Source organism: Bacillus sp. SRL543 (genome assembly GCF_984799205.1).
Genome location: NZ_OZ481794.1, coordinates 603289 through 660959, shown reverse-complemented (window position 1 = coordinate 660959; position 57671 = coordinate 603289). Strand labels below are relative to the sequence as shown.

Sequence of the window (57671 nt, the reverse complement as noted above, 5' to 3'; positions counted from 1 at the left end):
AAACTCCGAAACTCGCAAATAAATTCAATTTCCCGCAAATAAAATCCAAAACTCGCAAATATGCTCGCGGGAATTCCCTCAGCTAACCCCCTCCTCTTAGAAAAAGCAGCCCAAAACCGCTAAATCTACTATTCGACACCCCCACCTACCCCAAATACCGATGATAAATCCGCTTCGCCTCCTGGATATCCTTCGTTCCATGGACCAGCGCCCGTCCGTCTTTAAAAAGGACAAGCCGCTGGCCGCCTTTTTCAAAAGAAAGCAGGAAAGGGTTTCTTTCTACTATCCCGCCCGCAAGCCTAAGCTGCTCTGCTGCAGCATCCAGGCTAAGCACCACTCCAGCAGCCGGCCGGATCTGGACCGTATTCCTCCCGCACAAAACTGCTGTCTTCATCCTGTTTTCGTAAGCAAGATAAGGATACACAGCATTCACCCCGCATGAAGGGCAGTCGTCCTTTTTCAAAGCGTTTGTAGACACCGAAGAAAACTGGTTTTCCCACAAATCAAAGGTAACAAGCTTCCGCCTCACCGCCTTAAAATCCCCAACCAATATTTTCAGCGCTTCGGCCGTCTGATACGCAACGGTCATCCCGACCGCGGGCGCGATGATCCCGGCTGTATCACAGGTCGCCCCGCCGATCGGCACCTGCTCGAGCAGGCAGCTGAGGCAGGGTGTTTCTCCCGGCAGGAAGGCTGTGCTGATGCCATAGCTTCCTACGCAGGCTCCGTAAATCCACGGGATCAAGTGCTTGGCCGCAATATCATTGATGACCATCCTCGTGTCAAAATTATCGGTGCTGTCCATGATCAGATCGACACCTTCAGCAAGCTGCTCCAGCTCAACAGGGCCGGCATCTCCTACGATGCTCTCAATCTGAACCGATGAATTGACCGACTGAAGACGGCGGCCTGCAGCAATTGCCTTCGGGAGCCTCCCCGCCGCATCTTCTTCTGTGTAAAGCTGCTGCCGCTGCAGATTACTCCACTCTACATAGTCGCGGTCGACGATCGTAATTTTTCCAATACCAGCCCTCACAAGCACTTCGGCATTGCCGCTCCCGAGCGCCCCCGCGCCGATGATAAGGACATGTTTCCTGCTTAGCTTCTCTTGACCCTCGGCGCCGATCGGGGCAAAGAGCTCCTGCCTGGAGTATCTGCCGTTCAAACGGTACTCAACCCTTCAATCGGACTGCTGGCTGTTGCATATCTTTTCTTTGCCATCCGTCCGGCCTCATAGCCAAGCCTCCCCGCCTCCACGGCAAGCTTCATCGCTTCGGCCATCTTGACCGGATCCTTGGCAGCCGAGACAGCTGTGTTCAGCAGGACCCCGTCCGCTCCGAGCTCCATCGCCAGGGCGGCGTCTGCAGGGGATCCGATCCCGGCATCGACGATAACAGGGACTTCCGCCTGTTCGATGATAAAGCTGAGGTTGAGGGGATTGATGATTCCCTGTCCTGAGCCGATCGGCGACGCACCAGGCATGATGGCATGCACGCCCATTTCCTGCAGCCTTTTCGCCAGCATCACATCATCCGAAATATACGGAAGGACAATGAAGCCTTCCTTTAAGAGCTCCTCGGACGCTTTCAAGGTTTCAATCGGATCCGGCAGCAGTGTTTTCATATCGCCGATTACCTCGACTTTGATCATGTCGCAAAGGCCGGATGCCCTGGCCAGTTTCGCCGTACGGACTGCTTCCTCCGCCGTCTTCGCACCCGCCGTATTGGGGAGCAGCCTGTAATTTTCCACGTCCAGCTCTTCCAGCAGGTTCGGCTGGTCAGGGTCAAAAATATCCATGCGGCGCACTGAAAAGGTCAGCACTTCTGTATGTGATGCTTTGACTGCCTTTTTTTGAGTTTTAAAATCCGGGTATTTCCCAGTCCCGAGCAGCAATCTTGAGGTAAATTCGTATGTTCCAATTTTCAGCATTTCATCCGCCTCCTACAAAATGTACGATTTCTATGCGATCACCTTCAGCAAGCTCCGTTTCAGCATGCTGGCTTTTTTCCAAAATAGCGGCGTTCAGTTCTACAATGGCCGCCTTTTGATTCAGCTTTAAATGGTCCAGTAAATCTCCTACCGACTTGACGGTGCCTGGCACCCGGATATCACTGCTATTCACCTGCAGCTTCATTGGATCCACCCCTCCTGCACTTTTTTCAAACCTCTCTCAATCTCAAACTCTCTGTAAAGCTTCTTGTCCTCTGCGGCTGCAGTTCCTTCAATAGAATCAGAAACCATTTTTCCCGTGATCGGACTCAGCAGGATGCCGTTCCGGTAATGCCCAGCTGCGATGAACAGGCCCTTATAGGCCGGATGCCAGCCGATATAGGGAAGGCCGTCCCCTGTCTGCGGCCGGATTCCTGCCCATGCCTTCTCCCACCGTGCGGATTCCAGCTGGGGCAGCAGCTTGCACGCCCGTTCGGCCAGCACCCTGACACCGCCGAACGAAACGGAAGGATTGAAATCATTTTCATAGCTTGTCGCCCCTATGATTAGGCGCCCGTCCGTCTTGGGCACAAGATACCCGCCAGAATCGGAAAAGATGGTCGACCGGATCAAAGGCTGCTGCGGTATTACTGACAGGCATTCTCCTTTTACAGGAAAAATAGGAAGCTCAATATCTGCCTTTTTCAGCAGCTCTCCCGTCCAGGCACCTGCGGCAGCAATAACGGTATCTCCATAAAGGCTTCCTTTACTGGTCATCACGCCTTGAATGGAATCTTTTTCAAAAATAAAGTCTTCGATCTCTGCCCCTTCCAGCACGGCTGCCCCTCTGGCCATTGCCCCCATCGCAAAAGCCCGCGCCAAATTCGGGGCGATCAGCTGGCCGTCATTCGGAATCAGCATTCCGCCTGCAAGCCCCCGAAAGAGATGGGGTTCCCTTTCGCTGATCTCCGCCTGGTCTAACCACCTTACCTGTTCGTCCCACTCTCTATGGAATCTAACCTGTCTTTTAAGGGCCTCTGCCTCCACATCATCCCAAGCAATTTTAATCATGCCTTCATTGACAAGCCCGATGCTGATTCCTGTCAGATCCTCAAGCTCCTGGATCAGGCCTGGAAACATGGCCCTGCTCTTCAAGGCGAGCTTCAGCATGGACAGGTTCTCATCTATTTCGGCCTGGGCACCCAGCATGCCGGCTGCTGCAGAAGATGCTTCAGAGCACAGTTCCCTTTTTTCCAGAATGAGCACCCGCTTGCCCAGTTTTGCCTGCTGGAATGCGATAGAGCAGCCAATAATGCCGCCCCCGGCAATGATCACATCATATACTTTCTTCATATCTGCCTCCTTTTCTCTTTAACTCAGCTGCAAATGCGCTTGCTGCCTTCTCCGGGTTTGAGGCTTTAAAGATTCCTGAAAGGACAGCGGCACCTGAAGCACCGGCTTTTATTGCCTGACCGATATTGTCTGGCGTGATTCCCCCGAGCGCTATCACCGGAATCGGCAGCCTCTTCGCAATTTCTTCCAGGTAGGAGAGACCCTTAGGCTCTATTCCTGGCTTGGAACTTGTCGGAAAACAGTGGCCGTACACCACATAATCGGCGCCTTCCTCTTCTGCCTGAACAGCTTCTTCCATTGAGTGGACAGATTTTCCGATGAGCAGGCCAGGGAATGTTCTCCGCACTTCCCGTACCGGAAGGCTGTGATAGCCGAGCTGGACTCCCTTCACTCCTAATGCCGCCGCTGCATCCACTCTGTTATTAATGATGATCTGCTCCCCCGGGACTCCCTTTTCCAGCAGGCTTCTTCCCATCTCGTAGATGTCAGCCGCTGTCCGGTGGTGCTCCCTGATATGGATATAGTCCACATACTGCGAGATGCTTGAAGCTATCCTGATAAAATCCTCCGCCGGCTGCCCCGCAGATATAGCGTGGAGCTGCAGTTTATTCCTGCCAGGCCAGCCTTGTAAATGACGCAAAAAAACCACTTCCCCATTGCGCAGGAAAGTGGCTGATTGATTATCTATGGCTGAAAAAATAGGTTCTTTTCATAACCGTTCGGCACACTTCCCTACGCTAGTATGAACTAGATCAGGTTCAAAGGGTCTCAAATGCTTGATCTCAGCCTCTTGCAGGCTCCCCTAGTGATAATTCTGACTATTCAATTGTTCTCTCTCATTTTAGCACAGCGATTGGACGGGGAGAACCCGCAATTTGAACCAGACTCATTTTTCCCCGGCAGGCAGAATCGGCAGTACCGTTGAATATTTGATTTCCCTCAGCGAGAGGCTTGTCTGTATCTTCGTGATCCCAAGCTGATTCAGCTTCCGGATGAATTGTTCCAGCCCTTTCCGGTCTTTGATGGCCACTTTTAATATATAATCATATTCTCCTGTCAGGCAGTGGCATTCCAGTACCTCCGCCATATCCACCAGCGTCCCCTCCAGTGCCTCCAGCTTTACCGCCTGATGGATGTTGGTGCTGATGAAAATAAAGCAAAGCAGGTCAAAGCCCAGTTTCTCCTGATTTAAAATCGCTACCTGCCTCTCAATATAGCCTTCATTTTCGAGCCGCTTCACCCTTCCGTGAATGGCTGGTGCTGACAGGCTGACCCGCCTGGCAAGCTCGGCATTGCTTATTTGGGCATTCTTTTGGAGCAGATCAAGGATTTTCAGGTCCACTTCATCCAGCACCTTGTTCACAATCGATTCCATCTTACAGCTCCCTTACGATTATTCTGCAAACTCCGCTTCAGCTTATTTTTAACTTAATATCATTCATATATTTCACCAATACTTTTAATAAAATTTCTAATTTACCCAATTGTACGAAATAATCATTATGATTTAAAGAGAAAATGTTAAAATAAATCTACAACTATTCGAAGGAGCTGCTTTTATGCCAGCTTTATATGTATGCCTGATGCTTCTAACCAGCCTGCTGTGGGGCGGGAATTTTGTTGTAGGCAAGTCGCTTGTGGAGCATGCTTCCCCGGAGACCTTGACCGTCTTTAGATGGACCATTGCTGTCATCTGCCTGTTCCCTATCGTTCTCCGCAAGGAAAAAAAGCTTCTGCCTCCTGCAAAATCGCTTGTTCCCCTGATTTTGATGGGCGTGACAGGTGTAGTATTCTTCAATATCTTTCAATTTTGGGCGCTGGAAGAAACCTCAGCCACGAATGTCGGCTTGATTTCAACACTTAACGCTATTTCGATCGCTGTCTTCTCAGCACTCTTTTTAAAGGATAGAATTAACGGACCGCAAATTCTCACCATGGTGTTTTCTCTGTTCGGTGTCTTGCTTGTCCTTACAAAAGGCCATCTGGAGCTGCTGCTGTCTTTGACATTTAATGTAGGAGATTTATGGATGATTGCAGCGGTGTGCATTTGGGGAATCTATTCGGTCCTCGGCAAATGGGCCGGAAAATATACTTCTCCGATCATGTCGACCTTTTATTCGGGGGTTTTCGGACTGGCCATCCTGCTGCCATTCAGCTATTCTGATCTTCAAATCAAAAATCCTGATCTGCCTTTTGCAGGATCCATGCTTTATACCGGGCTCGTTTCAACGGTTGTGTGCATGGTGCTCTGGAATAAAGGTGTGCAGAAAATCGGGGCCGTCACGGCAGGGGTTTTCCTGAATTTCAATCCTGTTTTCACTGCTATTCTGGCTTTTCTGCTGCTTGGAGAAAAGCTTGAAAGCATTCAGTTTCTCGGAGGCATGATTGTCATCCTTGGCTGCTATCTGTTTACTCGCTTTCAGGCACAGCGGCAAAGAAAGAGCCTGCCCGAAAAACCTGAAGCTCCCATCACGGCTATGGACTAAAAAAGGGATGCCCATGAAGGTAAGTAGTTCAGATACTGTGGAGAAAAACTAAATTGCAGATCAAATAACGCACGAAAACGCACTATGTCCAGAACTATAAATAACGATGCAAAAGCATAGAAGAACGCTTGGATTTTAAATATTCCAAGCGTTCTTTTTTTACTTTCTAATTTAACTACAGTATCCTTTTAGTTGAATTGTAATTGTTCACAAACTTGTTAATTAAATGGTTACAGCTATTTTTTTTCAATTGCCATACGCAAGTTCGAGATCACTCCAAGAAGCAATACTAACGAACAAACCATTTTTTCAAAAGGTGTTCCAAACAATTGTTGAATAAATCCAAAAGACCACAGTATAACAAAAAACCAACATATAACGGTTATTCCTCTTTTGTATTTATATAGATTAATTTTGCCAACAATCAACGTAAAAACCACTCCAATAATAGAAATAACAATATTTATAACAGTTATTGGCAGCTGTTCAGCGAATGATTCAGACCTTCCACCATTGACCCATGTGAATGGAATACTTTTGCTTATAATAAGAAAGTGGATTAAGATAGTCAAAGAGTAAAAAATAATTCCCATAAATACAGCAGTTTTCATATTAATTTTCCTGAGTTTTTCTAAAATAAAATCACCTCATTTTTTCTTCCTGTTTATAATTTTATTTAATCCAGCAATATAGTATTCCAATATCTCTACCCATTGACAGGTAACGAAAGTAAGATTTCGAAGAGTTTTCAAAAATCATCATTCCTTGACCTGAATGAGGAAATTGGTGGCGGGCTGAAAAATAAGCGGAGAAATTTCCCCTAAGTTCAAAAAAACTCTAAAAATGGCTCAAATAGACGGAGAAATTCCGGCTATCGATTCAAAAAACAGGAATAATGGCACCTTCGCTCCACTTAACCGGAAAATCTCCGCTTATATACACCCACACATGCCATATTCAGCACCTTAACCGGAATTTCTCCGCTTATTTTAAGGCTTGCTAAGTCACTCAAATAAGGTTAAAAAATAGCAATTACCACATTATCGATAACGTTTGTCACTATGTTATTTAAGCTGTAATTTCGCATGTGAATTCAAGTGTTACTATTCAAAAACATCAATACACAAGAAAAAACAACAGACCAAATCATATGCGATTTGGCCTGTTCTTTATTGTGCTATTTTAAATGTTTCTCCACCAAGATGGGACTGCTCACCATCAAGGGCACCACTCACTCATTTATGAAACTTTTTCATCCTGCGTCACATATTCCTCTTCCCAATACTCTGCATTTTTGATGCCGAGTTTCTTCGAGTTAAAGACCGGATCCAGCCCCTGCTTTTTCTGGGCTTCATAGTCCTTCAGGGCAATGAGGGCCGGTTTGGCAAGGATCAGGATGGCAATCAAATTGAGCCATACCATCAGGCCGAGTCCGACATCCCCAAGCGCCCATGCAAGATCGGCTGCATTGACAGCTCCGTAAAAAGTCGATCCCAGCAATACCAACTTCAGAAGGAAGACCATGAATTTACTATTTTTATTGCGCATGAGATAAGTCATATTCGTTTCAGCAATATAGTAGTAAGCCATGATGGTTGTAAAAGCAAAGAAGAATAAAGATACTGCGACAAATCCTGCTCCGAATCCAGGAAGTGCAGAGTCAACTGCAGCCTGGGTGAATGCCGGGCCTGCTTCCACTCCCGGAAGTCCGTTGAAAATCATCGTTTTGCCGTCCTCACCGACTGTGTTGAACATTCCGGTGAAGAGAATCATAAAGGCTGTTGCAGAACATACAAACAGTGTATCGATATAAACAGAGAATGCCTGGACAAGCCCCTGCTTTGCCGGATGTGATACCTCGGCAGCTGCAGCAGCATGCGGTCCGGTTCCCTGGCCGGCTTCGTTCGAATAGATTCCGCGTTTTACCCCCCAGGCAATCGCACTGCCGACAATTCCGCCAAACATGGAATCCGCGGCAAACGCACTGCTGAAAATAAGGGAGATTACGCCTGGAAGCTCGCCGATATTCATGCCGATGATGATCAAGGCAACCAGCATATATCCTACTGCCATGAATGGTACAGCATATTGGGCAACTGTCGCAATCCTTTTTACCCCTCCGAAAATGATCAGGGCAAGCAGGCCGATAATGACAATGCCTGTGACATATACGTTAACGCCAAATGCATTTTCCATGCCCAAAGCAATGGAATTGGACTGGATGCCCGGCATCAGCACGGACATGGCCAGCAGGGCAGCCACTGCAAATAAAGCAGCGAACCATTTGATGCCGATGCCCTTTTCAATATAATAAGCAGGGCCCCCGCGGTATAAGCCGTCCTGTTTTACTTTGTAGATCTGTGCAAGAGTCGATTCCACAAAGGCGCTTCCTGCACCGATGAATGCAATTGCCCACATCCAGAAGACGGCACCGGGTCCGCCCATCGCGATCGCTGTGGCTGTGCCTGCGATATTACCAGTTCCTACACGGCCGGAAAGAGCAATAGATAAGGCCTGGAAAGAAGAAACGCCCGCTTCGGAACTTTTGCCTTTAAACATAAGAAGCACCATGTCTTTAATGTGCCGGACCTGCAGGAAACGGGTTAAGACGGAAAACAGCAGCCCTACTGCCAAACAAATATAAATGACAGGCGTGCTCCAAAGTATTCCGTTTAATTGGCTAACAAAACCTTCCAAACAAATTCCCCCTTATTATTCTGAATCTTTTTCCTATTAAGAATTATATGTGAAATGGTACTAGAGTACAATGCTTTTTTTTCCGACATCCCACAGACATTAATGAAGGAACTGGACTATGGCCATGCAGCGGCCCGGCATACATAAAAAGGTGCACAGCCCGAACGGCCGTGCACCTTTTTTCCTATATTGCCTCTTCCTTCAGCTGGCTGTGGTAAAGGCCATGGTAGAATCCTTCCTGTTCAAGAAGTTCCTCATGGGAGCCTTTCTCAATGATGCTGCCCTCGTCAAGGACAAGAATCTGGTCGGCCTGCTGGATGGTGTTCAGCCTGTGGGCCACCACAAAGCTGGTTCTGCCTTCCATCAAGGTCTGGAGCGCTTCCTGGATTTTCATTTCTGTGATCGTATCAATGCTGCTTGTTGCTTCATCAAGGATCAATATCGAAGGGTCGGCAAGAAATGCCCTGGCAATGGACAAAAGCTGCCGCTGCCCCTGGCTGATCCCGCTGGCGTCACCCTTCAGGATGGTATCATACTGCTGCGGCAGCTTCATGATGAACGAGTGTGCATTCGCCATCTTTGCAGCTTTTTCCACTTCTTCATCTGTTGCATCCAGCTTGCCGTAGCGGATATTTTCCCGGACCGTCCCCTGGAAAAGGAGCGAGTCCTGGAGGACGAATGCCATATGCTGCCTTAGGCTTTCGCGCTTGATTTTTTTCAGCTCCCGGCCATCAATCGTGATGCTGCCGCTGTCATAATTATAGAACCGGGAGATCAGGTTGATGATCGTAGACTTTCCGGCTCCGGTCGGGCCGACAAGGGCCACAGTCTGCCCGGTGTTTGCCTTGAAATTGATGCCCGTTACAGTATTTTCACCTTTTTCATAAGAAAAAGAAACATCCTTGAACACGACTTCCCCTTTAATAAAGCTGATTTCTTCTGCATCTGCTTCATCCTCGAATTCTTCTTTCTGGTCCATGATTTCAAACACGCGTTCAGCACCGGCGATAGCTGACAGCAGGGTATTGAACTGGTTGGCCAGGTCATTCAGGGGGCGGGTGAACTGGCGGGCATATTCGGCAAAAATGACGATGACTCCGATCGATATCATCCCTTTAAGGACAAATATACCGCCCACTCCTGCGATGATAGCAAAGCTCATATTATTCAGCATGTTCATCAGCTTGGGGATGAAGCCTGAATAAGTCTGGGCCCAGAAACCGGCCGCCCGCAGCTTTTCGCCTTTGCCGATGAATTCTTCAATCACTCTGTCTTCCTGGGAAAAAGTCTTGATGATCCGCTGGCCTGAAATCGTCTCCTGGACAAAGCCATTCAGCTCTCCTAAGTTGCGCTGCTGCTCCTTGAAAAGCCGGCCCGTCCGATTGGTTATCCACTTCATTCCATAAAACATGACCGGAACAATGATCATGGTGATCAAGGTAAGCAGCGGGCTCAGCCACAGCATGACCGCCACGGTCCCGACAAGAGTGAGGATACTCGAAAATATTTGGATGACCGAGCTGTTCAGCGTCGAGCTGACATTTTCAATATCATTTGTCACCCGGCTCATCAGCTCCCCATGCTGCCTTTTATCAAAGAAAGGGATCGGAAGCTTGTGCAGATGGCGGAAAAGCTGGGTCCTCATTTTAAAGACCGTGTTCTGGGCAATCCCGATCATCCAGTAGTTCTGGAACCAAAGAGACACAGAATAGAAGATATATACAGCAGCCAGACCGGCGAGCAGGGCAGCAAAGCCGCTGCTGCTTCTTTCTACGATATAATTATCAATTCCCCTCCCCAGCAGGAATGGACCGAGAAGCCCGAGTACGCTGCTGATAATGACCATCAGCAGGACAAGGAAGAGGAGCGCTTTTTCCTCGGCGAGATAGTTCCAGACTCTGCCGAGGGTCCCTGACCAGTTCTTAGATTTTACTTTTGGTTTTTTGGCATCATCGGCTGTCTTTTTGAGATTCTCTTTCTCCAGGACAGCAATTTTCTTGTAGCGGAATGGTTCAGTCAGCTCCCTGAACATGCTCAAGCGCCTCCTCTCCAAACTGCGAACGGAAGATCTTTTGGTAAAGCTCCGATTCCTTCAGGAGTGTGTCATGGTCCCCTTCGCCAATCAGCTTTCCATCTTCAAACAGCAGTATATGGTCCGATTCTATCGCTGTACTGATTTTCTGCGTAATGATCAGCGTTGTCGCAGTATAAGTACGCAATGCCTGCAGCAGCTTTGCCTCGGTATTTAAATCCAGTGCACTTGTGCTGTCATCCAGCAGAAGGATCTTCGGATTGCGTACAAGGGCCCGGGCGATGGAAAGGCGCTGCTTCTGGCCTCCTGAAAGGTTGACGCCCTTTTGCCCGATCTTTGTATCATATTTAGCAGAGAGCCTTTCAATGGAAGAATGGATCTGGGCCTTCTTCGCCGCTTCCTCCACCTCTGCAAAAGCCGCATCTTCTTTCCCCCAGCGGATATTTTCCTGGACGCTCCCTGTAAAGAGCAGCGCCTCCTGGGGGACGAACCCGATCTGCTTGCGAAGATCATCCAGTTTGACCCGCCCGATATCCTGGCCGTCAATCCGGACGGTTCCGCCGGTCACATCGTATAACCGCGGAATCAGCTGAAACAGAGATGACTTGCCGGCACCTGTGGCACCGAGGATGGCTGCCGTCTCGCCGGCCTTTATTTTGAAGGATACATCGTCAAGCACCACTGTGTCTGTGCCTGGGTAACGGAAACTCACAGAATCGAACTCGATCTCTCCCCCTTCGATTTCAAATCCGGCCAGGGCATGCTCAGAATCCTTTAGATCCACTTCTGTATTCAGGACATCGGCAATCCTGCCAGCCGAAGCTTTCGCCCTTGAAAAGGCCATGATGATAAAAGAAAGCATTGAGAGTGCGCCCGTTATTCTTGTGGCATAGTTGATGACTGCAACCACTTCACCGACTTTGGCGCTCCCGTCATCCACCTGGATGCTTCCAAACCATAAGACTCCGATGATGCTTATATTCATGATCAGAAGGAGCACCGGCATCGTCACTTCCATCAGCCGTAAAGCAAAAACGGTCTGGTCCTTCAGATCCCCTGTTACCTCTGTGAATCTTTCACTTTCATGATTCCTGCGCAGAAACGCTTTGATCAGCCTGATGCCGGCCAGATTCTCCTGCATGACATTATTAACGTCATCCAGCTTTTCCTGAACTTTTTTAAACAAAGCCCCGCCTTTATTCATAATAAAAATGAGGAAAATAAATAAAAATGGGACAACCGCACTCAGAATCAAAGCGAGCTTCACATTGACAACAAATGCCATGATCAGGCCTCCAATGACCAGGAGCGGGGCACGCATCATGATGCGCAGGCTCATGAAAACGATATTCTGCAGCAATGTGACATCATTGGTCATCCTCGTGATAAGAGAAGAACCCGGAAACATGGCAAAGTTAGCAAACGAGAAGGATTGCACCTTTTTAAACACACTCTTCCTGATGTCGAAGCCGAAGCTTTGGCTGACATGCGCAGCATAAAAAGAATTGATGATGCCAGCCGCGAAAGCAATAAGCGAAATGCCAACCATGATTCCTCCCCAAAGCAAAACCTCATCCATATCCTTCTTCATGATTCCTTCATCAATGATCTTGGCCATCAGGAGCGGCTGAAGCAGCTCAACCGCAAGCTCTGTCAGCATCAATGTTATGGCGACAATGACTGCGACTTTATATATTTTTAAAAATCCAAACACCTTTCCCATAATCGTCCTCCAAGTCTGATTCCTGCTGAATTGCTTTTCCTTTACCCGCCTTTCGAGGAAAAAGCTCAGAATCCTAATCTTTCGTTTAACTAAATATATACACTATCATACGACTTTTTACGGAATTTTGAAATTATTTATCTGCTAATTCTTTTTACTGTATGCAAAAAGGCATGCAGATACATGCCTCCCTTTGTTTTATATCCTGGAAATCCTTCAGCTTTGGACCCTTCTCGCATTCTTGAAGATCTGGTTGATGACCTCTGAGAACACAAGCCCGATCGCAATTGCCCCGGAGATCATAAAGGCCCTTGCAGCAAGGCTGATGGCTGTGTTGTAGTCATTCTCAACAAAATTCCTCATCGCATCATACGCAAGCCCGCCCGGAACAAGCGGGATGATCCCTGCTACGCTGAAGATGATGATCGGCGTCTTATAGGCCCGCGCAAAAAACTGGCTCGTAAATGCCACGAAAAAAGCGGCGCTGATGGTAGCAGCAACGGCGTCCACACCGGCCGATTCCATCCAGAAGTAGACGAGCCAGCCGATCATGCCGACCGTGCCGCACTTGATCAATGACTTTTTCGGGGCATTGAATAGAATCCCGAAAGCGGCCGATGCTATAAAGCTTGTAGCAAGCTGTTCAATCGTTTCCATGCAATGCCCTCCTTAAAATGAAATGAAAGATAATACGACCGCGATGCCTGAACCGATGGCAAAGGCGGTAAGAAAGGCCTCGGCCCCTTTGGAAAGACCTGATACCAGATGGCCTGCTATTAAATCCCTGACCGCATTTGTAATCAAAAGGCCGGGCACAAGCGGCATCACCGAACCGATGATGATTTTATCAAGCTCATTCCCTGCACCTGAAAAAACAAAAGCATAAGATGCAAGGCCAATGACAAATGCCGCCACAAATTCAGCAAAAAACTTGATAGGCACCCATTTATGAAAATAGATAAAAGAAATGAAACCAAGTCCGCCGCATACTACCGCGGGCAAAAAGTCTTCCCAGCTTCCCTTGAACATGATCAGAAAACAGCCGCTGGAAATAGCAGCCGCCAGTATCTGAAGAAGCAGCGAATAAGCCATCGGGGCAGCCTCCACTTCACGCAATGACAGCAAGGCCTCCTTCACTGTCAGCTCCCCGCTGCTGATATTCCTTGAAATACTGTTAACAATGGTGACTTTATCAAGATCAGTTCCCCGTTCTGAAATCCTGATCAGCTTTGTTTTGGTCGGTTCATGGCCTTCTATGGAAAAAATGATGCCAGTCGGCGTGACATAGCTGTGAGACTGGCTGACCCCGAAGGCAGCCGCAATCCGCATCATCGTGTCCTCGACCCGGTATGTTTCAGCACCGCTCTGAAGCATGATCTTTCCGGCAAGAAGACAGACCTCCATGATTTCATATGTATCGTTCTTGAATTCCTCCATTGGCTCTCCCTCCATGCACAAATCACTTGGCTGAGGTCCCGTCAGACAAAGCAGGAGCGATCCCGCCTTTTTTCTTCCGGAAATTTGCCCTGCTGGGATATATATTCCCCCATGCACTTTTTACAGTTTAAATGATGAAGGTTACCAGAGGCAATTTTAATTTCCATTCCAATTAAAAATAAAATAAATCGCATAACTTCCAGCCATTTTTAAAGATCTGCCGGTCCTTTCAGCTGTTTTATTCCCAGTTGATATCCTTGTTATCCTTCCCCAGCCAAAAAATCCATCCAGCGTGCTGAATGGATTTCCGGTCAATTTTTATCATCATCAGGGACAGCCTTTATACCAAGCCTCTGGATTATCGGCTTGATGGTGAGCCCCTGGACGATCAGGGAAAACAGGACCACACTGAAAGCGAGAAGCAGGACGGTATCCCTGCCTGCAAAAGAAGGCGGAAGGCTTAAAGCCAGGGCAATCGACAGGCTGCCCTTCAGCCCTCCCCAGTTAAGCAGAACTTTATATTTGCCGGAGAAGTCCTTAACGAAAGCAAGACTGCTGTAAAGGGCAATCGTTCTTCCTGCCAGCACAATGACAATGGCCAGGACAATTGTCCACCAGTTATTGATAAAGCTGATGTTTTTGATTTCCAAGCCGATCATCAGGAAAATCAGTGAATTGGCAATCAGGGTGATAACATCCCAGAAGGAGCTGATATTGGTCTTCGTTGTCTCGGACATGCCGATCCTGGCTCCATAATTCCCGAAAATGACCCCTCCGACCACAACCGCGATAACACCCGATACCTCCAGATGCTCAGCGATGAAATAGCTGCCGAAGAACAGCAATATCGAGAACGCAATTTCAAGCGGATAATCATCATAAATGCGGATGATCTGTGAAAAAATATAGCCCAGCAAGGCCCCAAGCAGGGCTCCTCCTACGCTGAATTTGATAAACAGCCAAACGCCGCTAGCAATCCCGGCCCAGCCCATTTCTATGTACGTAAGCAGATAGATGGAGGAAATCTGGAACAATACAACAGCCACGCCATCATTGAGCAGAGATTCTCCTTCTATAATGGTGACCAGCTTTTTTGGCACGCCAAGCGTTTTGAATATCGATATAACACTGATCGGGTCTGTCGCGCTCATCAGGGAAGCAAATGTGAAGGAAAGGACCAGCGGAAGGTCCAGCAGATAATAGGAGCCCAAACCGATAATAATGAATGACAGAAAGGTCCCCCCAAAGGCAAGCGCCAATATCGGCCTCCTCACCTGCTTCACATGGGAGAACGGCATCTTAATGGAGGCATCGCCCAAGAGAATGGGAAGAAACAGAGATATAATGATGGCCTGAAAAATATGCGATTGTGTAATGAACTGCTCGGCCTCTTCTAAAAGCGGAATATTGGTAAGCCCCAGAATCAGTCCGACCAGTACAAGAGCAATGGAATAAGGCTGTTTAGCCAGTTTTGCAATAGCAATGACTGTTACTGAAATAGCAAGCAAGAATAAGATTTGTATAAATACTTCATCAAAATGATGCACTGAAAATTCCCCTTTCCGGCCTTGCACAAGCTTTAGCATGCAGCCCTGCCATTACCTTTACCTCAATATGGCAGCAGAAAACCACCAATTGAAAAAGGATGACGCTATAGCCAAGTATCCCTTCTGGGCGGGTTTTTCATGCATGGGGAAGAAGCCCGGCTTATTCTGCTATTCCTTTTTCCATGGCTGCCATGATACTGACAAAGTCTCCGGCAAAGGCAGAGATACCGCGATAAATGCAATAGTGTCCGTTTTCCGCACAGTTTTCTTTTACCATCCTGGTTTCACAAAGCTTTTTCAGCACGCACAATTAAAAAATGAGGCGCCTTCATCAGCTTTTCATACTGGTCAGGCTTTCGCTCTTTAAAAATCTGCGTCGGGCGGGGCTCAATCAATTTCTGCAAAGAAAAACAGGCCGCCGTCATGTTGATGATATCCTGCAGGGGCCTGCGGTAAAAAGGCACATCAAAGGTTTGCCCTGCTTTTTCCCACCGGTCCACAATCAATTCTGCAGACAAATAGTCCGGCTCATCCAGCAGCTTCATATCCATAAACGGATGATGCACGGAAAACAGAATCGTTCCGCCCGGCCTTAAAATCCGGTGAAATTCTGCAAAGGTGTGATTCCAGTCTTGCAGATAATGAAGAGTAAGAGAGCTGATGATCCAGTCGAACGAACTGGTGTCAAAGGGCAGCTCTCCTTCCAGATCACAGCAGACAAGCCGCGCTTTATTGCCAATGCGCCTTTTCGCAGCGCTGATCATTTCAGGGCTTAGATCCGTACCCGTTACATTTGCACCCCGCCTGGCCAATTCAGCCGTATACCACCCGGCTGCACATCCTGCATCCAGAATATCATTTCCCTCCAGGCTTTCCGGGAGCTGTTCAAGCATTGCCGGCCTTTCAAACTCGCTGTTAAATAAACTGCCATCATCCACCTGATGCTCATAGATGCCTGCCAGATTGTTAAATGTTTGTTTGACTTTTTCCTTCATTTGGGATGTCACCTCTTTTTTCACGAATAGGGATTTGTTATTGTTTTATAAGAATGCCGCCTTGACCGTCTTTTCCTTCTCCAATAGAAAAACCCGCCCTCAAAGCGGGTACTCCCACAAGCCCAGCCGGCCTTTGGCAGGGATTGGCTCTTTCAGGATTTCCATGCTGCTGACCTGCCAGGCATAGCAGCCAACCCGGTAATCGCCCAAATAGAGCTCCTGCCCGGATATAATCCTGCCGTTTTCAAGCACAGCCCCTGCCTCAGCATGATCTATGACCCTAAAGCAATCATCAAGGCGGCAGACAGCTATGATCTGGCCGGCAGGGAGATTTTCTTCTGTGTACCCATGCTTGCCCAGAAGCTCAGATACCTTCTTTTGCCGGCAAGCTTTCACATCCATTTTTTGGCTGGTATGGATGGCTAACTCCCCTCTATATGGGGTTTTCCATGTTCTCGTTTCATACTCGGACTCCCGCAGGGCGAACAGGCTGGCCCAGGGCTGCTTCATTGTTAATACTTTCAAACTTCATCCTCCCCTCCTGCCATTTTGATATCTATAGTCTGCTATCTCAGGGAGAATTTATGTTTTGAGGAGCGGACTGCTCTCCTACATCAGGTCAAGCCGCTGCGAAATACCCTTAATGACTTCCTTGTAGTAAGAGCGGTCATGAGGAACGAAATCCCCGATAACAGCTTCCTTCTCCAAATAGATTTTCTCGCCGGCACTGCCGATTTCAAACCCTTCCATCTGAACGTTTCCGTCCTCGCCTTCCCAAAGCTTCTTGAAGCTGTCCCATTCAATCCGGTAAATTCCGGCTACTTCTTCCTGCTGCAGCTCATACTCGCTGAACGGCTGGGAGCATTCGTAGAGAAACACATTTGCCATTTCTTTATCAATGAAGTTTTCCTTCTCCATGCAATATCTAATGATCCCAATCGGCGACAGCTCTTCGATATCAACATCAATGCCGATTTCCTCCTTGATCTCCCTCACGCCATCCTCAACGGTTTCCTCAGCCAGCAGATGCCCGGCTGCCGTAATATCCAGAAGGTCCGGATAGTCCTTTTTCTCTTTGCTTCTCAGCTGTACATATATATAAACCTTGTCTTCTTCCCGCTGAATGAACCAGCAGTGAAAAGCTTCATGCCAAAAACCCTGCCGGTGCACATCTTTCCTGGCGGCCGTCCCGATCTGATTTCCTTCGTCATCGAATATTTTCAAAAACTCCTGCTCCATATGATCTCTCCTCTGCTTGTTGTTAATTGCAGTACTTAAAGTTATTCTCCCACAAACAGGAAAATCCTGCATGGCAAAAAGCCCTGGAAGGATTGCCTTCCAAGGCTTTTCATTATTGTGCATTAGCGAGCAGATCTTTGTCTTTCTTAGCCTTCTTCGTCTTAGGTCTCCCTGATAAGGAGAAATAAGTCCACATCCGCATGATTCTTTCAAACGGGCCGGAACGGAGCCGCTGAAGATAGAAATAGCTTCCGGCAAGCTGGATGCTGTAAATTGCCACTGTCAGCAGGATGCCTGCCAGCACGCCCAGTTTGCCGAACAATCCCATGCCATAGCCGTAAAAAACAGTGGTGCAGATAACAGACTGCACTAGATAATTGCTCAGCGAAAGCCGTCCAACACATTCAAAAGCCCTGAAGAGAATAGCACTTCCCTTTACCGCATACAGCCAGGCAAAAAGGAAGATATAGCCCAGTGATAAAATATTCCCTCCCAGCATATACAGAACGCCGGCCCAGCCTGTACCCGGCACTATGAGCGGCGAAGCCTTCAGCAGTATTCCCGCTCCGGCGAGGATGCCTCCCCAAAGCAGATATCTGCTCTTATTCCGGCCGATTTCATGGAAAGCGCGGCGCTTGGCAGCATAGATGCCAAACAGGAATAATGGCGCTGTGATGAATGGCATGGCGAGCATCATGAACAGGTAAAACGAGTCCGGCATCCCGAAAGGATCAGCATTATTGCGGTGGAAGGAAATTTCACCGTACGTCCCTGTGCCATATATTTGATTAGTATCCGCCACATACTCACCCATCCTCTTTGCCTCATCGGCCGGGACGGCAGAATCCATGCCATAGCCCATAAAGGAAGCTAGAATCAGCAGCACCATTCCCCAAACAAAGACAGTTTTCTTTTTCCGGTTCAGGAAGAGCAGCAGGAAGAAGCCCATGATTCCATAAGAGAAAAGAATATCGCCCTCCCATAGAAGACCGCCGTGCAAGCCTCCCAACACGAGGAGCAGGAAAAACCTCCGCACCAGATGCCTCCTGTATTTCAGGCCTTTCCCTTCAAGCCCTTCTTTCAGCTTGATTAATGAGTAGCCAAATAAAAAAGTGAAAATCGGCATAAAGCTGCTTTCAACAAAGATCTTTAAAGTTTCATGCAGGAAGTTATCCAGCCCTGAAGGTGAGAATGCTCCCATCTCATCCTTCCCAAACATCCCGTATTGAAAAATCAGCATATTGGCAGCCAGGATGCCGAGCAGGCTAAAGCCCCTCATCCCATCAATTACGTGTATCCGCTTATTTTCCCCGTCCATTTTCATACTCCTTTATGCCTCCCTTTCAATAGGAAGCTTATATTCTATCACCCAGTATAATCTGCTTCTATTTCCCTTAGAGAAACAGAAGTTTACTTTCTGATAAACTTTTGGAAAAAATGTTAATATTCTCGTAAGGTTTCTGTGCTACGATAATGACCGAGGTGGGCAAAAGTGGAAAATGCAGAAATCTTATTAGTGGATGATGAAAAATCTATCGTTAAATTAATGGAAACCGTCCTGAGAAAAGAAGGATTCACCCATATACATACAGCTTATACAGCCGAAGAGGCGCTTGAGTGCGTTTCCCGGAACCCCATCGATATTGTGGTGCTTGATGTCATGCTTCCCGGACAAAGCGGCTTCGATATCTGCCCGAAAATCAGGGAAATCTCCAATGCTTATATTCTCTTTTTAACAGCTCTCGTCTCAGACCTTGATGTGCTGACAGGATTTGCGATCGGCGGGGATGATTATATCACCAAGCCCTTCAACCCGCTTGAAATTGCGGCAAGGATCAAGGCAAGGCTCCGGCGGAATCAGGCTCCTTCTCCTTCTTTAAAAGAAATTGGCAGGAAGCATGATTTCGGGCGCTTTATCCTGGATGAAGAGGCAGGGGACCTGATTGTCGAGGGCAGGGCCGTACAGACGCCTGCCCAGGTATTTCTCCTGCTGCAATATTTGTGCCAGCATCCGAATACCGTCATTTCCAAAACCCAGATGCTTGAAGCCGTATGGGGCTTTGACAGCTTTGTGGATGATAATACCGTTACTGTACATATTCGAAGAATCCGGGAAAGAATAGAGAAAGACCCGAGCCATCCGGAAATGCTCGTGACCGTGCGCGGTCTGGGCTACAAGCTGGTAAAGGGGAAAAAAGGATGAAGTCGCTCAGGCGGAGGCTGGCCCTTCACTTCTCTCTTCAGTTCATTTCCATTATGGTGTTTGTCGGTATATTTTCTTTGGTACTTCTATTTGTGCTGCTGATGCATTTAAATAGAGAAGAGATGAAGCAAAACTTTCCCGCAGGTGCCCTGGAAGGCATTACGATCGATACGCTGATTGAGGATAACAAGGCCACCATCAGCGATGCCTGGAAACACCAGCTCGAAGAACGGAATCTATGGGTTCAGGTTGTTGATATGGATGGGGAGGTCATCGGGTCAGAAAATACACCTGAACTCCTGCCTGACTCATACACTGTCAGCGAGATCCTACAAATTGAAAAAACCAATCAATATGAAGGCTTCTATGTTTATTCCGAGGTCGACACAACTTTTAAAGACCCTTACTTTTATATGCTCGGATATGAAAATAATGAGCTGGAGAGCCTCCAGCGCTGGTTTTCACAGTATTCAAGCAGCGGCAGGATCTCCGATGAAAACCTGAAGAAGCTGGAAACGGAATTAGAGCCAATGGAAGGCTCCATCCATGTGGTAAACCAGGATGGGAAAGTTGTCCAATCCGCCGGTTCTGAAATAATGAAACAAGACTACAAGCCTCTCGATGTGCTTGTCAGGACAAAATCACCGGGAAAATTCGAAACCCATACAACGATCTTCAATGATCCGGAATCGGGTTTCACTTGGATCATGCATACCCCCAGGCAAGAGGCAGAGCCTGAAGGCTTTGCGTTTCTTACCGAGGTTATGAGGGTCATCGTTATCCTCGCAGCTGTACTGCTCGCCTTGACGGTAGGCATTTCCTTCTGGCATGGCTTCCGTTACGGCCAGCCCCTCCTTCTTTTTACCGGCTGGCTTGAAAGAATGGGCCATGGAAACTATGAAGAAGTGCTGACAGAAAAAGAGCGCAAAAAAGTCTTCCGGAAAAATGGGAAGGTGCGCCTGAGATACAAGCTTTATAAAGAAGTGATCGGGGCCTTTTACGAAATGGCCGAAAAGCTTTCTGCCTCAGACAAGGAAAGAGACCGGCTGGAAAAAACGCGCGAAGAGTGGATGACCGGCATTTCCCATGATCTCCGGACACCCCTTTCCACGATCCAGGGCTATGCCCATTTGCTTGAAAGCGGGCAGTACCGCTGGACCGAAGAAGAGCTGCTGGACATGGGCAGGATGATCAGGGAAAAAGGAGATTATATGACGGCCCTCATTGAGGACTTCGCCCTTGCCTTCCAGCTCAAAAACCAGTCGCTTCCCCATCAGCTGAAGCCGGCCGGCCTGAATGAACTTGTGCGCGGCATCATGCTTAAATTTGTCAATGACCGCACCCTTGAGGATGTGCCCATGGACTTCGAAGGAGCAAATCCAGAAATTTTTATACAAGCAGATTTGCGCTGGTTTGAGCGGATGCTCGATAACCTTATCTATAACTGCATCAAACATAACCCAAAGGGCACAAGCATCACCGCCTCTGTCAGCAGACAAGGCAAATCCGCCATTGTCACCATCTCTGACAACGGTTCGGGAATGGACGAAGAAACAGTCAGGCACCTCTTCGACCGCTACTTCCGCGGCACAAGCACAGACGAACAGACAGAAGGCGCCGGCCTCGGCATGAGCATCGCCCGCGCCATCGCCGAGCTCCATGGCGGCAGCATTCATGTCTCTTCTGTCAAACATCGGGGCACTGTTTTCCGGCTGGAATTTCCTTTGGCAGAGGGGCCTGAACAAGAAGGCCGGCTGGAAGGGTTGGCTTAGCCAAATGAATTGGCTGGAGCATGGCCTAAGAAATTCGATAATGTGTAAAAATGCAAAACTGGTAATAAAAAACACGGCTGGATTTTTACGTCCGGCCGTGTTTTTTTATTGGGTTGTTTGACTAAGGCAGCCGTTAGTTCAATAAGCTAATTGTGGGGGCATTCAAGAAAAGTTATTTAAGTCTTCCCCGCCCAGCCATTAAAGAGCGAATCTTCCCGGATATGAATGGGGCGAATCAGTGACAGGTTGAAAAATAAGCGGAGAAATTTCCCCTAATATCAAAAAAACTCTAAAAATAGCTAAAATAGACGGAGAAATTCCGACTATCGACTCGAAAAACAGGAAAATGGGCAACTCCGCCCCTCTTAACCGGAAATTCTCCGCTTATATACACCCACACATGCCATATTCAGCACCTTAACCGGAATTTCTCCGCTTTTTTCTCAAGGCTTGCTGGTCACTCATATAAGGATAAGACTTCCTGTTTTTTAAAACTATTTCTTCACTAACCTGCTCCTTTAGTTCAAAGCATTACTATATATCATTCAAATAGTTGTACGTTTGGTTCTCGCTTAAGAATGTGAACCAACATAGCATGCAGCTGGCCTCGATGATGGTAAAAGTGCGCCTGAGTATCCAGCAGCCACTCATAACGCGAATGAACAACTCCAAAGAAGGAAGTAGTTTCTCGCATTAACTCTGCATCATCGAGTTCTGCTACACGCTCTCTGAAATAAGCGTAATTGTCTTTCAGTGTTAAAGGTATAGACTTAAGATCCGCTTTTGGTTCTGTTTCTTCGTAGTAACGATCCAAATCCTCCTCTGATGCCCCCAAACCAATCAGGAAATCTGCTTTGCATATAACCGACATGTGTATAAGCAGTTCACCAATTGACCATTTTTCTGCAGTAGGTTTGATGTTTAGGTCTTTCTCATTTAATGTATCTATCAGCCTAACTACCGAATCAACCGCCATATCCATCTGATTTATTATTCCTTTACAATATGCGTTCATTGAATTATCCCCTTTTACCTTAACTTAGTTTTTGGGCTACTGACTATATTCGTTAGTCAGCAAACCTCCCCCTTTGCTTTATAGGGAATTCCATAAAAAAACGTCAGTCCTGCTAGACCTACGCTTTAATGATTATGTTCTATAATGACTACTTCATAGACCCTGCAATACCCTTTTTGATTTTCTTTTCTTGAAGGGGTACTTGAAGAGCTTTAGTAAGATTCGTACCGCAATACTATAAAGCAATAAACGTGTAATATTCCTAGTTATATTTTATGATCCCTTATTGAGCTAACACCCGTTTATTCAATAAAAAAATGCATGAATTAAGGGGATATCTATCGAGATTAATCTAGTGGTTCTTCCCAGTCTTCATCAAGAACCAGTTTACCGTTTTCATCACGAATATATGCGGTCCCTGGCGCTGAATTCAGCAGTGGTATTATTTCTCTGTCGTAATTACAAATAGTATTAACTTGATAAACTGAGTGGTTTTCAAGATTATTCATATATTCATCACTTTCATTGCCCGCCATGAATCTCCAGCCACTATCTGGATTCCCGTTTTGGTGTGGCTCTTCTCTATACATAAAACCAACTTTGCACCCGTTAACTGTTATTCTGTCAGTTGCAATACATCCCTCATTAGAGTCAATTAGTCTTTCAATTTTGTCACCAGGGATAATAAATTTTTTGCCTTTCTTTTTGAAGCCAAACATTTATTTGCAGCCACCTTTTTATAGTAAATTTTAACAGTTCTTTATTGGACTAAACTGCTTCGTTAGTACACTAAGCACTAATATTTATTCTCCATACGCATCTCCCAAAGATCTAAAATCATCTTGAACCCAATACCAGTGTTGACCGTTATTCATCATTAGCCCCTCTAATAACCTCGTAAAAGAAGTTGCGATAATAGGACAACTTCCAGCAACACCGTGAATATCCCAAGAGCTGTCATAACACCGTCCTAAACGTGACTTATCCAGGTCAATTGTTATGTAATTACCATTCATGTCATCGCCAATAATGTACCAATTTGAGGATATTATTTAATTCGCTCCGTTTTTGCCCTTTGCTTCTTCAGATGTATAATTTTTTCTTCAACATACTCCTCGTTTTGTTCAATAAGGAATTCAACAAAAAAGGCGGTTAATCCTCCCCTAGATTAACGCACCTTATAGTTTAATAAAACCTCTCAAAATTATTTAAAATCACCTGGGATTTTAACGAGAACATAATTCCCAGTCCACATTTGCGTGGTAGCAATTAATCTCCTTCCGTCTTTCTCAAAGAACAGACCAGCACCATCTTTTTCTTTAAATTTCCATCCGTTTGAACTAATCATATGTTTTATATTTTCATCAGCAATCGATTTACCTCTGTTCTCACTACTTGTGATATACCAAATAGAATCGCCTTCTACTGCTATTTCGGCTATTTTACTTTCCGATTCTTTTAATTTTTCAATTGCTTCATTTGCTGATAAGGTTTTTATTGGAAGAGAAGGATAGTACAATTTATTTACGAATATGAACACAGCTGTAACAACTATTGCTATACCTATTATAAATCCAAACTTTTTCATTTAATTACCCCCTTAGTGAGCTCAATTCAAGGTATTTTATATATCCGTTCTTGACCTGACCTGCTCCTTCAACTGAACAACAGCAGTGCTATACGTAATGTATATTTCTATCTTTTGGAAACTATATAAGCCTCCATAAATCCGATGATAGCAACAAAAGAGGAACCTAATTTTGTGTCCATTAAATTTCTTTGCAGTGCCAAATAACTAAAGATAAGGCCTATCATCACTTGCAGCGAACAAATGATTTTTCCCCTCAAATTCATAAACGAGTATCCTCTCTACATACACCTGCCTTGTTGTTTCAAATCCTTGAATACAGTTGTGGAAAGTTTGAGACTCACGTAAAAATCCCAGCAATATTATTCATATCACCAGGATAAAAGGACCAACTAATTATAGGTTTTCGATCTTTTCTATATCTTCTGCAGACAATACAAAATCGAAAAGATCTAGATTAGATGCTTGATTTTCACGGTTGTGAGATTTAGGAATAACAATCACACCGCGCTGGATTTGGTATTTTAATAAGACTTGTGCACCAGATTTATGATAGATCTTACCGATTTCATCCAGAGCTTCTTTTTGGTGGGCTTCGGCTTTCATAGGTCCCCATGCAACAGGGGTAATGCCCTCGTCTTTTAATACAGCAAGGAGATTTTTGTTAGGTTCTTTTAAGTTGATTTGTATCTGATTAACAGCCGGCTTTACATTAGCGAATTCTTTCAATTCATCCAGATGATTTTTTTGAAAGTTTGAAACACCGATTGCTTTTAGTTTACCCGCTTCGTAATATTCTTCAAAGACTTCCCAAGTGTTTTTAAGCTGTACTTTGTCTTCGATCGGGAAGTGAATAAGAAGCAGGTCGAGATAGTCTGTTTGGAAGTTTTTTAGACTATTATCAATAGCTGCCCAGGTAGCTTCCTTTGAAGAAATATATTCTTCACTGGCTGGAATTTTTGTCGTAATGAAAAACTCTTCCCGAGGCACTGTGCTTTCTGCTAAAGCTCTTCCAACAAGCTCTTCGTTTCGATACATGATGGCTGCGTCTATGGAACGGTAACCCAACTCAACTGCTGCCGCGAGTTCAGGTATTTCATTTGTTAACGCCCCGTTATAATCGTTGTTTTCTTTTCCATAAGTATTTGTGCCTGTACCTACTATAGGCATTTCCAGCCCATTATTAAGTGTTATGTATTCCATATTTTTTTGCACTCCCTCTGTCTATTACTTTGCTTATATCATATCAAATTATGGAATTTTCAAAAAGTAATATGAGAGAAGGCCGTAACCTTATCGATATCAATAAAATTATTATCGAAGAAGAAAAGCCGCCAGATTGGGCAGTGATCTGGAACTTTAGCCCCTGTTAGCTGAAGAAGTTCACCTCAACTTTCACTGAAATACATATCTGCATAATATTCAATTTCATTATCCTTCCGTATAAGGTATATCATTTCTTTAACCCCTTTAGCAGACAGTATCCCTATTTCATTGAAATGACTAGCAAAATTGACAGCTATCCTTTTAATATCAATAACAGAATTTTGAAGGAGAACAATTAATGTTTGTTCAATGAATTGTTCATTTCCCTTTGTATTTTCATAAAGATAGTTCAAAGCGAGGATAATTTCTTGTTCGTTAGCTGTTGATAAGGCTTTGTTAAGTTCATCGGGAGTCCAATGTTTTTCCTCTTTATCATAATAAATATCTTCAAGTTCTGTTTCTTCTGCGTACAATCCAATAATGAATGTGTCAAAATTAGGAGCTAATTCAACAATCTGTTCAGAATTTACATCAATGTATATAATAGGAGGCTCTTCTTTTGTATTTCTGTAATCCAACGCAACCCATGAATGCCCACTGCCTGAGATCAATACAATGTTTTTAGGCAATCCCCATTCTTTTATTAAGTATTCACTTTCTAATATACCGTTTTCTTCACCTATACCTAAAATGTGTTCTATATTAATATGATCATCAGCCCAGGATGTTGGGACATTAGAAGGAAACGAATTATAGTTTATATATCCACCATTCTGTTCTTTAAGAAGATGAATATAGGATTTAGGCAACTTTATTTCAAGTTTTTTTTCTGCTTTTTCTACTACTTTATTTGTTAAAGGTTCCAACTTATAATATTCATCATCTTCTTGCCATATATTTTTCACCACTGCGTACTCCCCTAGGAAAATGGAATAGTATTCTTCTATTATCTGGTATTTTAAAATGATTATTTGCCATTCCTATTAAGTTTAAATGCTCCTAAAGCCATAAAAGGAAGCTGCCTGGATACACTAAACTTGATCATAAACCACAACGTTAGTGGTCAAATATCTTGCCAACATGACTGCGAAACAAGTTCTAGCAATTCTTGGACAAATAATGAATACGCATGGTATTCCAGGCGTTTCTTATTTCCTATGCCCTTATATTCAAAAAAAAAGTCCCTTTGCAGCCGCCCGGCTTTGCAGAGGTTTGTAACATAAGCCCGCTCCCGTTAGCGTAATAGTAGTTTTTAAAAAAACCTTATTTTTCTTTCTTATACTTAGCCAAAAATGGTTCTATATATAAGATAGCTCCAAAACTAACCAAAAATATAAGGAAACTAATGTTATTTGAAATATCGCTTTTAAGCAGCAGGAAGAATACTAAAAACGGAGTGCTTCTAACGAAAAAGTGTAAAATATAATATGGTATAGTTATCTTATTTATTACACCACAATTTGTGCATTCAACTTTTGGATATGTAAGCAAGTTTCTCGTAGATTTTTCTTGTTCTTCCCAACTAAACTGTTTCTTGCAATTAACGCAGCTTCGCATATCCACTCCTCCTCCCCCCCTATATTTTTTAAAAATTATATAACTTAATTTTACCACAAAAACCCATTACTACTTTTCAAGTAATCCCGTTTGTCTAACAGAGGGTCCCGGCGAGAAAACACAAAATGATCTGACGGCTGAAACTGTCCAAAGACTCGAGCTTTAAGTTTTATATTTGATTAACAGAAAAAGACTGACTCAAAACGGTAAAGTATTCAATACCCTTTTGAGTAAGTCTATGCCAATTATCTATTCATTTTTAAGATCTCCGAAATCACCATTATAAGGATTAAAAAAATACCTTTCCTCTCTTCTTTTAGAATGAAAAACATAGACTTTCTCATTATTGTATTTTTGGAAATGTATATACAATAATGACTCTTGCTGCCTTTCCTCTAAAGAATTTAGAGCTTCCTCTACTGTAAAATTGGGTTTAAATATAAATATCGATATTGGTATGATCAGTAAGATTATTAAAGATATTGTTTGAAGCAAGTTCTTGAATCTTGGTTTGGACCTTAAGAAAAGGATTATATTTAAGATTATGATATAGATTAAGTAAACTGATATATTACTAATCCACATAATATCTCCATATTTATCAATAATGAATAAGATCCATATATATTCAAGTACACTAAAGAATAGAATACTAAAAAATATTATTTTTTTACCACTAAAACACTCCATTTGATGGAATTTGTTTACTTGAATTATCAGGGGTTGTGTTTCTCTCACCAACAATATATCTATATTGTTGATAAGCAGCGTTTGCCAACACTTAAGCCGACTTGTTATACCTTGCATTAAACTGCAGAAATTTGCTTATTAAAGGATACTGCCCCTTTTTTGGAATAAGAAAAGCGGTCTGATTTTTGACCCAAGCTCGTTAGTTAAAGGGGAGGATTATATTAATGGTTATTTGTATTCAGCAAGAATGGAATCATCCGACTCTGGCCAACAAATTCTTCGGGTTGAAAAAACATTTTACAATATCGCTATATTCACTCACCCACCTTTCCAATTTCCTCTTCATTTATATTCTATTTCCTTTTCGAACTAACCTGCCCTTTTTATGGAATAAGAAAAGCTGCCTGGTTTGGCAGCTGATATTAAACAAGCAACCTACAATATAAGTGATATTTTTGTAAGCTTATAAAACACACACGCAGGAAACCTATTTTATTCTAATAGCTCTTTTTTCTTAAAGATTTGTATGGATGAGACGAGAACGATGATGATAATAGCAATAGTTGTAATAAAAGCTGGCAGGAAACTTGAATCCAGTTCTCCTGACAACAAGACCTGTCCTGTGTGTTCAGTCATTGCAGCCGGGCTCCATTCCATATACTTTCCCAGAACGGATGTAACTGCTGAAATGGCAAAGACCACAGAAATGGTCAGAAAAGCGACGCTAGCATTTCCTTTCATGACCGTACTAAAAAACAGCGTCAGGGTAACAACAAAAACCAGCCATATGCTGTAGATTGCTGCACTTTGGAAAATGTGCTTAAAAGCGACTGTTTCAATGAGTAAATTCGTATAATACCAGGAAGCTGCATATCCGATAAACAATGAAAGAAGTGTAATTGTCATTAACCCGGCCCATTTCGATAATATATACGAGGAATAAGGAACCGGTTTAATCATGACCATACCTGCTGCTCCGCTCTGTCTTTCTGCGGAAACGACACCCATTGCACTCAAAACAAGGATAAGCACACCAAGCATCCCATAATTTGATAGAACAGCCATTAGTACCTCTGCCCCCGTTGGAACAGGCATTTCAAGGATAGTACCTTCTGGAAGACTGCCAAAAGTGTCCAAAATTTGCGGCATATAATACATACTGACCGGCTGCATGACACCCAGCAAAATAAAGACAATGGGAATCCATAAAAGTTTAAAATTCCGCGCCATTTCCAACATTTCTTTTCGATAAAGAACAGTCCATTGTGTCATGACTTCACCGCTTTCATAAATAAATCTTCTAATGTTGTTTGGGAAACCTCGAACTTACGAATCGGAAGCTTATTATCCACGATATCTTTTAATAATGTTTGCTTCCCATTTACCATATCGTTTAATACGATGCTGGCTTTACTACCTTGGATGTTTACTTCAGATACAAAGCCATAACCTGCTAGGCTCTTTAGCCAATCGGCAGCCTGTGATTCGAATTCAACTTGTATAATAGGCTGCCGATACTCTGCCATTACACCTTCCAGGCTGCCAGATACCGCAATTTCCCCGGCATGCATGATAAGAATGTCGTCACTTATTTCTTCTGCATCATGAAGGACATGCGTGGAGAAGAGGATGGTGGTTTCATCTTTAATCTCCCTCATCATGTCCAATACTTCGCGTCTCCCAAGTGGATCGAGCGCTGAAACAGGCTCATCTAAAATAAGCAGTTTCGGACGGTGAATAAGTGCCTGTGCCAATCCCAGGCGCTGCTTCATTCCGCCGGAATACCCCCTTATTCTCCTTTTCTTCGCATCCGTCAGACCCACGCGTTCAAGTAATTCTTCACTTCTTTTTTCCGCTTCTTTCCGATTCAGCTTTGCTAATTGGCCGGCGAAAACAAGAAACTCCTTTCCGCTCATCCAATTGAAGAAAGCGGGATATTGAGGTAAATAACCAATGTACTGCCTTAAATCCTTTGCTTTTTCCCCTTTAAAATCAATACTGCCGGAAGTTGGCTCCAGCAATCCGGATAGCATTTTTAAAGTCGTTGTTTTTCCTGCCCCATTCGGTCCAAGTAATGAAACGCACCTGCCTTCTTCAATATGAAAATTGATTCCTTTAACAGCATTCATATTTCCAAATCTTTTTACTAAATCGTTCGCTTTTAATAACTCCATTAATCATTTCTCCTTCCAACAACAAAATAAAGCACTGGTCCGATTAAATTGATCATGAGAATAATAAGGATCCACAACCATTTGGGTCCGTTCGTTTTTTCTTCTCTGACGCAAGAAACCAATGCTGCAATCATCAGAATTAGCTGTAAGACAAGTATGGGCGCAACCGCTCCCCATGGAATTGCATTTAACAGTTCATTCATTTTTCTCTCCACCCAATTGTTTATTTACTTTTAAGACGATTATGATCGTCGAATCGTTCACTCACAAAAAAAACCTCAGGGATTTGATCCTGAGATTTTTCTTTTATGGTGCCACAGGGAGATGCCATAGGGACAGGTCCCTTGGCCCAGCCTAAAAAGAGCCAAGGGACCTCTCCCCTTGGCTCTTCCCTTGGTTCTTTGAATAAAAATAAGTTTCAAGAGCAACATATTATTGCAACTTTAAAAGAATAAGGTGGTGTTATTAATGTATCGTAATAATAATTTGCTTGGTGTAGGAATTATTGCAATTCTTTTAACAACTATTTACACTGCAATTTTATCTTCACTACTCATGAAAACTAAAGAACGGGTTGACTATATTTATCATAAGGAACGTTCAAAAAAAGACGCTTGAACTTGGCGATGACTTCACCGCCTTTTTTATATTTATTTTTCATTAGATTAAGTCAGCGTATCTACAGGGAGAGGTCCCCTGGCCCAGCCAAAAAGAGCCAAGGTACCTGTCCCCTTGGCTCTTTACTTAAAATATGGCCCTCAAACTCACTGCTGTCATAACGATATAACTGAATCAGATTAGATAGAACCGTTTTATCTTCATAAGGACAAAGCGATAATGTTACGGTCATTTGATATCCTCCCATGATATGCCACGGGGTCAGGTCCCTTGGTTTTCTTTTGGTATGGCCATTGTGAAGATATGTGTATTCAATATTATATGGCTAACCCCTTCTTTAACTAAATGCCCTGTTACTCGAAGAATTCATCTTTAAGAATGCTCATCCTCAGACGGTCAACAAATTCTCCATTTCTCAATCTATCTTGCCTCAGAATACCTTCTTCTTTATATCCTGCTCGACTATATGACTTAATCGCTTTTTCATTATCCACTTCTACTCTAAGCCAAATTTTATTTAGGCCTAAATCTTTAAAGCCAACCTTCAGCATTTCTTGCATAGCTGCTGAACCAAATCCCTTATGCCAGTAATCTTTATCACCGATGGCTATTCCCAGCTCAGCGTGTTTATTCAATTGATCTATATTCTTTAAGTCTACCCAGCCAATATGCCTTCCTTCTTCCGTCATAATCGCTCTTTGTTCATAGCCGTTCGTTCGGTGCATACACATTTCAATCCACTTCTGTGTCTCTTCCCTACTAAACGGAGGATATTTATTAGGCATATTTAGATGCTTTATAACCTCTCTATCCAGACACCATTTATAACGGTCCTCAACATCATCAAGAGATAACTCCCTAAGTATTACTCTGGGTAACTGATGGCTTTCCAAACTTTCCAACTCCCATTAAAGACTTTATGTATATTTCTATCCTATTAAAAGCTTTTCCTAATCTAAAATCTGACCCTTTTGTTAGCCACCTAAATTGGCGCTGTAGTTAAGCAACATTCTACCGATTCCAAATTCTATTAACTTCTTTCAGATCCCTTTTATCAAAAGTTAATTTGTAAACATCCGGCATATTAAGGTTTTCCCAAAAACTAAAGCCATATTTTTTATCAAAGTAATTCATAATTAGCACCATAATATTACCATGTGTTCCTGCTGCTATATTCTTACCTTCAAATTTTTCTAATACCTTTAGTGTCGCCTTAACACCCCGTTTCTGGGCATCAATATTGGATTCTCCACCTTCCCAAGAAAAATAAGGTTCCTTCCATACCTTTGTAATAGCTAAAGTAAAGTCTTCTACAGGTTTTGCAGATAAGTACCGTTCTTTGAAACCATCTTCAATTATTACCTCTTTCCCTATCACATTTGCGACTCCCTCAACCGTTTGAACCGCCCTCCTGTAAGGACTGGAAATGACAATATCGATGTTTTCATTTTCAAGAACGCCAGTGATCCTTTCTGCATCTGCAAAGCCTCTGCTAGATAAGGGCCTGGCTAATTCGTCAGGTGTATATGGGGAATGTGCGTGACGTACAAAGTACAAATTTGTTAGCAAGATTGTTCATCCTCTCCTATATTAAGCCACAGGGACCTGTTCCTGTGGTTCTTCATTTACAAAGTTCTAACGTTCTAAACACTGCTTCTCCCAGTTCTTCATTAGAAGCACTTAGCAAAAGCTCTTCTGATACCCAGCCATTTCCGCTATAACAGTTGTATTGTTCGTTCCGAATTTTAGGTTCAAATTCGAAGCCTTTGTGCTGAACCAAAAAAACAATTTGATAAAGATGCTTTTCAGTAAATTTCTTTTCGCTCTTATCACCAGTAATCCGTTTTAAATCCACATTTTTCATATCTTCGATAGTATATTCATTGTTTATGATAATATCGAAACACTCTTTCAAACTGGCACCAACAGTCTTGGAACCTTCTGATTTATTGACCCTTTTATATTTCTTCAGCCCTCGTGATACACCGCTTTCGTCAACTCCAAATGGAACTAAAATCATATTATCATCAACTTTGTTTTTAAATATGCCAACACTATTCTCGATTTGTTCACTCCCCGCAATTGACCATTATTCCTGATGTTGATATGCCAAGGGGACAGGTCCCTCGGCTCAGCCTAAAAAGAGCCAAGGGACCTATCCCCTTGGTTCATAAACGCAATGTCATTTTTCTGCTGATGGTTTCCATCCCAAAATTCTCATAGAACGAAATGGCTTTTTTGTTAAACTCCCAGACATTTAGATCTAAGGATGCAGCATCTTTGTTTTTAGACCATTCCACACATGATTCAAATAAGATTTTCCCTATTCCTTTTCTTTGGCAGCTTCTCTTTATGCCAAAATCATTCATATAAGCAAATTTCCTTGGTACCATTGAGTCAAATGGTGGAGATTCATTTAATTCTATAACCGCAAACCCTACTATTTCTTCAGATATTTTAGCAATTAGTATTTCACTCTTTGGGTCTTCCAGCAATTCGCGGCAGTAGCTTTCTGGCATAACCTGGTCCACCTTATTAAATATGTATGGCAGTGCTTCTGAGTGTTCATCCTGGCCCTCTTTAACAATTAAATTAATAGCGTAGTGGTCATAAATCTTTGCTGTATGGATTGAAATATTCATGGATTGATCCTCCTTTAGGAGTATGATAATTCGCCCTACAACAATTAGCTTAACTAAATTTATACATAACAAATCCAAAAAAGAAATAAACAATAGCCGCAAATACTTTTCCTTTAGTCCTTCTATTTTCGATAACTAAGGCAGCACATAGTATAGTGAAGAGAGCAAAGCCAGCAAGTCTTAATTGCCCAGCAAACGGCCCAATTTTATGCAGGATCAATACAATAATTGCAATAATAGTTAAAGGTATATAAACCTTGTTGTATGGTGACTTCATCTGCTATCTCCTAATCAAATAATATCTTTGATGCTTAATCTTCTAAGGTAAATTCCTCGCCTTCAAACATAACCTTTTCAACTTTTTCTAACTTTTCTTTGTCTAACTTGAAAACAAAAGTCCTTGGAATTACAATGTCGTTACAGGTATTCCCTTTTTGCGCGGTTTCAATTATTAAATATTCTTTTGTTGCCTTATCCAACTCTAATTTTTCAATTTCTTTAGGACAAGAGTTCTCCATTGTTTGTGCGATTAAAATAGCCGATTCTTCAAAATCAACACTGGGAAGTTCTTTTTCAAAGTTAAAGATCCTCCCCAATTCAGCAAATTCTTTTTCACTGTATGCCACCTCTACAGCCTTACTCAGTCGATCTGCTGATTGTGTTTGCTCATCATGAATTAGGCTGCCATCTTCAAAGTCTGTTTTACTGGATGACGCCATCAATAAAACAAGGATTAACATTATGGCTGATAGTATTTTTTTCAAATGGCAGCCTCCTTTTTGATAACTATTTTTCTAACTCTTATATCCCTTTACAAGAGGCTGCATGGTTTTTAAGATAATCATGAACCCATGCATCACCTCCTTATCGTTTCTATCAATAGATTCTATTTTTATTCTCCATGTCCTTCTTTCGATATACTGTCCCTTTTTGGGTGTAAAAAAAGCCGCCTGGTTTGGCAGCTAAACTTTAATAAAATTTTTTAAAATGATCTTTTTCTTCCCAGTCCCTAATAATTTTCAAGCCATCTTCAGATGAAACGGTTAATTGTCCATTGGTTTTAATGATTTCTGCATTAGCCCCTTCACCAAGCTGGATTTCTACAGTATAAGTATAATCAGCTGTACCATCTTCATTTTTCTCCAGCTCTTTAATCTGAACATCGTTCACCTTAACGGGTTTATTTGTGTGGGAAGCAATATCCGGTGCAATGCTAAAGACACGATTTGCATTCAGTTTCTCCAGGGCTCTCTCGCTTAAATATGGCTTTACACGTTCAACTATTTCATCATTTATGGGTGGGTCAGAGGGCTCCTCAATTGTATATTGTTCCTTCTTATATACTTTCAGCAATTCTAAAACATCATCATCATTTATGGGGATTTTCGAGCAGCCAAACAGACTTACAATCAATATGAACATAAAAAATTGGATTACTTTTCTAATAAAAATCACCTTCTCTTGGAGCCAGGGGGACAGGTCCCCTGGCCCAGTTTCAAAAAGAGCCAAGGGACCTGTCCCCCTGGCTCATCTCAATCCCCAAAAATCAGTCACGTATAATGTAAAGAACAATATAAGTATAAATATTAACTCACTGAGTGTTACTTTATAGGCATTGGAATTCTTAGCATACTTCTTTTCCATGACTGCTGTGACTGCTTGAGAAATGACGATAAAAACAGGAAGGAAAAACCACGGCTGTAAAAACCAATACCAGTCTGATGGGTCTCTTGTGATGTTTATCGCATATCCCACCAAAATGCTGGCCATTGACGTAAGCCTGATTGTCCAATCAATCTTCATATGTTTATCATTCACATGGTTATAAGAAAAGAATTTCTTACTCTCCACTTTAAACCATTTTCTCGCTAATATATTAAAGCTAAACAACAATGTTAGATTGATCGCTAAAAATAACGCTAGTCTCGCCCCAATGGCAGGTTCAACATCGTATACATACATAACAAAAACCGCCTATACTTTTGTATTTACACTTTAAATACTCAATGTATTTTTAATATTCTATATAATATACGGATAACTCGGTAAAATAGTTTCAAATTTTTCCCTTTTAAGCCAAGGGGACAGGTCCCCTGGCTCAGTTTTAAAAAGAGCCAAGGGACCTGTCCCCTTGGCTCTATATTTCGATTTTTTCACTTTTTTTAAGTACAGCCACAAACAAAACGGCCAGTGTAAGGCAGCCAATTGAATATTGCAGAAGAGAGAGCGGATTTGATCCGACCATGATGGGATAGAAATACCCGGGGAAGTTCTCAATGATTTTTGAAAGAAACCCGTTATGGGTCATTCCTTGGATACTGGCCAGGGCATTGGGGAAAAACAGCAGTGTGGCTGTTAAAATTCCATATACCGCACCACTGCGAAAATTATATAAGAATAACAGATAGCCTAATAAGAAATAGGTCATTACCAGGAGAAAGACATTCACAGAGAAACCAGCCAGGAAAGAGAGCTCTAATTCACCGGACACACCCAGCATTTTTGCCGCTTGAAACAGCACCATTCCTATCACTGCAAAAAGGAAACTTACTGAAAGTGCGATAATACCATTAGCGAAAACATAGTTTCTTCTGTTTTTCACTGAGTTATTAATCAGAGAGATCGTTTTGGCCGAGTAGTCTCTATTAATAAAGTAAAGCGGCGTTAAGACTGCTGCGAGCATGCCCAGCATACAGTAAAAATCAGAAACATGTTTGATGTTGAACGGAGTGTCCCCGTTAAGGATTACGAAAGCCATAATGAATGCAGGTACACAAGCCCCAAGCAAACCAATAACAAGATAGCCATTTTTAAGCAGTTCTTTCAGGTTATAAACCACATATCTGTTAATACTGATGGTCATGATTTTCACCTCTGAATTTGTTCATATAGATACTGCGCAGGGTTCTCTTCTCCTCAGTGAAATCGGTCAGCCGGATGCCCAGCCGGTTTATCACCTCAAAAATCTCAGAGTTTTCCACAGCTGTTTCAAACTGAATATCTTTGTCGCCCGAATAGATTACCCTGCCGAAATGCTGTTCCGAAGTGAATTCGGCTAAATCATCTGGATTATCAAAGACTAGCCTGATCATACGCTGCTCTTCCTGTAAAAAGTTCTGCTCAGCAGCAATTGCGCCATCCTCTATGAATAAAACCCGGTCACAGACCGCTTCAATATCCTCAAGCTTGTGGCTGGAAATCAAAATACCGACATTCCGCTCATCAGCCATTTTTCTCAGTTCCTGCAAAACCTCAAAAGAAGTTTCCACATCCATGCCGTTAGTAGGTTCATCTAAAACAATATAGCTCGGATTATTAAGCAGGCTTATGACGATTCCCAGCTTCTGCCGCATTCCAAGCGAGTATTCTTTTACCTTTTTATTCAGCACCTCGAATAAGTGCAGGTTTCTCAAAAGCTCCTCATAATCAGATAGCTTAAAAGTATTTCCGTAAATCCCCGAAAAATAGGTTAAGTGAAACAGTCCCGTTTTATTGCTGAATAGCTTTGGTTCTTCTATTAAGTATCCTACCTGATGATTGTCAGCAACTGATCCCTTATAGGTTTGAACAGTTTGCGCAATAATCCTCATCAGCGTACTTTTTCCAGCGCCATTTCTCCCCACCAGACCAACGATTTCTCCTGGATGCAACTCTAAAGAAAGATCGTGTAAGACTGTAGAACTTCCGTATTGCTTAGTCAGATTATTTATCAGCATCGTTTAACCCTCCATCCTAAGCTGGATTCCTTACGTGAAATCCTTTTTATATTGAGCTGCCAAATAAATGCCGCAAGCCAGAATTGCCAAAGCATATTTAAATAAGAAAAATATATTCCACATATAGTCCCTCGGAAAAATCGTGTCACATATAATAATGGCCATCAGCATAAAGTAACTGCTTTTCAAAAAGATCTTATTTGTCCGTTCGTCATCCTGCCCAATCTTCTTATAAAAAATATAAGCAAAAATGGCACTGCCTATGAGCAGTAAAAAACCGATTCCCACAAGGATATTCCAATTCCCGGAGGATTGTTCTGCCCATGTCTTCAAAGGGTAAAAAAGAGCGTTAGGGATATCTGATATAGACTTAATTTCCATTAGAATCATTTCCTTTCTCATAAGTGAAAATATCGTTTACATCAACCTTAAAAAATTCAGCAATACGAAAAGCCAGCAGCAGCGTGGGAACATAATTCCCTTTTTCCATTACGAAGATGGTTTGTTTAGAGACCCCAACTTGCTCAGCCAATTCTTGCTGAGACATCCTGGCTAGTACCCGGTATTCATAAACCTTATTTGATATGGAGTCACCAAAATCTTTCTTCATGACCATCACCTCTTGAATAAAATAATAAATTATTTATATATAAAAGTAAAGTAAACTTATACTTTATCTAATAAAATTTTTATTTTAGTTCGAAACACTTTAACGATGCCAAGGGGTCTGGTCTCCTGGCCCAGTCTAAAAAAAGAGCCAAGGGACCTGTCCCCTTGGCTCCCCTTGGCTCATAATTTGCTTTCTAACGATTCTACTCGCTGTTTTAATAAATCTAATTCCGCTTTTAGCATTGCATGGTTATGTTCTAATGGTTTTTTAGTACTTTTATAAATTTGAGACACACCCCAGAATACCATAAAAAAGCTTAAACCAATTACAGACAAGACTAATATGATGATGAGTAAATACTCTATGGTCTTCAACTCCCTTACCTTTAGGCCAAAGGGGCAGGTCCCATCGCCCAATCTCATAAAAAGCCACAGGTCTGCCCCCTTGGATCATGCCCATTTTTTAATTGCGGGTTCACTTTATTTTATCATTTTCAAAATACTTTCACTAACTTTCCCAAAAGATCACAGGGTCCCCTGTGCCAGTCTCAAAAAAAGAGCCAAGGGACCTGTCCCCTTGGCTTCTATTTCGCTGAAAGCTCGTCACCTGTAACCCACTGGTGATTTTTTACTTTTTCTCCGCCTGTTGTCGGCGTGAAATCAACCATATAAACAGTCGTTCTTTCTGCTGAATCAATTGTGGCTTTTGCACCTTTCATTCCTTCCATATGCTTCACGTTTAAAGTGACTTCATCTCCCACTTTATATGGAGAATCTCCAGCATCTTTTATATCCTCTTGGATTATCCACTTATGATTCTCCACTTTTTCTCCACCAGTTGTTGGCGTGTAAGAAACGGCATAAACCGTAGTATCATAGGCACCGGAAATTTCTGCTTCAGCACCTCCCATTCCTTCCATATGGCCGGCTTCTAATATAACTGTGCTTCCGACTGGATATGTGGGATTATCTGCTTCTTTTAACCCTTCAGGCACTTCCCCGGAACTAGAATGGTTCATTTCCGAATGCTCGGAATGATCATTCTGTCCCTCTTCAGCTTCGTTATTGTGATTCTCTGTGCTGGAATCATTGCCACAGCCGCTTAAGCCAATAACTGCAGCAAGACTAAGAACACCAATTAGTTTTTTCTTCATCCCCATTCACTCCCCAATATTATTAGCTGTTATATATTATACCCCCATATGGTATAAATAAATATAAGAATTATGAATTATTTTGAACTGAATTGTCCTGTCTTCCATATAAAAAAAGCCGCCTGATCTGGCAGCTGAATACAAAAGTCCCCATGCACAATTCATTTCAAACTCTTAAACCCATGCTTTTCAAAAATCTTCATTGACGTTTCATTCTGCAGATAATCGTAAAACAAATGGGCTTCTTCCGGATGGGCACTATCCTTGATCACACCCACGGGATAAATAATGGGAGCATGGGCATCCTCTTCCGCAGTTGCTGCGATTTTTACCTTTTGCGAAACCATGGCATCTGTTTTATAGACGATGCCTCCGTCAACATTGTTCGTTTCTACATATGTAAGGACCTGCCTGACATCCTTCGCGTATACAACTTTGCCTTCAATAGATTCCCAAACATTTAAATATTCCAGTGTATCTTTGGCATATTGTCCTGCTGGTACAGAGTCAGGGGTGCCAATTGAGATACTACCTGCATTAGCCAGGTCTTCAAACGATTGAATGTTTTTATCCGAATTCTTTGGCACGACCAGCACCAGGTTATTTCCGACAAGATCCAGTCCATCAGCAGTATCAATTACCCCATCCTCTGCCAGTTTATCGAATTTGTCTTCTGCCGCTGAGAAAAAAACATCAACCGGTGCTCCTTGGGATATTTGCTGTTGGAGCGCCCCTGAACCCCCAAAGTTAAAGTTGACTATTACATCAGAATGTTTTTTTTCAAAAGAGGCTTTTATATCATTCAAAGCATCTTGAAGGCTTGCCGCTGCAGAAACCGTCAATTCCACTTTCTTTTCACTGCCGCCCTCTTGTCCATCCTTAGCTTCATTACCCGAACACCCTGCCATCACAGCAAAAAGCAGCAGTGCATTAAAGAAAAAAACAAATCGCCTTTTCACATCTTTCTTCCTTTCCAACTAAACATAACTATTCATACATAATCATAACTAGTTATGGCTGCAAATTAAAGCCATAGGGACAGGTCCCTCGGCCCAAAAAAGCCAAGGGACCTGTCCCCTTGGTTCTTCCTCCGCAAAATTTGTGCTGAATTGAGAAATAAATAAGTATAATTATGATACGGCAATTTAGTTCCGGAGAATCATAACATACAGAAGAGGTGGTCTCTTGGTACAGGCTTTAATAAGTATAACGTCTCTAATATTTATCATTATTGGTATATTACATGTTTTTTGGGCATTTGGAGGCAAATGGGGAGTAAATATGGCTCTTCCAACTAAGGATGATAGTCAATTGCCAGTTTTACAGCCAAGAGTGGCAGGCACACTTTTTGTCGGGCTGCTTTGCTTTTTTGCATCTATACTTCTACTGGTTCAAGTCGATTGGATCACAATCATCAAACCTTCCCCTCTTTCAAAATGGCTTTGCATAGCTGGAGGAACTGTTTTCCTGCTGCGCGCTATTGGAGAAGGCAGATATGTAGGCTTTTTCAAGAAAATCAAACATACCAGATTTGCAAAACAAGACACCGCCCTCTATTCACCACTTTGCCTATGGATCAGCCTTAGTTTTTTTCTGGCATCATTTATATAAAAAGGCCATGGGGACAAAGGCCATGGGGACAGGTCCCCTGGCCCAGTTTCAAAAAGAGCCAAGGGACCTGTCCCCTTGGCTCACTACTAAGAAAACACTTTAACATAAAAAGCAAATTCATAAAGCCTTCGCTCGAGGAGCTGCATACCAGCCGTATTAATGCTCATAACGAATGTGTATGTTCCAGGAGACAGATCTGGAAGCAAGTAACTGGCTGAAGGGCTTATTGTTGTACTCTTTGAAGTGATATCCCTTTTAAAAACCTCGTTTGAAAAAACAGTCTCTGTTCGAACGCCTCCTAAACCAATTCCTCCTAAGCCAAGAATACCTTCATAAGAATAATAATTTGCTATAGAGTCAGAAATAAATTCCATTCTAAAGAATCCTGTAAGCTCAACCGTTGTATTTTTTGTCAGAGTTATTGGAGGATTAAGAGGAATATCAAGAATTTCACGTACTCCTCCAGGCAAAGTTAAATTTGCATTACGGACAATTTGGCTTCTTGTAGTCAATAAAGCTGCAGGCCCTTGTGGTCCCTGATTTCCTTGCGGCCCTTGATCTCCTTGAGGCCCTTGAACTCCCTGCGGCCCCTGTTCTCCTTGCAGCCCTTGAACTCCCTGCGGCCCCTGCTCTCCTTGAGGCCCTTGAACTCCCTGCGGTCCCTGTTCTCCTTGCAGCCCTTGATCTCCCTGCGGCCCTTGTTCTCCTTGCAGCCCTTGATCTCCCTGCGGCCCTTGAACTCCTTGCAGCCCTTGTTCTCCCTGCGGCCCTTGAACTCCTTGCAGCCCTTGTTCTCCCTTTGGTCCTTGAACTCCCTGCGGCCCTTGATCCCCTTGTGTGCCTTGATCTCCTTGAGGTCCTTGCTGGCCCTGCTCCGATCCCAGAAGCTCAGAGGAAACAAGGCGGTGCACACCCATTAATACTCCGTTATTATTTTTCCCCCAAACTGAGATTTCTGTTTCCTCTTCACCTGAGCCGTTTGTAGTAAAAACAAATTCAAATGCATTCAGACTGGCAAAATAATCTTTATTAATCACCTGGTTTGGCATTAAAGAAAATAATTCCTGCACATACAATGTTCTGGATCCCTCTAACGTATATCCCTGAACTTTTACTGTTGCTGGGTTAACAGCATTTCTGTTCACAAATCGGATTGTCAGCTTCACCGTGGCCCGGGTACCGTTTACTAGATTATTGTCTATAGGACCTGTTGATAAAATCCGCACTGTACAAACCACCCCTTCTGCTATAGCGTCCTATTCCTAATTTTCGCCTCTAAGAACTTGTTGTTATCATATGCAGAATTTTAGGGGTGGACTGGACAATGAGATGCCATGGGGACAGGTCCCTCGGCCCAGTTTCAAAAAGAGCCAAGGGACCTGTCCCCTTGGCTCTACCCTTGGCTCTAATAAATAGTTGGCACCATTCCTCCATCCATACGGATAGGGGACCCCTTAAACGCATTGGCATAGGGGCTGCATACAAAGGCAGCTAGTCGTCCTATTTCTATTGGTCTGATAAATCGCTGTAACTCGGATTGAGGTAAGTTTAGATTCATAAATTTTTTCTCTTTATCCGGGAAACTCATATCCTCATCCGGGTAAATCCCCTCAATTATTTGTTGCACATTTTCAGAGAGTGTTGGCCCTGGCATTATGGTATTGACTGTGACTTCCGTACCTTTTGTTAATTTAGATAAGCTTTTAGATAATGATAATAACATTGATTTTGTCATGCAATATTGGGGCATCTGTCCAGAAGGCATAACCGCTTCCTCACTGGCAATAAAGATAATACGGCCAAAGCCATGGTTCAGCATTTTCGGTAAATAATATTTAGATAATCCATTTGCGGCAAGAACATTAGTCCGGAAGTACTTTTCCCAAACCTCATCGTCAACATCCTTATATTTCATAATTTCGTAAATACCCATATTGTTAACCAGAATGTCAATATTGGGGTACTTTCTAAACAAGGCTTCTCTTTGGTTGCGATCCACTATGTCGGCTGTTGCATTCGCGGGAGAGGTATCCGGAAAATCCAACTTCATTTCAGTCACCATTCGTTCTACCTCTTCGTCGTTTCTTCCATTAATCAGTACATTAACACCTTCTTTGGCAAGTTCAATAGCAATTGCTTTCCCAATGCCTCTGGTGGATCCTGTAACTAAAGCCGTTTTATTTTTTAGACCCATGTCCATAAATTTTCCCCCTGTATGTATTTTCGTGTTAAGAAGACAAGGTTAGAGTAGTGAGTTTGCCCCCATATGTTCATTACGCCAATTTGAAGGTGTATCTCCTTCCCAAAGGCGAAAGGCACGGTAGAACGCATTTTGATCTTCGTAGCCAACCAGGAACGCCACTTCTTTAATATCTATTGAAGGGTTTGATAGGTATTCCCGCGCCTGATTATGCCGAACTTCTGCCAGCAGATGATTGAACCTTGTACCTTCTTCCGTTAGCCGGCGCTGTAAGGTACGATTACTCATTCCCAGTTCGCTCGCGACAGTATGAATGTTGGGGCGCCCATCTGCTAAGCTGCGTCCAATGATCCACTTAACCACTTCGGTGTTTGAGCGGCTGCGCTGCTCTTCGTTCAATGATTTATCCAATACAGGCGTCAAAGCTTCCAGCAATTCTAAGTTATACGATACAAAAGGGAGGTCCAGATCTTTTCGATGCAGGGTTAACCGGTTTCTGTCTGCTCCAATTCGGATACTGCAGCCGAAATAAGCTTCAAGCGCGTTTACATTGCCCATTGGGTGCGAAAATTCAACGAATCTTGCAGTCAATGGTTTACCTGTGCCTCGTCTCCCTAACTCTATAAGAAACGATAATGTAATGCCTACCAGCATTGGAGGACCAGTTTCACCGGTATGCTGCCATTCCAAATCGATATGACAATACTCGCCTTCCTCAGTGACACGTAAGCTTTCGGGAGGACACAGCTGCTTATACCGGACCATTCGGTTAAGTGCATCGCGGTAATCACGAGCATGGTAGGTCGCTAAAATTGCCGGTGGATAATGCGAAGTCTCAAATACTGTAGTAAGTTTGATGATCCCTTTCGCAATGTCGTCAACCATGTCTGAATATGCCTGCCAGATTGCAAAATATTGAGCAGCAGTAACAACTGGTTCATTCAAGAGAGTGAGGGGCACCCGTGCTTTTCGAACCACATCTTGTGCGGAAATCCCTAATTGCTGTAATCCAGTCCAAAACCCTGCCGGCATTTTTATCCTGGTAAGAGATGTCATAATCGTCCCTCCTTTAGCCATCTGCACATTTGCAAAATTAATTACCGTTGCAGCTTGTTTAACAGAACAAATATTATATTACCATCCTTAACCTGCCCTGTGACTAGCCAATGGCGACATTCCACTTGCAAACTGCGTCAAATTTCACACCATTGATCAATAGTGTAAAATTCGAATTGCAGGTCACTCGGCCCACCTCAAAAAGAACCAAGTGACCTGTCCCCTTGGTTCGTTGATGGATATACCCGGCACACAAAAAGAGCCAAGGGGTCTGTCCCCCTGGCCCACCCCTGGCCCAGCCTCAAAAAGAGCCAAGGTACCTGTCCCCCTGGCTCAAACCTTGATCTTACGCCCCTTCCACTTTACTGAATGGAATATGTTGACGCGGATGAAGGAGTAGAGATAGATTCCTGCGAAGAACAGGAACAGTACGGGATAGAAGGGGAAGATTGCCCATTTGAAGTTGCCGACCCTGCGGGCAAACCATGCTGTTTGTATACTATAGAGGATATATAATATTCCACTGGATATCACGGCTGCAGGGTTCCATTCAGTTATGGAAGAGATCAATGCTCCGGCTGCGATGAAACTGCCGGAGATCCAGAAGATGACCATGAGCATGACGGCTGGATGTGTGGACTTGCTGCCGACGGCAAAGCTTTTGCACCAGCCTTCTATGAGGCTTTCCAAGCCTTCCGGGTACATGCGCAAAGAGATGATTCCTTTGCCGCCGAGGCAGCGGACCGGGAGTTCATGCTCAAGGAATGCTTCTCCCAGTGCCAGATCATCCATGATGGCTCCCTCGATTTTTTTATGCCCTCCGCTCAAAAAGTAATCGTCCCTATTGCAAAGAATGCATGGACCGAACGAGCCGGCGGTTTTAAACTTCGATCCCCAGATTGTAAACAAATTCATCCCCACTACGACGATGATATTGAATACAACGGAGAGATGTTCATACAAACGATCAACTGTATGAAAGGGCTGTAATGCCACAATGCCCCTTGCTCCCTTGCCCTGATAAAAATGCAGCAGATTTTTCAGCCCATCCACACTGGTGAATCTGGTATCTGCGTCTAAAAATAATAACCAGTTTCCTTTGGCCTGCTCAGCACCCTGCCAGCAGGCCGATGACTTTCCTGACCCTTCATTCTGCAGAACCCTGGCACCATAGCTATCCGCAACAGCCCTGGTATTGTCCGATGAATCGTCATCAACGACCAGAATTTCAAAGTGCCTAAAGCGCTGTTCCTGCAATGATTGCAATAACGGCGAGATTCTGCCTTCTTCATTTCTGGCAGGAATGATGATGGACAGAAACGGAAGACCGGCCGTCTGCCTGGAGGAGAAGCCGGGAACCGGCAAAGACCAGAACATAATCATGCCAACTATAAACGCCAGTAATCCAATAGCGAGATTAATACCTTCTGCAGCTGTCATAAAAACTGCCTCCTTCCTCTGCGTGCCACAGCTTTTATGACTCCCGGCCAGCCATTATTTGGCTGAATAGTCATAGAGATTGCCTGTATCGTCCTGTATCAGTTCCTGTGCGGTGATCCGGGCGGATAGCAGCACAATTGGGACACCGGCACCCGGATGTGTGCTGCTTCCCGTAAAGTATAAATTTTCACAATGGGTGGCCTTGCTTTGCGGGCGGTAATGGTTGCTTTGTTTCAGGATTGGCTGCAAACCGAACGTGGCGCCATTGTAGGCATTGAACTTCGAGTCAAAATCCATTGGTGTTGTATGCGTTTCGGTGACAATTTCATTTTCTACGTTTTCAAAACCGCGGATTTTCTTTAATTCACTTAAAATGTAACTGCGATAATAAGAAATGGTTTCCTCATTCCATTCATAGTTTGCTGTAGCTTTATCGGAGACGGGCATCAGGATATAGAGCCCATCTTTCCCCTCGGGTGCAAGAGAGGGGTCCATTTTTGAAGCGATGTATACATAAAAGGAGGCATTCGTCAGTTTTTTTCCGGCGAAAATATCATCCAGATTCTGATTAAGGTTTTCGTTGAAAATAAAATTATGTACATGGTCGATTTCATCATATTTCCGGTCCATGCCGAGATATAAAAGAAAACATGAACAAGAGTATTTCATGCTGTCGATTTTTTTATCGGTATATTTCCCTTTGGCTGCCTTGTCTTTCACCAGATGCTTCATCGCATATGGGAAGTCTGCATTGCAGACAACATAATCCGAGGAAACCTTCTGGCCATCCACGGTAATTCCATCTGCCTTGCCATTTTGAATGGATATTTCCTGCACATCCCTGCCATAGTGAATGGTTCCGCCAAGTTCCCCGAAGAGCCTCTCCATGGCTAAGGCCATCGTATACATACCGCCTTTAATAAACCATACTCCATATAAAAATTGAATCATAGGGATCATGGTGTAAAAAGAAGGGCTTTTAAGAGGGGAAATGCCGATGTACAATGTTTGAAAACTGATCAGCTGTTTCAGCCTTTCATTTTTAATATATTTTCCTATGAAAGTCTCGGCAGTGTCGTATGGTTTTAGTTTCAAGGCTTTCTTCAGCATCGGGAGATTATAAAAATCAGACCTTTTGCGGAACGGCCTTTGAAGAATATGGTGCTTCGCGATGACAAAGCGTTTGTAAATTTCCTGCAGATACTGAAAAAAACCTGCTGTGTCTTCTTCGCTGATCGATTCAATCGTCTTTGTCAATTCGGTAAGATCAGAGGAGATATCAAAAGGCTTGTCGGGAATATCACTGAAATAAGCCCGGTAAATCGGATCCAATTTTTCCATCGGAATATAATCATCAGGATTGCGGCCGCACATTTCGAATAGTTCCTGATATAAATCCGGCATCATGACGATGCTTGGGCCCAGATCAAATTTATAGCCATCCAGTTCAATCCGGTTCATTTTGCCTCCGGGCGTCTCTCCTTTTTCATATATCTCCACCTGGTATCCTGCATGCTGCAGCCTGATGGCAGTTGCAAGCCCGGCTACACCCGCGCCAATGACAATCACTTTCTTACTCATGTAAATCCCTCATTTCCAAACTATATTCCGCTTCATCTTTTAGCAAGACCAGAAGCAATGCTAGTCATGCGCCCCCGATTGTAGCGCTGAACCACAATAATGGGAAGGTTGAAACCGAGGGCATACAGAATCATTGCCCAGCCCGCCCCTGCCGGATTCCACAAGAAGAACAGCGGAGCAGGCAGGATGGAAAGCCAATGCGTCAATTCAGCGCGCTTTGTTTCCGCGGCAAAGATTGCCAAGTCCCTCGGCCCGATGCCATGCAGCTCCTTTTTACTGTATCCTTTTTTGAGAAAAATCGTGCCGTCTATCAGATAGCCTTTCCATTTTTTCACCCGGAATAAACGCTGCCACAATTCACCTGACTTTTCCCAGGAGAAAATCCGAAACCAGAAAGTGTCTGTTAAAAACCAGGATAAAGGCAGCTTCAGGCAAATGGCCGAAATGGATAGATGAAAAAATGCCCATGCAAGTACATCAATGACCATGATCCAATGGAACGGAAGTGAAGCAATCATGATAAAACTCCTTATTATGATGAGGCTTCTATTAGAGCAGCCACTTTCTTAACTTTTTCAAAGCTTTCATATTTGTATCAGAATATGGCGGGAATTTACCTTGAAAATGGATGTAATGATGTGTTTGGTATTCTGTTTTTTCATAACTGAACGCCAGAAAACCAGCTTTGCCGTGATAAGCTCCGTATCCGCTTCTTCCCACCCCGCCAAATGCGATATGGGGACTAGCAGCATGATGGATCACTCTATTGACGCTGATGGTTGGTGACCGCATATGTTCCTTGAACAGCTGGATGTCTTCCTTGTTCTTACTGAAAATATATCCTGTAAGTGCATCACGCTGTATCCTGCCGCTGGATAATAGCGTTCTTAAGTCTGTATAAGGAATGACGGGAAGGACCGGGCCGAATATTTCTTCCTCCAGGATCGGACTCCCCGGTTCTATATCCGTTACCACGGTCGGGGCAATGAACCTGTCGTTTCTATCATGCGAACCGCCATGCCGGACATCTCCCTGCCGGATGAACTCAACCACCTTCTGAAAATGTGCATCAGTACAGATCCGGCCATAATCGCCGTTTTTCTGGGGCTGCCCGCCATAGAAAGCAGTAACCGCTGCAGAAATTTCATTCAGCGTTTTTTCATAAACGGACTCATGGACAAAAAGGGTGTCTGGTGCAATACAGGTTTGTCCTGCATTCAGGAACTTGCCCCAGACAATTTCCCTGATGGCGGCTTTTGAAAACCCTGATTCATCCATGATGCACGGATTTTTCCCGCCGAGTTCGAGTATCACCGGAGTAAGCTGCCTGGCTGCCTCCTCTGCCACAATTTTCCCTGTCTGTCCGCTGCCTGTAAAAAAAATCAGGTCAAATGGGGCTTCAGTCAACTGCCCCGCGGTCTTTGCATCTCCGGTCACAACGAGCAGCTGTTCGGAAGGAAATGCATCATTGATGATTTTTTTCAGCAGGTCAGCTGTTGCCGGCGCGTGTTCAGATGGTTTGATTACGCAGCGGTTCCCGGCGGCTATTGCGCCAATGGCAGGCATCAGGGAAAGCTGGAGCGGATAATTCCACGAACCGATAATGAGTACACTTCCATAGGGGTGCCGCTTTCTTTTAACAGATTCGACATATCCCATTTTAAGATAGCGGGACCGGGATGGCCGGTCCCATTTTGCTATATGCTTGCATACATGATCGATTTCGTTCAATAAGACGGCAATTTCAGATGAAAAAGATTCGAATGCAGGTTTTCCCAAATCTGCATGAAGAGCCCTGATAAATGCCTCTTCATGTTCCTCAATGATGGTTTTCAGCTTTGAAAGCTGTTTTTTGCGCGCTTCAAGTGAAGGGCTCCCCGCGGAAAACAGATCCTCCCTCTGCCTTTCCGGCAAAGATTTAAGGGAAATGCTGTGATTGTCAGGCACGGGATGAATCCCTCTGGACAATTTTCTTGCCTACAAGCTGGCCGCTTAAGGTGACCATGGGCATCCCGCCGCCTGGGTTCACGGTTCCGCCGACAAAATATAGATTGTTATAGCGTTCACTCTGCTTCGGGTGCTTGAATCCTTTATTTTTCTTGCGGTCTGATACTGTTCCATAAATGGCACCGCGGTCAGAGCCATACATTTTCCGGATATCTTCCGGTGTCCATACATCCTTTGTGACAATATTTTCCCGCAGACCGTGCAGACCCATTCTTTCCAGTTTGATGAGGACCTTCTCAGCGAATTGTTCATAGTCCTGCTGTGTAAACGGCTTCTGGTCCCGGATATAGGGAATATGGGGCAGCACTTTAATATTTTCATGTCCTTCAGGTGCCTGCGACGGATCTGTTTTGTTGACGTTGACTAAATAAATGACCGGGTCTTCCGGCAATTCATGTTTATGGAAAATCGATTGCATTTGCTGTTTCATATTTTCGGCGAAAAAGAAATTATGATGGCGCAGCTGCGGATAGCTCTTTTTCACGCCCAAATGCATAACGAGGCCGGAACTGGCCGGCTCGAATTTCTTTTTTAATTTTTTCACATAAGAGCTGTCTTCCTCCAATAATCGTTCATAGACCGGTATGACTTCCATATTGGAAACAAAGTAATCTGCTGTCAGCATTGTTCCGTCTTCCAAAACAGCTCCTGTAATTTCGCCGTCCTTTTTTTCAAGCTTGGCGATCTGTGTGCCGAGATGGAATTCGACACCGACTTCTTCAGCCAGCTTCACGAGGCCGCCCGCGAGATTGTGCAGACCGCCGGGTACATACCAAACCCCCTGGTCATGCTGCATGTAAATCATCATATTCAAAACGGCCGGTGCATCGTAAGGGGACGAACCTACATACTTGATAAAATAGGAAAGCATATCGCGGAACTGGTCATTGCTGATGCGCTTATCAATGGCTCCATGCACCGTAGAAAACAGGTCAAAGTTCCTCAAGGCAGCGAACAGGCCTGTATGTTTCATGATTTCCCTCGTCGTATCAACGCCATGCTGGAAATAGGTTTTATCTGTCAGATCATAAATTCTTTTCGAATAGTCAAGCAGATTTTGATATTCACGCATATCTTTTTCATTCAGGGATGCGTTTTTCTCTTGCATTTCCTTCAGGTCTTCATATAAATCTATGACATTTCCATCAGGGAAAAAAGAGCGCCATTGATGATCCAGTTTTTCAATCGGGACATAGTCCTTCATGGATTTCCCGCTGGCAGCAAACAATTTTTCGAATATCTGCGGCATCGTCAGGATGGATGGACCCAGATCAAATCCAAATCCATCCTGATCCAGCCGGTTCAGCTTTCCTCCAATGTGATGATTTTTTTCATATAAGGAGACATTGTATCCGGCTTGGGCAAGTGAAATCGCAGCAGACAGCCCGCCGAGTCCGCCTCCGATGACTAGTACGGTTTTATTTTTCAACTGTTAATGCATCTCCTTCCCGCAAATCAAAGGCGCTTTTCACTGCAGCATTGATTTGGGCCATTTTTTCTTTTGTTACAAAGTTCCGTTTGTTCAGGCATTGATATCCACTGTTCCGCACAGCATCAAGTATGCCTCTGTAAACGTGGGCAGAAAGATAGACGGGTATCCGGCTGTCCTCATCCAGCAGGTTTATGTTGTATAAAAACTTGTTATATAATGATTCGGCATGTGCAGCAAGTTTCTCCCATAGATTAATGAAATTCTCATTGATCATGCCTTTATGTAAATCATCCTGTGAGTATTGAAAATGGCTTAGTTCATCTTTGGGCAGATAGATGCGGTTTTTTTCACGATAATCCTCGCCAATATCACGCAGGATATTCGTTATTTGCATGGCCACGCCAAGATCTGTCACGGATGAATGCAAATCCGCTGAAGATTTTGAAGCGATTACAGGGAGAAGCATTAAACCGACAGACCCGGCTACATAGTAACTGTATCTTTCCAGTTCCTCCATTGTGTTCGGGGCTGTAAATGTTAAATCCATGGATTGCCCGGTCAGCTGGTCATAAAAGGGGCTGATATCCATATCATACGTATTAAATACTTGTCTGAGAGCGCGCCATAACGGTTTGTCCAATTCAGCATGATCTTTGAACAAGTCAAGTTCTTTCTTTAGTTTTTTCAGAAGCTGAACCTTTTTCTTGGATGAATGTTTTCCATCTGCACATTCATCTGCGGTCCTGCAAAAAGCATAGATGGCATATACGGCATTCGCTTTTTCACGAGGGAGCTGTGAAAAAGCATAGTAAAAGCTTTTGGAATGTTTTTTTATGATTTTTTCACAATAATCAAAGTCCGCTCGCATTTGCTCTTTGTCCATATTCATCTCCTTCGGATCTATTTCCAGATCATTGAAATATGTAAACCGCCGATTGTCTATGTTTCTGCTGCCAAGTCTGCAGCCTTAAAATTATTTTATACCCCGGTTCCGTCTTAAAAAAACTTGAATGTGCTGCAAAACACATTCAAACTTTTTAGGGAGGAATAACGAAGGAGGCGCTTCAATGACCATAGGATCCGGCTGCTTTGATTCTGCATGCAATCAGCCTCCAAGCCTCTTCCGCACTTTCTTTTGGGCCAAGATGGGTAAAGGCATGTGCACAGTCCCTGAACAGCTCATCTTGAACATTCACCCCTGCTGCTTTTAATTTCTCAGAATAATATTCGGCTTCCGGCCTGAATGCGTCGTATTCCGCTATCAGGATAAGGGCAGGAGCTAAGCGATCACTCACTTCAGCACGAACAGGGGAAGCGTGCGGATGCTCTGCTTGTTTTTTGCCAGGTACATAGCACATATTCAAAAAATGTGCTGCTTGAGGATATCGGGCACGCCACTTATCAGGCTCCGGTTTCTCAGCATGCGGAGTGGCAAAATCCAGCATCGGGCAGGACAGCACCTGGAGCAGCGGCTGATCTTCTTCTTTCTCCTCCAGGTAGAGACAGAGGGCTGCTGCGATATTCGCCCCTGAACTTTGTCCGCCAACCATGATTTTTTCCGCATCAATACCCAAATCATCGGCTCTTTCCTTTATCCATTGAATAATTTCATAGCCCTGCTCAATAGGCTTGGGGAAAGGGTACTCCGGTGCTTTCGCATAATCGACATTAATAACAGCACATTCTGCCTGATTGGCCAGGTAGCGGCAATAAGGATCATCCATCTCTTTTTCATTCATGATGAACGCTCCGCCATGGAAATTGATATAAACAGGATACTTCTCCTGTTTTGCTTCCAAAGGATAATACAAGGAAATCTCAGCAGGCTGGACAGATGTTTCAACCACCATATCTTTCTTCATCTTTACTTGCTGCCTGGGAATCAAAGGATTCTTTTTTGCCTGATTAGGGAGGAGACGCAGCATTTTTGCAATCATCACAGTGAACATAAGTGTAACCTCACTTTTTAACATTTTAGCTGGAATGAAACGCTTTTATACTCAAAACCGTGCTGCTCCAGGAATGGAAATGAACAAAATTTCAGCGGTTTCTAAAACTTCTTTTCTTTTCTTCTCCATTCCCGTTTTGCTTCCGGATGATAGCAGTGTTGTGAAAATGGGCTTCAGGTATGTATTTATTTTTCTATGAATCTATTCATCCAAAAGAGGCATAAACCTGCTTTATAAAGAATGGCGCCTTGCTCCACATACTTAACTTAGCAAATGTGGGGCCAGACACCTATTTTGAATATGCCATATTAATACTCCCCTTTTACGGAATAAAAAAAACTGCCCGGAATGGCAGCAGTCTTGGACATAAACACTTGGACATAAACACTTGTTAGTTGAAAAAGCTTACATTAGTTAACTAAAACCCTCACCTGGTCAAAACATAATATATAACGTAGAACCAGCTAAAGAACCCGTGAATGATTGCCCAGAGAACTGATTTATGAATACTCCAGGAAATTGTAATAGCCAAAGCAGCACCAAAAGTGATTGCACTTTTTGACCCAGCCGGTGCATTAAATCTTTTTTCTGTCTTTTCTTTCATCATCTGACCCTCCTTTTCTCTTTAATCAATAATCCTTTTCTTTAAGTTAATTTTATTTCTCATTGAAAGGATTATTCCTTCCTACTATTAATTATCTTTCATGGCAATTCAGCTTACCTGTTAGTCATATAAGAAAAGCCGCCTGGTATTGGCAGCTGAATCTTATAATTGTCCTGTAAGGGAGAAAAAGTGCCCGCCCCATGCCATTCTGTCTGCTGATTGATGGGCTGTTTCAGCAGCGGACATTTTTACAGCCTCATGTTGCACAAAGTATAAAGCTGTCGAGCGACTGCTCTGCTTTGGCATGATTCATCAGTTCATAATAGCTGCTGACTAGGGTTTGAACCATTTTTGATGCGTGTGAAAATTCAGGGCGGATGCTGTTCGCATAATCTTTTTCCCATTTAGCATCCTGCAGATAAGAAGCATTTACAGACAGCCGGCTTTCAACTGTATATCCTGCCTGCTCCAGAAGCTCCCGGATTTGGGACTTGTGGAATAAGTTTTGGATATTTCCCTCATTGTCCACAAAATTTGAATATAGTGCGAGAATTGAAGCAGCACAAAAATGAACGCGCTGGTCCAGATTGGTGAAATCAAGATCCCACTCCGCGAAACAGATTCTTTTTGCCAGCGTGCGGAGCTTGGCAAAAGTCCGAAGCAAATCCTCCGGGTGCTTAAAATACCAGGAGCAATGAGATAGAACGGCCACATCGAAAGGAGCCATCCCTGTAAAGCTGTCAAGATCGGTTTCAAAGTGGAACGAAATGCGGTCCCCCAGGGAGGAGTTCTTAATTCTTTCGGCAGCCTCCCCCAAAGTAAACGGAGCGCCATAGTCCGGACTGGCGACATCCATCGCCAGAACAAATCCTTCATTCCCAACTGCATCTGCAAGTGCCACCGTAGTGTCTCCCTGTCCGCAGCCAACCTCCAGCACACGCATGCCTTCCTTGATCTGAAAGGCAGCAGCCAAATCCAACCGGTGCTGCAGCTGGATCTGCTGCACAGTGTCGTCTTCAAAAAGTTTATAATTCTTGATAAAGGCTTGAGTTGTTTCTTTTATCTCTAAATTTGTCATGCGTCATGCCCCCTAATAGTTGCAGCTAGGTAGTTCCATTCTTAAGCCTTCCTGTTAACTGTTCGCTGAATACTCTTAAAAATCCTTCAATTTAACTGATTGGAGGGGAAACTGTTCACCTAATAAATGCTTGAGTTAAATAATTTTGAATCAGCAAAGATAGTCCCCATCCTGCAATTCCCATCGCAATTGCCCAGGGCAGCTGGATTGCCTGTTTAAAAGCTGCATAAATGATAACCAGCATGACCATCGTTGCAGGGAGGCCTGACAGCACCCCAAAAGTAAAACGCGTGACATTTTGCGCAGGTTCCCCCTGGACATACAGCCATATGATGCTCAGCAAACTGACAAGCGGCAAAGCAGCGATCACGCCTCCATATAACGGAAACCTCCTCGCCAATTCTGTGATGATGCCAATGATCGCTGCTGAACTCAAAATTTTAATGAGCGTATACATCTACTTGGATGCCTCGCTAAGCAGCTGAAATGCGTTAAGTATCTGCTGCCTTTCTTCGGCAGACAATCTCTCAAGAGCAGCTTTCAGTTTTTCCCCGTCCAGTTCTGTATTCTTTTTAAGCACCATCATTCCAGACTCTGTCATGTGCAAATAAACTTTCCGCTGGTCCTTTTCATCCCGCTCTTTATATAGCCATCCGCCCGCTGTCAGCTTTTTCACATGCTCTGAAGCTGTATTATGTGAAATGGACAGCTGTGAAGCAATATCTCCAATCATCACTGTTTCAGTTTTTTGGACCATTTGCAGGATGCGTACGCTTTGGTGGGAGATGGGTTCTTGCTGGACCGGGTGTAAATGGAAATAAATATCAGTAAAATATTCGTTGATTTGTTTAATCATACTAACACTCCTTTTTTATCGTTACTTACGATTATATCGTATATAGCGATATATTTATATAAAAATAAACCTGACTGCTATGCAATCAGGTTTATCAACTATCTTACAGCTGTCCGCGCCGGTTCAAAGAACTCTTCGTAAAGCGCTCTGACTGCCCTTTTTTCATCATTTTCTTTTACACCGAACATCATGCTGACTTCCGAAGAGCCCTGGTTGATCATCTCGATATTTACCTTCGCTGCCGCCAGTGCCTTTGATGCCCTGGCCATTGTGCCTACATTATGCCTCATTCCTTCACCGACGACCATAATGAGGGCCAGATCATGTTCAATGATTACTTCATCTGCCTCCAGCTCCTTTTTGATTCTTGCTGCAATTTCTTCTTCAGCAGCTTTATCGAATTGCTGCTGCCTTAAAATAATGGAAAGGTCATCAATTCCTGAAGGTGTGTGTTCATAGGATAATCCGAAATCCTCGAGAATCTGCAGGATTCTGCGGCCAAAGCCGATTTCCCGGTTCATCAGGTACTTGCTCACATAAATGCTGCAGAATCCTTTATCACTGGCGATTCCGATGACCGGCCCGTTTGTATTGTCCCTTTCGCCGACGATCCTGGTGCCGGGCGCTTCCGGATTATTTGTATTTTTCACATTGACGGTGATGCCGGCCTTGTACGCAGGGATCAGCGCTTCATCATGGAACACGGAAAATCCTGCATACGACAGCTCCCGCATCTCTCTGTAGGTCAGCTCCCTGATTTCCTTCGGCGAACTCACCATATGGGGATTCACCGAATAAACAGCATCCACATCGGTGAAATTTTCATAAAGCTCAGCCTCAATGCCGTTTGCCAATATCGATCCGGTAATATCCGAACCGCTCCTCGAAAAAGTCAGGACATCCCCTTCCTTGCTGCAGCCGAAAAATCCCGGGAAAATGATGATGCCTTCACGCTCCCGCAATGACTTTAAATTAAGATAGGCTTCAGGAAGCGCCCTTGCATTTCCGGGCTCATCCGTCACAATAAGCCCTGCTTCCCCAGGATTGACGTATGCTGCATCAATCCCCCTTTTCCTGAAATATTCCGCTATCAATCTCGCATTCAGATCCTCGCCGCATGCCTTTACTTTTTCAAGAAAATATTCCGGCCGCTCTTTGCCGGAGCCCATTGTATCCAGGAGCCGTCCCCTGACCTCTTCTTCTGCCCCGGCACCAAGATCCAGCTCCGCTGCTATCCGGCCGTACCGTTCAACAATCTTTTCAAGCTTCGGAGGCACCCCTTCATTTTCAAGAGCATATATCCCGCAGTCTATCAGCATATCTGTCACTTTCTCATCCTCCGGAAAACGCTTGCCCGGAGCTGATACAACAATGATCTTACGGCTCTCATCGGCTGCTGCAATCTCAAAAACTTTTTCGACTGCACGGCCAGAAGCAAGAGATGAACCGCCAAACTTTACAACCTTCATTTCCACATCTCCCATAAATGCAGTTTCCCTGCTAAAATTTAACTATTATTATCATGCTTTAAAGCAGAAAAAGCAATAGTTTTTCCTCTCTAAAAGGACAAATGTTTTTTCCGCAAGTACAAATGACTGGCTAACGTTTTGGTTTTAGCGTGAATGCAGGTATGTACGGCGGACCCCGCTGGGGGGTATATGCCTTTCCCTTACCGCTGCTCATGTACTCCAGGTGCCCAGGATACATGACTACACACTTTCTCACACACTCATTTACTCCAGACCTGCTCCCGCCATACATTTCAAGCCCTTCCCTCCTCCTGTCAAGTACTTGTTGCCGCCCTGCGGATAGCCTGCGCAACAGAAAAAGCCCCGGCAAAAAGCCAGAGCCTGATTTCCACTTATTTTCTTCGGCTATTTAATCCAGCCCTTCGCCTTTGCCTGGTTGACGGCTTCAATCCGATTGGCTGCCCCAAGCTTGCCGATGATTTCGGACATATAGTTTCGGACTGTTCCGTGCGACAAATACAGCTGTGAGGCTATCTGGGCCATTGTATGGCCTGCGGCGGCGGATTCAAGTATTTCGGTTTCCCTTGGGGTGAGCGGGCTTTTTTCCTCCCACATGGCAAGTGAAAGCTCCGGTGAAATCATTCTGTTACCGGCATGCACCCGGCGGACCGCTTCTGCCAGGTCCCTGCTCGGGGTATCCTTCAGCAGATAGCCGCCCACTCCTGCCGCGATCGCCCGCTGGAAATAGCCTGGTCTTGCAAAAGTGGTCAGGATGATCACCCTGCAGGATGAACCGGAATTCTTCAAGGCCTCTGCCACTTCGAGACCGGTCATCAAAGGCATCTCTATATCTACTATTAATACATCGGGCTTGTGCTTTTCGACGAGCTCCAGGGTTTCCCTGCCGTTTTCTCCCTGTGCAGCCACTTCAATATCATCCTCCAGCTCAAGCAGAGAGGCGAGTGCGCCAAGCAGAAGGCGCTGGTCCTCGCCCAGTACAATCCTGATCATTTGCCATCTCCCCCTTTAAAATCCTTCCCGGATGACCTGCGGTATGCTCATCATGATATCTGTTCCTTTTCCTGGCGCCGAACTGATCTGGAGGCTGCCTTCCACAAGCTGGAGCCTTTCCTTCATCCCCGCTAGCCCATTTCCCGAGTGTTTGGCGATCATCGAGAAATCAAACCCTATTCCATTGTCCTGGAGAGAGAGCTGGATTTCTTCCTCTGTTTCTGCCGCTGTCAGTACACATCTGGCTGCCCTGCTGTATTTGACCATATTGGTGATCGCTTCGCGCACGCACATGGCCAGAATCCTCTCCTGGAGCGGTGTCAGGCTGGACAGTACAGGATGTGTTTTATAGATGAATTCAATGCCGGCAGCCGCGCAAAGCGTCTGGGCATGCCCGGCTTCCTCTTCAAGCCTGACAATGTTCATATCTGAAACCAGATCACGCATTTCCTTCAAAGCCGTCCTCGCCGTCTGCTGGATGTCCATTGCTTCCTTTTCCGTCCGTATCGGATCTTTGGAGGCCAGCCGGGCTGTGAGCTCGCTTTTCAGTGCAATCAATGAAAGGGTGTGGCCGAGCGTATCATGGAGCTCTCTTGCAATCCTCTGCCTTTCCCCCTGCTGTGCCAGGCGTTCTATCTGCATATTGGCAACCTGCAGCTGCTCTGACATATCCTTATATTTTGCAGAAGCTTTTACGACGAAAGGAAGAATGGTCCCGCCAAATAAAGGCGGGCTTATGCCGGAAAGCATGAGAGGCTCCATGAGAATACCCGACTGGATCAGGACAGCTGCACTGGCTGCACCGAAGAAGGCACACAGGACATACATCGTTTTCAGCGGCAGTCTGACCAGATGATTGAGCACCAGAAAGATGAGATACAGATACAGAGGATTATAGAAAAAGCTGAATAACAGTGTCATGCCGACCATCAATG

Annotated in this window: 64 protein-coding genes and 1 riboswitch (1 of these 65 running past the window's edge); of the genes, 6 read left to right on the top strand and 58 right to left on the bottom strand. The window is 44.0% G+C overall.

Annotation, left to right across the window (positions count from 1 at the left end):
* Nucleotides 1–145: 145 nt before the first annotated feature.
* From AC4E8B_RS03535 to AC4E8B_RS03510, 6 genes are all read right to left on the bottom strand, one after another.
* Nucleotides 146–1165 (bottom strand): thiazole biosynthesis adenylyltransferase ThiF, encoded by a 1020-nt coding sequence (locus AC4E8B_RS03535; RefSeq protein WP_490217073.1) that lies wholly within the window; start codon nt 1163–1165, stop codon nt 146–148.
* Nucleotides 1162–1929, bottom strand: coding sequence for a thiazole synthase (locus tag AC4E8B_RS03530; RefSeq protein ID WP_490217072.1), 768 nt, complete (start codon nt 1927–1929; stop codon nt 1162–1164). The genes AC4E8B_RS03535 and AC4E8B_RS03530 overlap by 4 nt, the downstream gene beginning before the upstream one ends.
* Before the next feature lies 1 nt (nt 1930).
* Nucleotides 1931–2134: a sulfur carrier protein ThiS gene (gene thiS / locus AC4E8B_RS03525; RefSeq protein ID WP_490217070.1), complete on the bottom strand. Its 204-nt coding sequence runs from the start codon at nt 2132–2134 to the stop codon at nt 1931–1933.
* Nucleotides 2131–3282: a glycine oxidase ThiO gene (gene thiO, locus AC4E8B_RS03520; RefSeq protein WP_490217068.1), complete on the bottom strand. Its 1152-nt coding sequence runs from the start codon at nt 3280–3282 to the stop codon at nt 2131–2133. Before thiO ends, thiS begins: the two co-directional genes overlap by 4 nt.
* On the bottom strand, nt 3266–3931 hold the full coding sequence (gene tenI / locus AC4E8B_RS03515; protein ID WP_490217066.1) for a thiazole tautomerase TenI: 666 nt from the start codon (nt 3929–3931) through the stop codon (nt 3266–3268). Before tenI ends, thiO begins: the two co-directional genes overlap by 17 nt.
* Before the next feature lie 63 nt (nt 3932–3994).
* Nucleotides 3995–4096, bottom strand: a riboswitch (TPP riboswitch).
* Between the two features lie 72 nt (nt 4097–4168).
* Nucleotides 4169–4657 (bottom strand): Lrp/AsnC family transcriptional regulator, encoded by a 489-nt coding sequence (locus AC4E8B_RS03510; RefSeq protein ID WP_490217064.1) that lies wholly within the window; start codon nt 4655–4657, stop codon nt 4169–4171.
* 184 nt (nt 4658–4841) lie between these two features.
* On the opposite strand from AC4E8B_RS03510, the gene AC4E8B_RS03505 reads away from it, so the two are divergent.
* On the top strand, nt 4842–5768 hold the full coding sequence (locus AC4E8B_RS03505) for a DMT family transporter (protein WP_490217063.1): 927 nt from the start codon (nt 4842–4844) through the stop codon (nt 5766–5768).
* 236 nt (nt 5769–6004) lie between these two features.
* Here AC4E8B_RS03505 and AC4E8B_RS03500 read toward each other — a convergent pair whose 3' ends face one another.
* From AC4E8B_RS03500 to AC4E8B_RS03450, 11 genes are all read right to left on the bottom strand, one after another.
* Nucleotides 6005–6379: a hypothetical protein gene (locus AC4E8B_RS03500; protein ID WP_490217061.1), complete on the bottom strand. Its 375-nt coding sequence runs from the start codon at nt 6377–6379 to the stop codon at nt 6005–6007.
* Nucleotides 6380–7007: 628 nt separating this feature from the next.
* Nucleotides 7008–8465, bottom strand: a complete 1458-nt coding sequence (locus tag AC4E8B_RS03495) for an alanine/glycine:cation symporter family protein (protein ID WP_490217059.1) — start codon at nt 8463–8465, stop codon at nt 7008–7010.
* Nucleotides 8466–8649: 184 nt separating this feature from the next.
* Nucleotides 8650–10497: an ABC transporter ATP-binding protein gene (locus AC4E8B_RS03490; RefSeq protein WP_490217058.1), complete on the bottom strand. Its 1848-nt coding sequence runs from the start codon at nt 10495–10497 to the stop codon at nt 8650–8652.
* Nucleotides 10478–12220 (bottom strand): ABC transporter ATP-binding protein, encoded by a 1743-nt coding sequence (locus AC4E8B_RS03485; RefSeq protein ID WP_490217057.1) that lies wholly within the window; start codon nt 12218–12220, stop codon nt 10478–10480. The genes AC4E8B_RS03490 and AC4E8B_RS03485 overlap by 20 nt, the downstream gene beginning before the upstream one ends.
* Nucleotides 12221–12436: 216 nt before the next feature.
* Complete coding sequence (locus AC4E8B_RS03480) at nt 12437–12877, bottom strand: threonine/serine exporter family protein (protein ID WP_490217055.1); 441 nt, start codon at nt 12875–12877, stop codon at nt 12437–12439.
* A 12-nt stretch (nt 12878–12889) separates the two neighbouring features.
* Complete coding sequence (locus AC4E8B_RS03475) at nt 12890–13657, bottom strand: threonine/serine exporter family protein (RefSeq protein ID WP_490217054.1); 768 nt, start codon at nt 13655–13657, stop codon at nt 12890–12892.
* A gap of 311 nt (nt 13658–13968) precedes the next feature.
* The gene (locus AC4E8B_RS03470) at nt 13969–15204 is read right to left on the bottom strand and encodes a cation:proton antiporter (RefSeq protein WP_490217052.1); all 1236 of its coding nucleotides are present in this window, start codon (nt 15202–15204) and stop codon (nt 13969–13971) included.
* Between the two features lie 284 nt (nt 15205–15488).
* Nucleotides 15489–16199 carry a class I SAM-dependent methyltransferase gene (locus tag AC4E8B_RS03465; RefSeq protein ID WP_490217051.1) on the bottom strand — a complete coding sequence of 237 codons (711 nt, stop codon included), beginning with the start codon at nt 16197–16199 and terminating at the stop codon, nt 15489–15491.
* Between the two features lie 99 nt (nt 16200–16298).
* Entirely contained in the window at nt 16299–16724 is a 426-nt protein-coding gene (locus AC4E8B_RS03460; RefSeq protein ID WP_490217049.1) for an ASCH domain-containing protein, read from the bottom strand.
* Nucleotides 16725–16808: 84 nt separating this feature from the next.
* Nucleotides 16809–17438 carry an NUDIX hydrolase gene (locus tag AC4E8B_RS03455; protein ID WP_490217048.1) on the bottom strand — a complete coding sequence of 210 codons (630 nt, stop codon included), beginning with the start codon at nt 17436–17438 and terminating at the stop codon, nt 16809–16811.
* Nucleotides 17439–17550: 112 nt separating this feature from the next.
* On the bottom strand, nt 17551–18756 hold the full coding sequence (locus AC4E8B_RS03450) for a DUF418 domain-containing protein (protein WP_490217047.1): 1206 nt from the start codon (nt 18754–18756) through the stop codon (nt 17551–17553).
* 174 nt (nt 18757–18930) lie between these two features.
* On the opposite strand from AC4E8B_RS03450, the gene AC4E8B_RS03445 reads away from it, so the two are divergent.
* Both AC4E8B_RS03445 and AC4E8B_RS03440 read left to right on the top strand, forming a co-directional pair.
* Nucleotides 18931–19641, top strand: a complete 711-nt coding sequence (locus tag AC4E8B_RS03445; protein WP_490217046.1) for a response regulator transcription factor — start codon at nt 18931–18933, stop codon at nt 19639–19641.
* Complete coding sequence (locus tag AC4E8B_RS03440) at nt 19638–21413, top strand: sensor histidine kinase (RefSeq protein WP_490217045.1); 1776 nt, start codon at nt 19638–19640, stop codon at nt 21411–21413. Before AC4E8B_RS03445 ends, AC4E8B_RS03440 begins: the two co-directional genes overlap by 4 nt.
* 541 nt (nt 21414–21954) lie before the next feature.
* Here AC4E8B_RS03440 and AC4E8B_RS03435 read toward each other — a convergent pair.
* The 8 genes from AC4E8B_RS03435 to AC4E8B_RS03400 form a co-directional block, all read right to left on the bottom strand.
* A complete protein-coding gene (locus AC4E8B_RS03435; protein WP_490217044.1) occupies nt 21955–22428 on the bottom strand; it encodes a DinB family protein in 474 nt (157 codons plus the stop codon).
* Between the two features lie 347 nt (nt 22429–22775).
* Nucleotides 22776–23147, bottom strand: coding sequence for a DUF2185 domain-containing protein (locus tag AC4E8B_RS03430; protein ID WP_490217043.1), 372 nt, complete (start codon nt 23145–23147; stop codon nt 22776–22778).
* A 485-nt stretch (nt 23148–23632) separates the two neighbouring features.
* The gene (locus tag AC4E8B_RS03425) at nt 23633–24016 is read right to left on the bottom strand and encodes a hypothetical protein (protein WP_490217042.1); all 384 of its coding nucleotides are present in this window, start codon (nt 24014–24016) and stop codon (nt 23633–23635) included.
* Nucleotides 24017–24412: 396 nt separating this feature from the next.
* On the bottom strand, nt 24413–25219 hold the full coding sequence (locus tag AC4E8B_RS03420) for an aldo/keto reductase (RefSeq protein ID WP_490217040.1): 807 nt from the start codon (nt 25217–25219) through the stop codon (nt 24413–24415).
* A 185-nt stretch (nt 25220–25404) separates the two neighbouring features.
* Nucleotides 25405–26187 carry an SMI1/KNR4 family protein gene (locus tag AC4E8B_RS03415; protein ID WP_490217039.1) on the bottom strand — a complete coding sequence of 261 codons (783 nt, stop codon included), beginning with the start codon at nt 26185–26187 and terminating at the stop codon, nt 25405–25407.
* 1834 nt (nt 26188–28021) lie between these two features.
* Nucleotides 28022–28768, bottom strand: coding sequence for an ABC transporter permease (locus AC4E8B_RS03410; protein ID WP_490217037.1), 747 nt, complete (start codon nt 28766–28768; stop codon nt 28022–28024).
* 29 nt (nt 28769–28797) lie between these two features.
* Complete coding sequence (locus AC4E8B_RS03405) at nt 28798–29703, bottom strand: ABC transporter ATP-binding protein (RefSeq protein WP_490217036.1); 906 nt, start codon at nt 29701–29703, stop codon at nt 28798–28800.
* On the bottom strand, nt 29703–29906 hold the full coding sequence (locus AC4E8B_RS03400) for a PLDc N-terminal domain-containing protein (RefSeq protein WP_490217035.1): 204 nt from the start codon (nt 29904–29906) through the stop codon (nt 29703–29705). The genes AC4E8B_RS03405 and AC4E8B_RS03400 overlap by 1 nt, the downstream gene beginning before the upstream one ends.
* A gap of 265 nt (nt 29907–30171) precedes the next feature.
* Between AC4E8B_RS03400 and AC4E8B_RS03395 the strand changes: the two genes are divergently transcribed.
* Nucleotides 30172–30321 carry a hypothetical protein gene (locus AC4E8B_RS03395; protein WP_490217034.1) on the top strand — a complete coding sequence of 50 codons (150 nt, stop codon included), beginning with the start codon at nt 30172–30174 and terminating at the stop codon, nt 30319–30321.
* Nucleotides 30322–30382: 61 nt separating this feature from the next.
* Here the strand turns inward: AC4E8B_RS03395 and AC4E8B_RS03390 are convergent, their stop codons facing one another.
* The 16 genes from AC4E8B_RS03390 to modA form a co-directional block, all read right to left on the bottom strand.
* On the bottom strand, nt 30383–30553 hold the full coding sequence (locus AC4E8B_RS03390) for a hypothetical protein (RefSeq protein ID WP_490217032.1): 171 nt from the start codon (nt 30551–30553) through the stop codon (nt 30383–30385).
* 121 nt (nt 30554–30674) lie between these two features.
* A complete protein-coding gene (locus AC4E8B_RS03385; protein WP_490217031.1) occupies nt 30675–31223 on the bottom strand; it encodes a GNAT family N-acetyltransferase in 549 nt (182 codons plus the stop codon).
* 109 nt (nt 31224–31332) lie between these two features.
* Nucleotides 31333–31890 carry a histidine phosphatase family protein gene (locus tag AC4E8B_RS03380; protein ID WP_490217029.1) on the bottom strand — a complete coding sequence of 186 codons (558 nt, stop codon included), beginning with the start codon at nt 31888–31890 and terminating at the stop codon, nt 31333–31335.
* A gap of 52 nt (nt 31891–31942) precedes the next feature.
* Nucleotides 31943–32341 carry a hypothetical protein gene (locus AC4E8B_RS03375; RefSeq protein ID WP_490217028.1) on the bottom strand — a complete coding sequence of 133 codons (399 nt, stop codon included), beginning with the start codon at nt 32339–32341 and terminating at the stop codon, nt 31943–31945.
* 148 nt (nt 32342–32489) lie between these two features.
* Nucleotides 32490–32963 carry a GNAT family N-acetyltransferase gene (locus AC4E8B_RS03370; RefSeq protein ID WP_490217026.1) on the bottom strand — a complete coding sequence of 158 codons (474 nt, stop codon included), beginning with the start codon at nt 32961–32963 and terminating at the stop codon, nt 32490–32492.
* 49 nt (nt 32964–33012) lie between these two features.
* Nucleotides 33013–33240, bottom strand: coding sequence for a hypothetical protein (locus tag AC4E8B_RS03365; protein ID WP_426839598.1), 228 nt, complete (start codon nt 33238–33240; stop codon nt 33013–33015).
* A 34-nt stretch (nt 33241–33274) separates the two neighbouring features.
* On the bottom strand, nt 33275–33727 hold the full coding sequence (locus AC4E8B_RS03360; RefSeq protein ID WP_490217025.1) for a hypothetical protein: 453 nt from the start codon (nt 33725–33727) through the stop codon (nt 33275–33277).
* A gap of 205 nt (nt 33728–33932) precedes the next feature.
* Nucleotides 33933–34472, bottom strand: a complete 540-nt coding sequence (locus tag AC4E8B_RS03355; protein ID WP_490217023.1) for a hypothetical protein — start codon at nt 34470–34472, stop codon at nt 33933–33935.
* 18 nt (nt 34473–34490) lie between these two features.
* Nucleotides 34491–34925, bottom strand: a complete 435-nt coding sequence (locus tag AC4E8B_RS03350; protein ID WP_490217021.1) for a DUF4181 domain-containing protein — start codon at nt 34923–34925, stop codon at nt 34491–34493.
* A 175-nt stretch (nt 34926–35100) separates the two neighbouring features.
* Nucleotides 35101–35826, bottom strand: coding sequence for an ABC transporter permease (locus AC4E8B_RS03345; RefSeq protein ID WP_490217020.1), 726 nt, complete (start codon nt 35824–35826; stop codon nt 35101–35103).
* A complete protein-coding gene (locus AC4E8B_RS03340; protein WP_490217018.1) occupies nt 35810–36679 on the bottom strand; it encodes an ABC transporter ATP-binding protein in 870 nt (289 codons plus the stop codon). Before AC4E8B_RS03340 ends, AC4E8B_RS03345 begins: the two co-directional genes overlap by 17 nt.
* A gap of 30 nt (nt 36680–36709) precedes the next feature.
* Nucleotides 36710–37060, bottom strand: coding sequence for a DUF2178 domain-containing protein (locus AC4E8B_RS03335; RefSeq protein ID WP_490217016.1), 351 nt, complete (start codon nt 37058–37060; stop codon nt 36710–36712).
* Nucleotides 37050–37289, bottom strand: coding sequence for a helix-turn-helix transcriptional regulator (locus tag AC4E8B_RS03330; protein WP_022543327.1), 240 nt, complete (start codon nt 37287–37289; stop codon nt 37050–37052). Before AC4E8B_RS03330 ends, AC4E8B_RS03335 begins: the two co-directional genes overlap by 11 nt.
* 179 nt (nt 37290–37468) lie before the next feature.
* On the bottom strand, nt 37469–37711 hold the full coding sequence (locus AC4E8B_RS03325; RefSeq protein ID WP_490217014.1) for a hypothetical protein: 243 nt from the start codon (nt 37709–37711) through the stop codon (nt 37469–37471).
* A gap of 161 nt (nt 37712–37872) precedes the next feature.
* Nucleotides 37873–38448, bottom strand: coding sequence for a YdhK family protein (locus tag AC4E8B_RS03320; RefSeq protein WP_490217012.1), 576 nt, complete (start codon nt 38446–38448; stop codon nt 37873–37875).
* A 155-nt stretch (nt 38449–38603) separates the two neighbouring features.
* A complete protein-coding gene (modA, locus tag AC4E8B_RS03315) occupies nt 38604–39401 on the bottom strand; it encodes a molybdate ABC transporter substrate-binding protein (protein WP_490217011.1) in 798 nt (265 codons plus the stop codon).
* Nucleotides 39402–39627: 226 nt separating this feature from the next.
* On the opposite strand from modA, the gene AC4E8B_RS03310 reads away from it, so the two are divergent.
* Entirely contained in the window at nt 39628–40053 is a 426-nt protein-coding gene (locus AC4E8B_RS03310; protein WP_490217010.1) for a DUF3995 domain-containing protein, read from the top strand.
* Nucleotides 40054–40139: 86 nt separating this feature from the next.
* Here AC4E8B_RS03310 and AC4E8B_RS03305 read toward each other — a convergent pair whose 3' ends face one another.
* The 10 genes from AC4E8B_RS03305 to AC4E8B_RS03260 all read right to left on the bottom strand — a co-directional run bounded on the left by AC4E8B_RS03305 (nt 40140) and on the right by AC4E8B_RS03260 (nt 51631).
* Nucleotides 40140–41279: a hypothetical protein gene (locus AC4E8B_RS03305; RefSeq protein ID WP_490217009.1), complete on the bottom strand. Its 1140-nt coding sequence runs from the start codon at nt 41277–41279 to the stop codon at nt 40140–40142.
* A 179-nt stretch (nt 41280–41458) separates the two neighbouring features.
* Nucleotides 41459–42253 (bottom strand): SDR family NAD(P)-dependent oxidoreductase, encoded by a 795-nt coding sequence (locus AC4E8B_RS03300; protein ID WP_490217008.1) that lies wholly within the window; start codon nt 42251–42253, stop codon nt 41459–41461.
* A 42-nt stretch (nt 42254–42295) separates the two neighbouring features.
* Nucleotides 42296–43309: a helix-turn-helix domain-containing protein gene (locus AC4E8B_RS03295; RefSeq protein ID WP_490217007.1), complete on the bottom strand. Its 1014-nt coding sequence runs from the start codon at nt 43307–43309 to the stop codon at nt 42296–42298.
* Nucleotides 43310–43642: 333 nt separating this feature from the next.
* Entirely contained in the window at nt 43643–44749 is a 1107-nt protein-coding gene (locus tag AC4E8B_RS03290) for a glycosyltransferase (RefSeq protein WP_490217006.1), read from the bottom strand.
* Between the two features lie 54 nt (nt 44750–44803).
* Nucleotides 44804–46330 (bottom strand): phytoene desaturase family protein, encoded by a 1527-nt coding sequence (locus tag AC4E8B_RS03285; protein WP_490217005.1) that lies wholly within the window; start codon nt 46328–46330, stop codon nt 44804–44806.
* Between the two features lie 32 nt (nt 46331–46362).
* Nucleotides 46363–46848 carry a glycosyl-4,4'-diaponeurosporenoate acyltransferase CrtO family protein gene (locus tag AC4E8B_RS03280; protein WP_490217004.1) on the bottom strand — a complete coding sequence of 162 codons (486 nt, stop codon included), beginning with the start codon at nt 46846–46848 and terminating at the stop codon, nt 46363–46365.
* A 31-nt stretch (nt 46849–46879) separates the two neighbouring features.
* A complete protein-coding gene (locus tag AC4E8B_RS03275) occupies nt 46880–48277 on the bottom strand; it encodes an aldehyde dehydrogenase family protein (RefSeq protein ID WP_490217003.1) in 1398 nt (465 codons plus the stop codon).
* Complete coding sequence (locus AC4E8B_RS03270) at nt 48270–49766, bottom strand: phytoene desaturase family protein (protein WP_490217002.1); 1497 nt, start codon at nt 49764–49766, stop codon at nt 48270–48272. The genes AC4E8B_RS03275 and AC4E8B_RS03270 overlap by 8 nt, the downstream gene beginning before the upstream one ends.
* On the bottom strand, nt 49756–50652 hold the full coding sequence (locus AC4E8B_RS03265; RefSeq protein ID WP_490217001.1) for a phytoene/squalene synthase family protein: 897 nt from the start codon (nt 50650–50652) through the stop codon (nt 49756–49758). Before AC4E8B_RS03265 ends, AC4E8B_RS03270 begins: the two co-directional genes overlap by 11 nt.
* Before the next feature lie 181 nt (nt 50653–50833).
* Nucleotides 50834–51631 (bottom strand): alpha/beta hydrolase, encoded by a 798-nt coding sequence (locus AC4E8B_RS03260; RefSeq protein ID WP_490217000.1) that lies wholly within the window; start codon nt 51629–51631, stop codon nt 50834–50836.
* A 79-nt stretch (nt 51632–51710) separates the two neighbouring features.
* Between AC4E8B_RS03260 and AC4E8B_RS03255 the strand changes: the two genes are divergently transcribed.
* Nucleotides 51711–51917, top strand: a complete 207-nt coding sequence (locus AC4E8B_RS03255; RefSeq protein ID WP_490216998.1) for a hypothetical protein — start codon at nt 51711–51713, stop codon at nt 51915–51917.
* Between the two features lie 228 nt (nt 51918–52145).
* On the opposite strand, the gene AC4E8B_RS03250 is transcribed toward AC4E8B_RS03255, so the two are convergent.
* The 7 genes from AC4E8B_RS03250 to AC4E8B_RS03220 all read right to left on the bottom strand — a co-directional run.
* Nucleotides 52146–52325, bottom strand: a complete 180-nt coding sequence (locus AC4E8B_RS03250; protein ID WP_490216997.1) for a hypothetical protein — start codon at nt 52323–52325, stop codon at nt 52146–52148.
* Nucleotides 52326–52578: 253 nt separating this feature from the next.
* Nucleotides 52579–53400, bottom strand: a complete 822-nt coding sequence (locus tag AC4E8B_RS03245; protein WP_490216995.1) for a class I SAM-dependent methyltransferase — start codon at nt 53398–53400, stop codon at nt 52579–52581.
* Nucleotides 53401–53515: 115 nt separating this feature from the next.
* The gene (locus AC4E8B_RS03240; RefSeq protein ID WP_490216994.1) at nt 53516–53857 is read right to left on the bottom strand and encodes a DUF3147 family protein; all 342 of its coding nucleotides are present in this window, start codon (nt 53855–53857) and stop codon (nt 53516–53518) included.
* Complete coding sequence (locus tag AC4E8B_RS03235; protein WP_490216993.1) at nt 53858–54256, bottom strand: MarR family winged helix-turn-helix transcriptional regulator; 399 nt, start codon at nt 54254–54256, stop codon at nt 53858–53860.
* A 98-nt stretch (nt 54257–54354) separates the two neighbouring features.
* Nucleotides 54355–55725, bottom strand: coding sequence for an aspartate kinase (locus AC4E8B_RS03230; protein ID WP_490216991.1), 1371 nt, complete (start codon nt 55723–55725; stop codon nt 54355–54357).
* 405 nt (nt 55726–56130) lie between these two features.
* Nucleotides 56131–56736: a response regulator gene (locus AC4E8B_RS03225; protein WP_490216989.1), complete on the bottom strand. Its 606-nt coding sequence runs from the start codon at nt 56734–56736 to the stop codon at nt 56131–56133.
* A gap of 15 nt (nt 56737–56751) precedes the next feature.
* On the bottom strand, nt 56752–57671 hold the 3' portion of the coding sequence (locus tag AC4E8B_RS03220; protein ID WP_490216988.1) for a sensor histidine kinase. The gene runs 202 nt beyond the window's last position; the window shows 920 of its 1122 coding nt (coding positions 203–1122); its start codon lies off the right edge, out of view — the gene reads right to left on this strand; it ends in the stop codon at nt 56752–56754.

Coding starts and splice junctions, on each gene's coding strand:
- AC4E8B_RS03530 (WP_490217072.1), bottom strand. CDS start 1,929: ATGCTGAAAATTGGAACATACGAATTTACCTCAAGATTGCTGCTCGGG.
- thiS (WP_490217070.1), bottom strand. CDS start 2,134: ATGAAGCTGCAGGTGAATAGCAGTGATATCCGGGTGCCAGGCACCGTC.
- thiO (WP_490217068.1), bottom strand. CDS start 3,282: ATGAAGAAAGTATATGATGTGATCATTGCCGGGGGCGGCATTATTGGC.
- AC4E8B_RS03510 (WP_490217064.1), bottom strand. CDS start 4,657: ATGGAATCGATTGTGAACAAGGTGCTGGATGAAGTGGACCTGAAAATC.
- AC4E8B_RS03505 (WP_490217063.1), top strand. CDS start 4,842: ATGCCAGCTTTATATGTATGCCTGATGCTTCTAACCAGCCTGCTGTGG.
- AC4E8B_RS03500 (WP_490217061.1), bottom strand. CDS start 6,379: ATGAAAACTGCTGTATTTATGGGAATTATTTTTTACTCTTTGACTATC.
- AC4E8B_RS03490 (WP_490217058.1), bottom strand. CDS start 10,497: ATGTTCAGGGAGCTGACTGAACCATTCCGCTACAAGAAAATTGCTGTC.
- AC4E8B_RS03485 (WP_490217057.1), bottom strand. CDS start 12,220: ATGGGAAAGGTGTTTGGATTTTTAAAAATATATAAAGTCGCAGTCATT.
- AC4E8B_RS03480 (WP_490217055.1), bottom strand. CDS start 12,877: ATGGAAACGATTGAACAGCTTGCTACAAGCTTTATAGCATCGGCCGCT.
- AC4E8B_RS03475 (WP_490217054.1), bottom strand. CDS start 13,657: ATGGAGGAATTCAAGAACGATACATATGAAATCATGGAGGTCTGTCTT.
- AC4E8B_RS03465 (WP_490217051.1), bottom strand. CDS start 16,199: ATGAAGGAAAAAGTCAAACAAACATTTAACAATCTGGCAGGCATCTAT.
- AC4E8B_RS03455 (WP_490217048.1), bottom strand. CDS start 17,438: ATGGAGCAGGAGTTTTTGAAAATATTCGATGACGAAGGAAATCAGATC.
- AC4E8B_RS03450 (WP_490217047.1), bottom strand. CDS start 18,756: ATGGACGGGGAAAATAAGCGGATACACGTAATTGATGGGATGAGGGGC.
- AC4E8B_RS03440 (WP_490217045.1), top strand. CDS start 19,638: ATGAAGTCGCTCAGGCGGAGGCTGGCCCTTCACTTCTCTCTTCAGTTC.
- AC4E8B_RS03435 (WP_490217044.1), bottom strand. CDS start 22,428: ATGAACGCATATTGTAAAGGAATAATAAATCAGATGGATATGGCGGTT.
- AC4E8B_RS03430 (WP_490217043.1), bottom strand. CDS start 23,147: ATGTTTGGCTTCAAAAAGAAAGGCAAAAAATTTATTATCCCTGGTGAC.
- AC4E8B_RS03425 (WP_490217042.1), bottom strand. CDS start 24,016: ATGAAAAAGTTTGGATTTATAATAGGTATAGCAATAGTTGTTACAGCT.
- AC4E8B_RS03420 (WP_490217040.1), bottom strand. CDS start 25,219: ATGGAATACATAACACTTAATAATGGGCTGGAAATGCCTATAGTAGGT.
- AC4E8B_RS03410 (WP_490217037.1), bottom strand. CDS start 28,768: ATGTTGGAAATGGCGCGGAATTTTAAACTTTTATGGATTCCCATTGTC.
- AC4E8B_RS03405 (WP_490217036.1), bottom strand. CDS start 29,703: ATGGAGTTATTAAAAGCGAACGATTTAGTAAAAAGATTTGGAAATATG.
- AC4E8B_RS03400 (WP_490217035.1), bottom strand. CDS start 29,906: ATGAATGAACTGTTAAATGCAATTCCATGGGGAGCGGTTGCGCCCATA.
- AC4E8B_RS03395 (WP_490217034.1), top strand. CDS start 30,172: ATGTATCGTAATAATAATTTGCTTGGTGTAGGAATTATTGCAATTCTT.
- AC4E8B_RS03390 (WP_490217032.1), bottom strand. CDS start 30,553: ATGACCGTAACATTATCGCTTTGTCCTTATGAAGATAAAACGGTTCTA.
- AC4E8B_RS03375 (WP_490217028.1), bottom strand. CDS start 32,341: ATGATTTTAGTTCCATTTGGAGTTGACGAAAGCGGTGTATCACGAGGG.
- AC4E8B_RS03370 (WP_490217026.1), bottom strand. CDS start 32,963: ATGAATATTTCAATCCATACAGCAAAGATTTATGACCACTACGCTATT.
- AC4E8B_RS03365 (WP_426839598.1), bottom strand. CDS start 33,240: ATGAAGTCACCATACAACAAGGTTTATATACCTTTAACTATTATTGCA.
- AC4E8B_RS03350 (WP_490217021.1), bottom strand. CDS start 34,925: ATGTATGTATACGATGTTGAACCTGCCATTGGGGCGAGACTAGCGTTA.
- AC4E8B_RS03345 (WP_490217020.1), bottom strand. CDS start 35,826: ATGACCATCAGTATTAACAGATATGTGGTTTATAACCTGAAAGAACTG.
- AC4E8B_RS03340 (WP_490217018.1), bottom strand. CDS start 36,679: ATGCTGATAAATAATCTGACTAAGCAATACGGAAGTTCTACAGTCTTA.
- AC4E8B_RS03335 (WP_490217016.1), bottom strand. CDS start 37,060: ATGGAAATTAAGTCTATATCAGATATCCCTAACGCTCTTTTTTACCCT.
- AC4E8B_RS03330 (WP_022543327.1), bottom strand. CDS start 37,289: ATGAAGAAAGATTTTGGTGACTCCATATCAAATAAGGTTTATGAATAC.
- AC4E8B_RS03325 (WP_490217014.1), bottom strand. CDS start 37,711: ATGAGATTGGGCGATGGGACCTGCCCCTTTGGCCTAAAGGTAAGGGAG.
- AC4E8B_RS03320 (WP_490217012.1), bottom strand. CDS start 38,448: ATGGGGATGAAGAAAAAACTAATTGGTGTTCTTAGTCTTGCTGCAGTT.
- AC4E8B_RS03300 (WP_490217008.1), bottom strand. CDS start 42,253: ATGGACATGGGTCTAAAAAATAAAACGGCTTTAGTTACAGGATCCACC.
- AC4E8B_RS03295 (WP_490217007.1), bottom strand. CDS start 43,309: ATGACATCTCTTACCAGGATAAAAATGCCGGCAGGGTTTTGGACTGGA.
- AC4E8B_RS03290 (WP_490217006.1), bottom strand. CDS start 44,749: ATGACAGCTGCAGAAGGTATTAATCTCGCTATTGGATTACTGGCGTTT.
- AC4E8B_RS03285 (WP_490217005.1), bottom strand. CDS start 46,330: ATGAGTAAGAAAGTGATTGTCATTGGCGCGGGTGTAGCCGGGCTTGCA.
- AC4E8B_RS03280 (WP_490217004.1), bottom strand. CDS start 46,848: ATGATTGCTTCACTTCCGTTCCATTGGATCATGGTCATTGATGTACTT.
- AC4E8B_RS03265 (WP_490217001.1), bottom strand. CDS start 50,652: ATGGACAAAGAGCAAATGCGAGCGGACTTTGATTATTGTGAAAAAATC.
- AC4E8B_RS03260 (WP_490217000.1), bottom strand. CDS start 51,631: ATGAAGAAAGATATGGTGGTTGAAACATCTGTCCAGCCTGCTGAGATT.
- AC4E8B_RS03250 (WP_490216997.1), bottom strand. CDS start 52,325: ATGATGAAAGAAAAGACAGAAAAAAGATTTAATGCACCGGCTGGGTCA.
- AC4E8B_RS03245 (WP_490216995.1), bottom strand. CDS start 53,400: ATGACAAATTTAGAGATAAAAGAAACAACTCAAGCCTTTATCAAGAAT.
- AC4E8B_RS03240 (WP_490216994.1), bottom strand. CDS start 53,857: ATGTATACGCTCATTAAAATTTTGAGTTCAGCAGCGATCATTGGCATC.
- AC4E8B_RS03235 (WP_490216993.1), bottom strand. CDS start 54,256: ATGATTAAACAAATCAACGAATATTTTACTGATATTTATTTCCATTTA.
- AC4E8B_RS03230 (WP_490216991.1), bottom strand. CDS start 55,725: ATGAAGGTTGTAAAGTTTGGCGGTTCATCTCTTGCTTCTGGCCGTGCA.
- AC4E8B_RS03225 (WP_490216989.1), bottom strand. CDS start 56,736: ATGATCAGGATTGTACTGGGCGAGGACCAGCGCCTTCTGCTTGGCGCA.